The following is a 57671-nucleotide window of genomic DNA, read 5'->3' as shown; positions in this document are numbered from 1 at the left end:
CTTCATGGTCTCGACCATGCCCAGCGAGGTGAGCGGGTTGACGAAGCAGGACGCGCCATCCGCCGCCGTCGCATCCTCGGGCAGCACCAGGCATTGGGTTGCCGGCATGGTGCGGTACTGCGCATACATGGCGCCCCCGATCAGGGCCACGGTGCGGCCCAGCAGCGCCTGCGCGGCCGGTGACGAGCCGGCGGCCACCACCAGGCCGGCGCCTTCGTTGCCCACCGGCAGGCTCTGGCCCACGCGGGCGGCCATGGCGGGTCGGGCGCGTTCGGGGATATGGGCCGTCGCCACCGGGCGCTCCGCAGTGCCTGAGACCTGCACCGTCGACAGATCGGCAGCGCCGAGCAGCAGGCCGATGTCGGAAGGATTGATGGGTGTCGCCTGCAGGCGGACCAGCACCTCGTCGGGGCCGGGCTGCGGCACAGGCACGTCCTCCAGGCTGATCTGAAGCGTGCCATCGGCCTGGACGAGCGAGCGCAATTGCAGGGCGCTGGCGGGGATCGGGGCGGTCATGCGGGGGTCTCCTCAAGGACATGGGTCACCGCACCCGGCCGGCGAATCCGGTCGCGGCGCGGGCGGCGGGCCATTGTGGCGGCCCCTGCACGTTCGCGCTGTCGCCAAATGAAAAGGGGCCCGCAGGCCCCTTCCGTTGTTTCATGTCGAGATGGCTCAGGCCGTCTCGTGCGCTGCAGGCAGCGCTCCGGCAGCGCCCCGCTGCTTCTTCGTCTTGATGAAGAAGCCGACGGTCTGCCACACGATGAACACGCCGATCAGCGACAGCAGGGAACCGCTGATGGGCCGGTCGAAGAAGATGCCGAAGCTGCCGCGGCTCAGCAGCAGCGTGCGGCGGAAGTTCTCTTCCAGCATCGGGCCCAGGATGAAGCCCAGCATCAGCGGCGCGGCGTCCAGGTCGAACTTCATGAACAGGAAGCCCAGCAGGCCGAAGGCGGCGGTGATGTACAGGTCTTCCAGGTTGTTGTTGACGCTGTACGTGCCGATGCAACAGAAGAAAAGGATGCCCGGGAAGAGCACGGCATACGGGATCTTGAACACCGACAGCCAGTAGCGCACCAGCGGCACGTTCAGGATGATCAGGAAGCAGTTGCCGACCCACATCGAGGCGACCAGGCCCCAGAACAGTTCCGGGTGACCGGCGATCATGTTCGGGCCGGGCTGGATGCCCTTGATGATGAAGGCGGCCATCATCAGCGCCATCACTGCGTTCTCGGGGATGCCGATGGACATCAGCGGGATGAAGCTGGTGCGGGCGGCGGCTTCGTCGGCAGCGGCCTGACCGGCCACGCCTTCGATACAGCCGGTGCCGATCTCGTGCTTGTACTTGCTGACCTTCTTGTCGATGGCGTAGGCCGCGAACTGGGCGATGGCCGGGCCGCCGCCGGGCAGGATGCCCAGGAAGGAACCGATCACGGAGCCGCGCAGTGCGCTGGGGATGATCCGCTTGAACTCTTCCCAGGTGGGCATCAGGTGGATCTTGCCGTTGAAGGGCGAGCGCTCTTCACCGCTGTCGAGGTTCTTCGTGATCTCGGCGATGCCGAAGCAGCCCAGCGCGATGCTGACCAGGCCCACGCCGTCGGCGAGGAAGGGCAGGTCCATGGTGTAGCGCTGAACGCCGCTGTTCACGTCGGTGCCGATCTGGCCGAGCAGCACGCCGATCAGGCACATGGCCAGGCCGTTGAGCAGGCTGCCGGTGGTCACGAAGCTCACGCAGACGAAGCCCACCATCATCAGCGCGCAGTAGTCGGCGGGGCCGAACAGGAAGGCCACCTCGCCCAGCTTGGGCGCCAGGAAGGTCAGCACGATGATGGCCACCGTGCCGCCGATGAAGCTGGAGAAGCCGGCCGTGAACAGCGCCAGACCCGTCTTGCCCTTGAGCGTCATCGCGTAGCCGTCGATACAGGCCACGATCGAACTCGCATGCGGGATCTTCATGGTGATCGCCGACACGCTGTCGCCGTACTGCGCGCCGTAGTAGATGCCGGCCAGCATGATCAGCGCGCCGGTGGTGTCGATGGAGTACGTCAGCGGCAGCAGCAGGCTGATGGTGGCCAGCGGACCCAGGCCGGGCAGCAGGCCCACCAGGGTGCCGACCACGCAGCCGATGGCGCAGTACATCAGGTTGTGGATGGTCAGCGCGTGCTCGAAGCCGAACGCCAGGTTATGGAGAGCTTCCATGGTGTGCAGGCTCCGATCAGTAGAGGGGAAGGTTCAGGCCCAGCAGCTTCTGGAAGCCGAAGGCGAAACCCACGAGCACCACCGCCACCTTGACGTTGCGTACCCAGGAATACTTGCCGCTGGCCGCCAGCGACGCGATGAACACCATCACGACGATGCCGACGGTCATGTTCACGAAGGTGGACACGAGCGCGAAGGTGCACAGGCTGGCAAGGATGATGCCGATGTTCTTGAAGTTGACCGACATCGGGATCGGCTTGACGAAGCGCGAGCGGATCACGGTGATGATCCCGATGGCCAGCAGCATGCCGCTGACCATGGCCGGGAACAGGCCCGGGCCGGCGTGCGCGAAGCTGCCGATCTGGTAGTTGAAGGCCGGCACGCCGAACAGCAGTGCAAGCGCGATGAGGAACAAGCCTCGGTTGAGGTTGCGATCGTTCATAGGGGAAGGCGGAGCGTTGTCATAAGGTGTCGTGGATCGGTTCGTGCCTCTCGCGTCGGGGGTCCGGCGGGTGCCCGATGTCTCCTTTACAGCCGAGGCTGCGGGGGCGGGGGTGATGCTCCGGCTGCCACACTGATCGGAATCTGACCGCATGCAGAGGGGAATTACGTACCGGCGGCACATTGGGCGAAGAAGCCGTCACCTGAGCGACTTTTCCCTCGGGTTAACACCAAGAGACGGGTACGCAGATCCACGTATGGGCTCAACTTCGACACCTGCGCGGGCGGCGCGGATAGACGCGCAATTGCCATGAAAAAAGCCGCCCGGAGGCGGCTTCGAACGCGGCAGCGCGGCGCCTGCGCAGCCACTCAGGTGGCCGGCTGCACCAGGTCCGCGAGCGCCTGCGTGAAGTCCTCGTCGGTCGCCAGTCGCCGCATGGGCGGCAGCGCTGCAAGCAGGCGGCGCCCATATCCCATGGACACTAGGCGCGTGTCGCACACCACCAGCACACCGCGGTCGCTCTCGCGGCGGATCAGCCGGCCGGCGCCTTGCTTGAGGGCCACGGCCGCCTCCGGAATGGAGTAGTCGCCGAAACCGCTGCGGCCCTGCGCCTCCAGCCGGCGCGTGCGCGCCTCCACGAGCGGATCGCCCGGCGGCGGGAACGGGAGCTTGTCGATCACCACCAGCTGCAGCACGTCCCCGGGCGCGTCGAAGCCTTCCCAGAACGAGGCGGATGCCACCAGGACGCAGCCAGTCGCGCCGGCGTCGGCGCCGGCGCGGAAGCGCTCCATCAACACACGCTTGGGCCATTCGCCCTGCACCAGCACGTCGACATCGCTGCCCGCGGCCCGCAGCCGATCGCGCAGGCCGTCGCCGATGCTGCGCAGCGCACGCAGCGTGGTCGTGAGCACGAGGGTGCGGCCGCCCAGTTGCAGGGCGCCCTGGGCCGCCAGCGCGGCCACGGCATCCGGATGGCCCGCATCGGCCGGGCGTGGAAACTGCCGCGGCACATAGAGCGCCGCCTGCTGCGCATAGTCGAAGGGGCTCGCGACCCGCAGCACCTGCGCCTCGTCGAGCCCGCAGGGTTCGGTGAACCAGCGCAGTTTCGGGTCGTCGCCCAGCGTCGCCGAGGTGAAGATCCATGCGCGGCTGCGCGCCACGGCCCCGCCGCCCTCCTCCTGCGGCGGCGGTGCGGGACGGTCGGACTTGAGAACGCGCTTGCGTACCGCGTCGGCGATGTCCAGCGGCGATTGCACGAGGCGCAGTTGGGTGCCGATGTCGACCCAGCGCACGGCGTCCGGCGGACACGGTTCGGCCAGCAGGCTCGTCCGTTCGACCAGCAGGCCCGCGCGCTCCGCCAGTCGCACGAAGTCGGGCGAAAGCTCGCTCACCGTGTCCAGCGCGACGGCGGCGTCCTCGGCGGCGCGGCGCAGGGTGTCCAGGCCGCCCTGCCACTGGGTGGCGCCGATGCCCTCGGGGGCGGCGCCGTTCCAGCGCAGTTTGGTACCGGGCCAGCCCTTGCCGGCCACCATGCGCAGTTCGCGGGCGGCGTGCTCCAGTTTGCCGGCCACGTCCTGCCAGTCCGCCAGGCCGCGTGCCTGTTGCAGCCCTGCGGCGAGCACGTCGCGCGCGAAGTCCAGCACCTGGCCCGTGCCGAGCTGCAGGCCCAGAAACTGCACGCCCGTTTCGTTGAGCTGGTGCGCCTCGTCGAAGATCACCACGCGTACGCTCGGCAGCAGCTCGGCCATGCCCGACTCGCGGACGGCCAGGTCGGCGAAGAAGAGGTGATGGTTGATCACCACCACGTCCGCGGCCAGCGCCTCACGGCGCGCCAGGTTGACGTGGCAGGCCTTGAACTGCGGGCATTGCTGACCCAGGCAGTTGTCGCGCGTGGAGGTCACCAGCGGAATGACCGGCGACCGCTCATCCAGGCCCGGAAGCTCGGCGAGGTCGCCAGTGCGCGTCGTCAGCGCCCAACGCTCGACCTTGGCCAGCGCATGGGCCACGCCGCGCTCCGCGCCCGCGTCGTGCCGGGCCTGTCCCATGCGATGCAGGCAGAGGTAGCTGCCCCGTCCCTTGAGCAGCGCCGTGCGCAGCGGCAGGTTCAACGCCTCCAACAGGCGCGGCAGGTCGCGGCCGAAGAGCTGATCCTGCAGCGCCTTGGTGGCGGTGGACAGCAGCACCCGCTCGCCGCTGAGCAGCGCCGGCACGAGGTACGAGAAGGTCTTGCCCACGCCCGTGCCCGCCTCGACCACCAGTTGCCCGCCTTCGGACACCGTGCGCGCGATGGCCACGGCCATGTGGGTCTGCCCTTCACGCACGCGGAAATGGTCGGCCGCATCGGCCAGCGCACCGCCCTCCGCGAAGACGTCTAGCACCTCATCTTCGAGTGCCATCTAGCCGGCCTCCCCCGTATGGTCGAGGCAGGGCGTCGCAGCCAGCCGACACGTGCCGTCAAGGGCAAAGAAACTGTGAATTGTGAGTAACGGTGTCACTGGATCGCTCGATAATAGGTGCCAGACAGCCACATAGCCTTCTCGTTGGCGCGCCGCGGCGCCGACCGCGCCAATGCCTCAAACCGGTTTCCGATTGTCCGCTGCCACAGGTCTCCACCAAGGAGACCGGCCCTACCAACAAGATCAGGTGGCCCTGATCGGACATCCGCAACGTCCGGGCTGCCTGTTGGCGGTGGTGGCTGACGGCATGGGCGGACGCAGCGGGGGTCGCAAGGCATCCGAGCAGGTGATCATGACGGCCCAGCAGCTGTTTGCGCGCTACTCGCCGGGCAATGACGAGCCGGGACGCCTGCTGCGCCAGCTGGTGGACGAAGCCCATACCGTGATCCGGCTGACGGCACTGTCGAGCGAGCAGGAGCCGCACAGCACGGTGGCCGCCTTCCTGCTCGACCCCGATGGACGGGGCGCGTGGATCCATGCCGGCGATTCGCGCATCTACCTCTTCCGCCGCGGCCGGATGGTGCGCCGCACACGTGACCATTCCTATGTCGAGGTGCTGGTGCAACGCGGCGAGCTGGATGAGGAGGAGGCCCTGCGGCACCCCAAGGCCAACATCCTCGTGGGGTGCCTGGGGATGCAGTCCACCCTGCCCCCGATGGACCTCCAGCCCATCGACGGCGTGCAGCCCGGTGACGCGTTGATGGCCTGCTCGGATGGGCTCTGGCACTACTTCACCGCCGAAGAGTTCGGTGCCGTCATCGCGCGCTACCCCGCCCGGGCCGCGGCCGAGATGCTGATCAACGAAGCGCGACGCCGGTCCGGCGGTGCCGGCGACAACCTGTCGCTGATCCTGGTGAAGGTGGATGAACTGCCGGCCAAGGCGCCCACACCCCCGGCCACGCCGCTCGACGCCTTCCTGAACAGCACGCCCCAGCGCTGAAGGCCCTGCCACGCGCTTGCGGCTTTGGACCCGCCGCTGCCCACCGCGGCGTGCGAGAGCGCGGTCAAAGGCGTCCGCGCGGCTGGGCCGGTACGGCTCAGGGCTTGGCAGACGGATCCGGCAGCGGCGCAGCGGGCGGCTTGGCGCGCTGGGCATCGCGGCGCTGCGCATCTGCGCGCCGCTGCTCGGCATCGGCCTGGCGCCGGTCGTAGCGCTCGCGTTCCGCGGCGTCCTGGCTGCGACGCTGGGCGCGTTCGGCGGCCTTCTGCGCCTGCGCCCTCTGGCGATCCTCGAACTGCTGACGACGCTGCGGCGCCTGTGCGGCCGTGGCGGCGCGGCTGGCCGCATGGTCGGCGCTGCGCTGCTCGCGGTCCTGCTGGGCCTGGCGGTTGCGTTCCCGCTCCTGCGGCAGGTCGCGCGCCGGCGGTGCGGCCTGCTTGTCCTGGATGCGGCGCAGCGCCTCCTCGCCGCGCTGACGGCGCTCGGCGTCGTTGACTGCGGCCTCCCGGCGCTTGAGCGAGTCCAGCGTCTCGCGGTGCAGGCGGCTCTCACCGGTCAGGCAATCCTCCACCGCGAAGCGCTGGTAGCACTGCGCCCGGCTGGCCGAGTAGCGCAGCTCTTCCGCCTTGCGCTCGACGCCGATGCGCTCGCGTTCATCGGAACCCTGCGCGGTGCCGGACGCAGCCGTGGGCGCTGGCGACTGGGCGAGCACAGCGCACGCAGGCATGGCAGCCAGCGTCAGCGCAGCAAGGCGAAGGCAAAAGCTCATGTGAGGCGGGTGTCCACTGTGCGGCGCTCGAGCGCCAGGAACTCGGCCGACTGCATTTCGTTCAGCCGCGAGACGGTGCGTGGAAACTCGTGCGCCAGCGGCCCTTCGGTGTAGAGCTGCTCCGGCGGCACCGCGGCCGAGAGCACGAGCTTCACCCGTCGATCGTAAAACACGTCCACCAGCCAGGTGAAACGCCGCGCCTCCGAGGCCATGCGCACGGGCATCTCGGGCACGTCGGACAGCAGCACGGTGTGGAACTGGCTCGCGATCTCGAGGTAGTCGTTCATCGAGCGCGGCCCGCCGCACAGCGTGCGGAAGTCGAACCACACCACCCCACCTGCGCGGCGGCGGGCGCGGATCTCGCGCTGCTCGATGTTGAGCACCGGGTTGTCGTCGCCCTTCTCCGCCAGCTTGTCGAAGATCTTGCGCAGTTCCTTCTCGGAGCCGCTGTCGTTGGGCGTGATGTACAGGCGAACCTGCTCCAGCGTGCGGCGCCGGTAGTCGGTGCCGTTGTCCACGTTGATGACCTCGAGCCTGGCGTTCAGCAGGTCGATCGCCGGCAGGATGCGGTCGCGGTGCAGCCCGTCCGGATACAGGTCGTCGGGCTTGAAATTGGAGGTGGTCACGAAGCCCACCCCGTTGTCGAACATAGCCACCAGGAGGCGATGCAGGATCATCGCGTCGGTGATGTCGGCGACGTGGAATTCGTCGAAGCAGATCAGCTTGAAGCGCTTGGCGATGCGCTTGCCGAGCTCGTCGAGCGGGTTCTGGATGCCCTGCAGGTCGGCCAGTTCGCGGTGCACCTCGCGCATGAACTCATGGAAGTGCAGGCGCGTCTTGCGGTTGATGGGCACCGCATTGAAGAAGCATTCCATCAGGAAGCTTTTGCCGCGCCCGACGCCGCCGTACATGTAGACACCGCGCGGCACGGCCGGGCGGTGGATCAGCTTCTTGAAGGCGTTGGAACGCTGGGCCTTGTACTCGGCCCACTCGCGGGCGCAGCGGTCCAGCGCGTCGACCGCGCGCAGCTGCGCGGGATCGGCGGTGTAGCCGCGGCCCTTGAGTTCGGCCTCGTAGGCCTCCTTGACGGATGGGAGGGCCAACTCAGAAGTTCAGCGTGCGCTTGTCGACGGCCAGCGCGGCTTCCTTGGTCGCTTCGGACAGCGACGGATGCGCGTGGCAGATGCGGGCGATGTCCTCGGCCGAGGCCTTGAACTCCATCGCGACGACGGCTTCGGAGATCAGCTCGCTGGCCATCGGGCCCACGATGTGCACGCCCAGGATCTCGTCGGTCGTGGCATCGGCGAGGAACTTGACCATGCCCGTGGTGTCGCCCAGCGCGCGTGCGCGACCGTTGGCCAGGAACGGGAAGGTGCCAGCCTTGTACTTCACGCCGTCGGCCTTGAGCTGCTGCTCGGTGCGGCCGACCCAGGCGATCTCAGGGCTGGTGTAGATCACCCAGGGGATGGTGTTGAAGTTGACGTGTCCATGCTGGCCGGCGATGCGCTCGGCCACGGCCACGCCCTCTTCTTCCGCCTTGTGCGCCAGCATCGGGCCGCGCACCACGTCGCCCACGGCCCACACGTTATGCAGGCTGGTCTTGCACTCGTCGTCCACGACGATGGCACCGCGGTCGTCCAGCTTCAGGCCGACGGCCTCGGCATTCAGGCCGATGGTGTTGGGCACGCGGCCGATGGAGACGATCAGCTTGTCGGCTTCCAGCTTCTTGGCTTCGCCCTTGGCGTCGGTGTAGTCGATGGTGACGCCGGCCTGGGTCTTGGCGACCTCGCCCACCTTCACGCCCAGCTCGACCTTCAGGCCCTGCTTGTCGAAGGCTTTCTTGGCTTCCTTGGCGATCTGCTCGTCCACGGCGCCCAGGAAGGTCGGCAAACCTTCGAGGATGGTGACGTCCGCACCCAGGCGGCGCCACACCGAACCCATTTCCAGACCGATCACGCCGGAGCCGATCAGGGCCAGCTTCTTGGGCACGGCACCGACGCGCAACGCGCCGTCGTTGGACAGCACGGTCTCTTCGTCGAAGGGCACGCCCGGCAGCTGGCGGGCATTGGAGCCCGTGGCCAGGATGATGTGCTTGCCGACCAGGGTTTCTTCAGCGGCGCCGGCAACCTTGATCTCGTAACCGCCTTCGGCTGCCTTCACGAAGGAGCCGCGGCCGTGGAAAAAGCTGACCTTGTTCTTCTTGAACAGGTACAGGATGCCGTCGTTGTTCTGCTTCACCACGCCGTCCTTGCGGGCCAGCATCTTGGCCACGTCCATCTTGACGTCGGTGGCGGTGATGCCGTGCTCGGCGAAATGCTTGTTGGCGTGCTCGAAATGCTCGGACGACTGCAGCAGCGCCTTGGAGGGGATGCAGCCCACGTTGGTGCAGGTGCCGCCCGGTGCCGGGCCGCCCTTGCCGTTCTTCCACTCGTCGATACAAGCGGTGTTGAAGCCCAGCTGGGCCGCGCGGATGGCAGCGATGTAGCCGCCGGGGCCACCGCCGATGACGATGACGTCGAATTGCTTGGACATGATTTTTTGCTTGAGTCGGCTCACCACGAGGCTGGCATGCAAAGGCAAGCGCAGCGAAGCCCGTTCACGTGCACCCGCGGAACCGGCTTTGCCGGGCCGCCGGGTGCGCCCCTCAAGGGGGGATTCCGCTACACGCAGTGAGCAAGAAACGGGGGTGGATCAAATATCGAACAGCAGGCGCGAGGGATCTTCCAGCGCTTCCTTCATCGCGACCAAGCCCAGCACGGCTTCGCGGCCGTCGATGATGCGGTGGTCGTAGCTCATCGCCAGGTAGTTCATCGGACGCACCACGATCTGGCCGTTCTCGACCACGGCACGGTCCTTGGTGGCGTGCACGCCGAGGATGGCCGACTGGGGCGGGTTGATGATGGGCGTCGACAGCATGGAGCCGAAGGTGCCACCGTTGGAGATCGAAAAGGTGCCGCCGGTCATGTCGTCGATCGACAGCTTGCCTTCCTGGGCCTTCTTGCCGAACTCGGCGATCTTCTTCTCGATGTCGGCAAAGCTCATCTGGTCGGCGTTGCGCAGGATCGGCACCACCAGACCGCGCGGCGAGCCGACGGCGATGCCGATGTCGAAGTAGCCGTGATAGATGATGTCGTTGCCGTCGACCGAGGCGTTGAGCACCGGGTACTTCTTGAGGGCGTGCACGGCCGCCTTGACGAAGAAGCTCATGAAGCCCAGCTTGGTGCCGTGCTCCTTGGTGAAGGCGTCCTGGAACTTCTTGCGCAGGTCCATCACCGGGGCCATGTTCACCTCGTTGAAGGTGGTCAGGATGGCGTTGGTGGACTGCGACTGCAGCAGGCGCTCGGCGATGCGGGCGCGCAGGCGGCTCATCGGCACGCGCTCTTCGGGTCGGTCGCCCAGGTTGGCGGCGGTGGGCGCGGCGACCTGCGGCAGCGAGGTCTTGGGCGCGCCGGTCGGGATCTGCACGGCGGGTGCCTTGGCGGCGGTGGCGCCACCAGCGACGGCCGACAGCACGTCGCCCTTGGTCACGCGGCCGTCCTTGCCGGAGCCGGCGACGTCGCTGGTCTTCAGGCCGTTGTCGGCCAGCAGCTTGGCGGCGGCGGGCATGGCCACGTCGGACTTGGCACCACCGGTGGCGGCGGGCGCCGCGGCAGCAGGGGCCGATGCGGCGGGCGCAGCAGCGGCGGCAGCCGGTGCGGGGGCAGCGGCGCCGGCCTTGCCTTCGGTGTCGATCTTGGCGATCAACTGGTCGGCGACGACGGTGGCGCCATCGGCCTGGACGATCTCGGCCAGCACGCCGGACGCGGGCGCCGGCACTTCGAGCACGACCTTGTCGGTTTCGATCTCGATCAGGATTTCATCGGCCGTGACGGCTTCGCCGGCCTTCTTCTTCCACTGCAGCATCGTGGCTTCGGCCACGGACTCGGACAACTGGGGAACCTTGACTTCAACGATGGACATTTTTATGAACTCTGCTTATTCGAGGGAAACACGCCCGCGAACGACAAAAAAAATGGGGCGCGCAAGAACGGGAGGCCGGCGCAACGCGCCGGCCTCCGTGGCGGGGACTTACTTGGTCAGGACGAAGCCCTTGAGCTTGCCGAACGCGCCGTCGACCAGCGCCTTCTGCTGCTCCTGGTGCAGGTGGGCGTAACCCACGGCCGGCGACGCGGAGGCGGCGCGGCCGGAGTAGCCCAGCTTCTGGCCGTCGAGCATGTTCTCGTGGATGTAGTGCTGCACGAAGAACCAGGCACCCTGGTTCTGGGGCTCGTCCTGGCACCACACGATGTCTGCTGCATTGGGGTACTTCTTGACCTCGGCCGCGAAAGCCTTGTGCGGGAACGGGTACAGCTGCTCGACGCGGATGATGGCCACGTCGTCGGCGCCCTTCTCTTCGCGCTTCTTGGCCAGGTCGTAGTAGACCTTGCCCGAACAGGCGACGATGCGCTTGACCTTGTCGGCCTTGAGTTCCTTGACGTCGGGGATGACCGTCTGGAAGCCACCCTTGATGAACTCCGACACCGGCGAGGTCGCGTCCTTGTTACGCAGCAGCGACTTCGGGGTCATGATGACCAGCGGCTTGCGCAGGTTGCGCACCATCTGGCGACGCAGCAGGTGGAAGATCTGGCTGGCCGTCGTGGGCTGCACCACCTGGATGTTGGTGTCGGCCGACAGCTGCATGAAGCGCTCCAGACGGGCCGAACTGTGCTCGGGGCCCTGGCCTTCGTAGCCGTGCGGCAGCATCAGCGTCAGGCCATTCAGGCGGCCCCACTTCACTTCGCCAGAGGCGATGAACTGGTCGATCACCACCTGGGCGCCGTTGGCGAAGTCGCCGAACTGGGCTTCCCAGATCACCAGGGTGTTGGGATCGTTGGACGCATAGCCGTATTCGAAGCCCAGCACCGCCTCTTCGGACAGGATGGAGTCGATGACGACGAACGGGGCCTGGTTCTCGGCCACGTTCTGCAGCGGCACGTAGGTGCCCGTGTCCCACTTCTCGCGGTTCTGGTCGTGCAGCACCGAATGGCGGTGGGTGAAGGTGCCGCGGCCGCAGTCCTCGCCCGACAAGCGCACCGGATAGCCGCTGGCCACCAGCGAGGCGAAGGCCATGTGCTCGCCCATGCCCCAGTCGACGTTGACGTCACCGCGGCCCATGGCGGCGCGGTCGTCCAGCACCTTCTTGACCAGCGGATGCACCGTGAAGCCTTCCGGCACGGTGGTGATCTTCTCGGCCAGGCGCTTCCACTCGGCCAGCGGCAGCGCCGTTTCGGCGGCGTCGGTCCACTTCTTGTTGGCGAAGGCGCTCCAGTCGACCGCGTACTTGCGCTTGAAGTCGGTGAGCACCGGGTCGACGGTGTTCTTGCCGGCGTCGAAAGCGGCGCGCTGGGCCTTGACCATGTCGTCGCCGAGCGTGTCGCCCAGGCCCTGGGCCGCCAGCTTGTCCGCGTAGAGCTTGCGCGTGCCGGGGTGGGCGGCGATCTTCTTGTACATCAGCGGCTGGGTGAGCGAGGGAGTGTCCTGCTCGTTGTGGCCCAGCTTGCGGAAGCAGATGATGTCGACGACGACGTCCTTGTTGAACTCCTGGCGGTATTCCAGGGCCAGCTGCATGCACAGCACCACGGCTTCGGGATCGTCGCCATTCACGTGCAGCACGGGCGCCTCGATCATCTTGACGACGTCGGTGCAGTACAGCGTGGAGCGGCTGTCGCGCGGATCGGAAGTGGTGAAGCCGATTTGGTTGTTGATGACGATGTGGATCGTGCCGCCGGTGTAGTAGCCGCGGGTTTCGGCCAGGGCCAGCGTTTCCATGATGACGCCCTGGCCGGCGAAGGCCGCGTCACCGTGCACCAGCACGGGCAGCACCGAGGCGCCGCGCTTGTCGCCGCGACGGTCCATGCGGGCGCGCACCGAGCCTTCGACCACCGGGTTCACGATTTCCAGGTGCGAGGGGTTGAAGGCCAGGCTCAGGTGCATCGGGCCGCTGGGCGTGGTCACGTCCGAGCTGAAGCCCTGGTGGTACTTCACGTCGCCGCTGGGCAGGTCTTCAGGGGCGGTGTGGTCGAACTCGGCGAACAGGTCCTTGGGCGCCTTGCCCAGGGTGTTGACCAGCACGTTCAGGCGGCCGCGGTGGGCCATGCCGATCACGATCTCCTGCACGCCCTTGGCGCCGGAACCATTGACCAGCTCGTCCATGGCGACGATGAAGCTTTCGCCACCTTCGAGCGAGAAGCGCTTCTGGCCGACGTACTTGGTGTGCAGGAAGCGCTCCAGGCCTTCGGCAGCCGTCAGGCGCTCAAGCACGTGCTTCTTCTTCTCGGCGCTCAGCTTGGGGTTGGTGCGCGCGGCTTCGAGCTTCTGCTGCCACCAGCGCTTCTGCGCCTGGTCGGTCATGTACATGTACTCGACACCGATGGTGCCGCAGTACGTTTCGCGCAGCGCGTTCAGCAGGTCGCGCAGCGACATGGTTTCGCGGCCGAAGAAGGTGTTGCTGGTGTTGAAGACCGTCTCGAGGTCGGCGTCGGCGAAGCCGTAGAACGACGGCTCCAGCTCGGGGATGGCCGGGCGCTCGGCGCGCTGCAGCGGATCCAGGTTGGCCCAGCGGGCGCCAACGTTGCGGTAGGCGGCGATCAGCTGCTGGACGGCGGTGCGCTTGCGACCCAGTTCGGAGTCGGCGCCGCTGGCCTCGACGACGCGGGTGCCGCCCTGCTTGGCACGCTCGGCGAACGCATTGATGACAGGTTGATGCGCAACATCGCGGGAATCGCTTCCGTCCGACGCCGGCACGTGCTGGAGTGCATCAAAGTACGAGCGCCAGTTGTCGGGCACGCTGCCCGGATTGGCGAGATAGTTCTCGTACATTTCTTCGACATAGGGCGCATTGCCGCCGAAGAGGTAACTGTTGCCTTGGTAGGCGTTGTAGATGGACGCGGGGGAATCGCTCATGTTCCGCTGACCTCCGCTTCCCTTGGGGAAGCATTAGCTGGTTAAGAAAACCTTCCGCGACACGGCTGAACCGGATGGCGGATGCGACTGTGGCTGGGGAAGGGCCTGAGTACACCCAGGATTGTGCCACGTCGCACGCGCGCACTGCCGCGGTGATTCGAACGCACCATTGTGCGCCCCCAATCTGACAACAGCGGACGCGGCGAGTTCAGCCGATCAGGCGCTGGATGGCCTGCAGGCTGCTCGGGTCGTCGATCGTGGTGAGGTCGCCCGGATCGCGCCGTTCGCACACCGCCTGCAATGCGCGCCGCAGCAGCTTGCCGCTGCGCGTCTTGGGCAGCGCGGCAACCGAATACACGCGCGCTGGACGCGCGAGTGCGCCCAGGCTGTCGGCCACGGTCTTCATGACCTCACCCTCCAGTTTCAACGCGGCAGCGTCATCGCCCACGCCTGCCCGTGGCACCACGAAGGCGACCGCGACCTGGCCCTTGAGCGCATCGGCCACGCCCACGACCGCCACCTCGGCGACGGCTGGGTGCGCTGAAATGGCCTCCTCGATCTCGCGGGTGCCGAGTCGATGTCCGGCGACGTTGATCACGTCGTCGGTTCGGCCCAGGATATAGAAGTAGCCGTCGGCATCGCGGATGCCCCAGTCGAAAGTGGAATAGACCTCGATGCCTGGAATGCTTCGCCAATAGGTGTTGATGAATCGCTCGTCGTCTCGCCAGACGGTCTGCATGAAACCGGGCGGCGTCGGCGACTCGATCACGACCACGCCCTTCTGGCCCGGCGTCGTGAGGTCCTCGCCGGTGGATTCGTGCACCAGCTTGACCTTGAAGCCGTACATCGGCACGCCCGGGCTGCCGAATTTGGTGGGCTGCTTTTCCACGCCATGGGCCACGGTCAGGATCGGCCAGCCCGACTCGGTCTGCCAGTAGTTGTCGATGATCGGCACGCCCAGCCCCTCGCTGATCCAGCGGGCGGTCGGCTCGTCCAGCGGCTCGCCCGCCAGGAACAGCGCCCGCAGGCTGGAGACGTCGTGCTTGCGCAGCAGCGCAGGATCCTGCTTCTTCAGCACCCGCACCGCCGTGGGCGCCGAGAACATCACGTTCACCTTGTACTTCTCGACCAGCCGCCACCAGATGGCACCGTCCGGCTGGCCGTCCAGCCCCTGCGTGGGCACACCTTCGTAGACGATGGTCGCCATGCCCGCGATCAGCGGCCCGTAGACGATGTAGCAGTGGCCGACCACCCAGCCGATGTCGCTGGTGCAGAAGTACGTCTCGCCCGGGCTGGCCTGGAAAATGTGTCGCATGCTGGCGGCCAGCGCCACGGCGTAGCCGCCCACGTCCCGCTGCACGCCCTTGGGCCGGCCTGTGGTGCCGCTGGTGTAGAGCGTGTAGCTGACGTCCGCCGCGCCCATCCATTCGCAGGGCACCTCGGCCTGGGCATGGGCCGGCGCCAGTTCATCCATCCGGTGGTCGCGGCCCGCAACCAGATCCATGGGCGCCAGGCCGCGGTCGGCCAGCAGCACGGCCGACGGCTTGTGCGCGGCAAGCCGGATCGCCTCGTCCAGCAGCGGCTTGTACGCCAGTACCTTGCCGCCGCGCGAGCCGGCGTCGGCACTGACGATCACCTTCGGCTGCGCATCGTCGATGCGCGACGCGAGCGACGCACTGGCGAAGCCACCGAAGACCACGCTGTGAATGGCGCCCAGCCGTGCGCAGGCCAGCATGGCGAACACCGCGGGCGCGATCATGGGCATGTAGATCAGCACCCGGTCGCCCCGGCCCACGCCCAGGCTCCGAAGCATCGAGGCCATCTGCTGCACCTCGCGGTGCAGTTCGCCGTAGGTGTAGGTGCGCTCGGTGCCGGTTTCGGTCGACACGGCGATCACTGCCGGCGCATCCTGCCGCTGCGGCAGATGGCGGTCGATGGCGTTGTGGCACAGATTGGTGGTGCCGCCGCCGAACCAGGTGGTGAACGGCAACCGGCTGCGGTCCAGAACCGTGGTCGGTGCCTGATGCCAGTCGATCAGCTGCGCCTGTTCGGCCCAGAAGGCTTCGGGCGCGTCGATGGAACGACGATAGAACTCCTGATAGCTGCTCATGGCCTTGTTGTCTCCTGGTCGCTGGCGTCGAAGTTGCGCCTTGTGGACGGCCGACCTGAATGGGCGACGACCGCCGCGTGATTATTGGAGACGGCCTTGCGGCAGGCTGACAGGGTGCACCCTCGTGCGCCTCCCCGGGCGCCGCGGCCGATCAGCGGATCAGGGCCTGCAGTTCCTTGAAAGCCGGATGCTCTGCGCTGCGCAGCCACTCGAAGCCGACCATCTCGGTGGTCACCAGTTCGGCACCGGCGCCGGCTAGGCGGTCGAAGGCTGCGTCGCGGTTGCGCTCGGTGCGCGAGCCGCATGCATCGGTCACCACCCAGACCTCGAACTCGTCCTCCAGCAGCTCCAGCGCCGTCTGCAGCACGCAGACATGGGCCTCGCAGCCGGCGATGACGATGCTGCCACGCTCGGGCTCCGCGGCCTGCGGCTTCTGCAGGTGGCGCGGCAGGCTCCGCGCGTTGCCCTGCGGCGGGCGGGCGGGCGGGCGCAGCCATTCGCTGAAACCTTCGGCCACGGCACTGAACTGCATCTTGGCCATCACCCGGCGGCACGGGTCGCGCAGTTCGGCGGGCATCTGACCGAGCCGGGACGGGTTCTGCTCGGTGCCGAACACCGGCACATCCGCCAGGCGAGCCATCTGCGCGAGCCGCCGCGCATTGGCCAGGATCGCCTCACCCTCGTGGATGGCAGGCATGAGCCGGGGCTGGTAATCGATGAGCACGAGTTGGGATTGGTCGGCGTCGAGGAGCATGAGGCGCGAAGAAAGAGAGAAGCAACAGGGAAAAGCACGGGACGGCCACAATGCAGCCGCATGCCGGCCATTGTCCCTCCCCGTCCCTGCCCGTCGCTCCGTGCCCGACCGCCGCGCACGCCATGGCCCGCATCGCCGAGGACCCGGGAGCGGCGAGATGAGTAGAAGCGTCCGGCGCCGAAGCGCCATGGCCTGGGCCGTCGCGGCCCTCGCTGCATCTGGGTTGCCGGGCTGCGGCTGGCTGCCAAGATCGGCAATCGTGCCCATGCCCGTGGACCGCGACGCCAGCGCCTGCGGTCCCACCGACACGCTGATCGTGCTGCTGCCCGGACGCGGCATGCTGCTGGGCGAGTTGTCAACCGAGGGCTTCATCGACACCTTCCGCGCAGCTGGCCTGCGGGCCGACCTGGTTCGCGCGGACGCGCACATGGGCTACTACAAAGATCGCAGCGTGGTCGATCGGCTCCGTGCTGACGTGATCGATCCCGCCCGGGCACAGGGGTACCGGCATATCTGGCTGGCCGGCATCTCCCTGGGTGGGCTGGGTGCGCTGCTGTACGCCGATGAGCATCCGGACGAGATCGACGGCCTGCTCCTCATCGCCCCTTACCTCGGCGAGCCGCAGACCGCTGCCGATGTCGCGGCCCAAGGCGGGGTGGAACGCTGGCGGCCGCCAGCGGAGACCGACGACGCGATTGGCGTACGGGCGTGGACCTGCCTGAAACGCTACGTCGGGCCTTCCGCCGCCCGAGCGCCGCTGTACCTCGCCTTCGGCGTGGACGATCGCCTGGCGCCCACGCACCGGGTGCTCGCACCTGCGCTGCCGCCGCAGCACGTGCTGACCGTCGCGGGCGGCCACGATTGGCCCGCCTGGCGCCCGCTCTGGCAGCGCCTGCTGGCAGAGGCACCGCTGCCCCGCTGTACGGGCCCGCGCCCCTGAACTCGTCGCCTCGTCAGGCTGGACCGCCGGCCGCCCGGCCGGCACCCTCCCGCCGTCAAGGCTCCAGCCGGATGAGCTTGCCCTCGTCCTCGTCCGTCAGCACGTAGATGAGCCCGTCCGGACCTTGCCGCACGTCGCGGATGCGCTCGCGTGCCGCGGCGAGCAATTTCTGCTCGCCCACCACCTTGCCGTCCCGGATGTCGATACGGTCAAGGTAGCCGAACTTGAGCGAGCCGACCAGCAGGCTGCCCTTCCACGCCGCTCCATAGCGGTCGCTGTTCAAAAAGGTCATCCCGGAAGGTGCGATGGACGGCGTCCACTGGTGCAGCGGCTGCTCCATGCCCTCCTTGGCCTTGATGCCCTCCCCGATGGGAGCGCCGCCGTAGTTCACGCCGTGCGTGATGACCGGCCAGCCATAGTTGCGGCCGGCCTGGGCGATGTTGATCTCGTCCCCGCCCTGGGCACCATGCTCGTGCGTCCAGAGGCGCCCGTCCGGCCCGATGGTCGCGCCCTGCATGTTGCGGTGGCCATAGCTCCAGATCTCAGGCAGCGCGCCGGCCCGGTTCACAAACGGGTTGTCGGCGGGTGCTTTGCCGTCCGTGTCGATGCGCACCACCTTGCCCAGGTGGTTGTCCAGCCGCTGTGCATCTGCGCTGCGCGAGAAGCGATCCCCCATCGTCAGGAAGAGCTTGCCGTCTGCGGTCTGCGCGATCCGGCAGCCGAAATGCGCGCGGCTTGCGACCTTGGGCTGCTGGCTGAAGATCACCCGGACCTGCTCGAGCCGCCTTTCGTCGGGCGCCAGCACGGCGCGGGCCAACGCCGTGCTGTTGGTGCCGCCCGCACCCGGCTCCGAGAAACAGAAATAGAGCGTACGGTTCGTCTTGAAGCCGGCATCCAGCGCGATATCCAGCAGACCGCCCTGCCCCTGGGCCGCCAGCGGCGGGAGACCCTCGACCGGCGCACCAATGCGGCCATCCTTCTCAATGACCCGCAGCCGCCCAGGGCGCTCCGTCACCAGGAAACGGCCATCCGGCAGGAAGGCCAGGCCCCATGGATGGGAGAGGCCCGCCGCCACCGTCTGCGGCCTGGGCTGCGGCAGTTCCTGAGCGGCGCTCGAAACGGCTGTCGAAGCAGCAACGACCGTGGCTGCGGTCAGTCCGAGGGAAATGGCGATATGCATAACGACTCCTGCATCGTGAAGAATTTTTGGACCCATCCACGATGAGCGAAGAAGCACTGCCTGGGTTCAACCTACCGGCTGCAATGAAAACTGCGGCTGTTACAACCACGCTTTTCAGCCATTACTGAAATTTGAATGAAATCAATAACTTGAAGCAGACTTACAATTAGCAAAACTGGTTGACACATTGGGGTGTCGTCCATATCCTACGGGCCCATGCGAATTTTCGTCCTCCCCGCCCTGGCCCTGCTCCTTGCCACCGCAGCCCACGCTGCCCCCGCAACCGACCGGTCCACGGAGATGGACAAGCTTCTCGCCGACAAAGGCCTCCTGGGCCGCGTCGAACATGCACGTCAGGCCGTGGCCGACAAGACCTCGGACCTCGTGGTCAGCGCGATGAGCTTCCTGGGTGTCCCGTACCGCCGCGGCGGCAATAACGCCGAAACCGGCTTCGACTGCAGCGGTTTCGTCCGCGCCATGTACAACCAGACCATCGGCATGGTCCTCCCCCGCCGCGCCGAGGAGCAGGCCGCTGCCACCGAAAAGATCGACCGCAGCGAACTCAAGCCGGGCGACCTGGTCTTCTTCAACACCATGCGCCGTGCCTTCAGCCATGTGGGCATCTACGTGGGCGACGGCAAGTTCATCCACTCGCCCCGCTCTGGGTCCGAAGTGCGCGTGGAAGACATGAACCAGAGCTACTGGCTGAATCGCTTCAACGGCGCCCGGCGCGTTCTTTCGGAATCGGCTGGCGAGTAAGCCGAGCGACCATCGCCGTCTCGAAGCAAGGCCCGCTCGTTGAGCGGGCTTTTTTTTGGCCGCCTCATCCTGGCTGTCGAACCCGGGCGCTGGGCCGTCGTCAAGGCGTCCCTGATTTCAAGCCCCACCGCCCGGCTGCGGCCCGCCCCCCGTGGCAAAACGGCCCGGCAGGACGACCCAAAGGTCGCCCGGCCGGGCCGCTGAATGCAGCCGCGAAGCTGCGCTTAGGGGCTGGCGATCAGCGCTTCTGCGGTGGCAGGTCGGTGCAGGTGCCGTGCGCCACTTCCGCCGCCATGCCGATGCTCTCGCCCAGCGTGGGGTGCGGATGGATGGTCTTGCCGATGTCGATCTCGTCTGCACCCATCTCGATGGCCAGGGCCACCTCGCCGATCATGTCGCCCGCATGGGTGCCGACGATGCCGCCGCCCAGGATGCGGTGCGTCTCGGCGTCGAACAGCAGTTTGGTGAAGCCTTCGTCGCGGCCGTTGGCGATGGCGCGGCCGGAGGCCGTCCACGGGAACAGGCCCTTCTTGACCTTGACGCCCTGCACCTTGGCCTGGTCCTCGGTCAGGCCCACCCACGCGACCTCCGGGTCGGTGTAGGCCACGCTCGGGATCACGCGGGCGTTGAACGCGGCGCTTGCCAGTTCCTTGTCGCCCTTCTGCTCGCCGGCAATGACTTCGGCCGCCACATGCGCCTCGTGCACCGCCTTGTGGGCCAGCATGGGCTGCCCGACGATGTCGCCGATGGCGAAGATGTTCGGCACGTTGGTGCGCATCTGGATGTCGACCGGGATGAAGCCGCGGTCGGTCACCGAGACGCCGGCCTTCTCGGCGCCGATCTTCTTGCCGTTGGGCGTGCGGCCCACCGCCTGCAGCACCAAGTCGTAGACCTGCGGCTCCTTGGGCGCGCCCTCGCCTTCGAACATGACCTTGATGCCGTCCTTCGTCGCCTCGGCGCCCACGGTCTTGGTCTTGAGCATGATGTTGTCGAAGCGCGGCGCGTTCATCTTCTGCCACACCTTGACCAGATCGCGGTCGGCGCCCTGCATCAGGCCGTCCATCATCTCGACCACGTCCAGGCGTGCGCCCAGCGACGAATACACCGTGCCCATCTCCAGGCCGATGATGCCGCCGCCCAGGATCAGCATGCGCTTGGGCTCGGTCGCCAGCGACAGCGCGCCGGTGGAGTCCACCACGCGCGGATCGTCCTTGGGCATGAAGGGCAGGTGCACCGCCTGCGAGCCGGCGGCGATGATGCAGTGGCGGAAGCGGATGACCTGCTTCTTGCCGGTGGTGGCCCGGCCTTCGCCGGTGCTCTCGTCCACTTCGAGGTGATAGGGGTCCAGGAAGCTGCCGACGCCACGCACGGTCGTGACCTTGCGCATCTTGGCCATGGCCGTGAGGCCGCCGGTGAGCTTGCCCACCACCTTGTTCTTGTGGGCCAGCAGCTTGGCGCGGTCGACCTTGGGCGCGCCGAAGTCCACGCCAAGGTCGACGAAGTGCTTGACCTCGTCCATCACGGCGGCGACGTGCAGCAGCGCCTTGGAAGGAATACAGCCCACGTTGAGGCACACACCGCCCAGGGTGGCGTAACGCTCGACCAGCACCGTCTTCATGCCGAGGTCGGCACTGCGGAAGGCGGCGGAATAGCCGCCCGGGCCAGCGCCGAGCACGAGGGTGTCGCACTCGATGTCGACCTGGCCGCTGTAGCTGCCAGCGGGCGCAGGCGCCGCGGCCGGCGCTGCCGGTGCGGGCGCAGGTGCCGCCTTGGGCGCCGCCGCAGCGGGCGCCGGCGATTCGGCCGGTGCAGGCGCCGCCGTAGCCGCATCGACCGCGTCGATGGTCAGCACCACCGAGCCTTCGCTCACCTTGTCGCCCACCTTCACGGCCACCGACTTGACCACGCCGGCGTGGCTGGAGGGAATCTCCATCGATGCCTTGTCGGATTCGACGGTGATCAGCGACTGCTCGACCTTGATGGTGTCGCCCGGCTTGACCAGCACCTCGATCACGGCCACTTCGCTGAAGTCGCCGATGTCCGGAACCTTGACCTGTTGTTCGCTCATGCCATGGTCTCCTTACAGCACGATGCGGCGGTAGTCCGCCAGCAGCTGGCCCAGGAAGGCATTGAAGCGGGCCGCGGCGGCACCGTCGATGACGCGATGGTCGTACGACAGCGACAGCGGCAGCATCAGGCGCGGCACGAACTGCTTGCCGTCCCACACCGGCTTCATCTGGCCCTTGGAGAGGCCCAGGATGGCCACTTCGGGCGCATTGACGATGGGGGTGAAATGCGTGCCGCCGATGCCGCCGAGCGAGCTGATCGACATGCAGCCGCCCTGCATGTCGGCCGCGCCGAGCTTGCCGTCGCGCGCCTTCTTGGCGAGTTCGCCCATCTCCTGGCTGATCTGCACGATGCCCTTCTTGTCGGCCTCCTTGAGCACCGGCACCACCAGGCCGTTCGGCGTGTCCGCCGCGAAGCCGATGTTGAAGTACTGCTTGTAGACCAGGGTGTCGCCATCCAGACTGGTGTTGAACTCGGGGAACTTCTTCAGGGCCGCGACCACGGCCTTGATGACGAAGGCCAGCATCGTGACCTTCACGCCCGACTTCTCGTTCTCCTTGTTGGTGGAGACGCGGAAGGCTTCCAGTTCGGTGATGTCCGCTTCGTCGTTGTTGGTGACGTGCGGGATCATGACCCAGTTGCGATGCAGGTTGGCGCCGCTGATCTTCTTGATGCGCGACAGGTCCTTGCGATCGACGGCGCCGAACTTCGCGAAATCGACCTTGGGCCAGGGCAGCAGGCCCAGGGCCGCGCCGTCAGCGCCGCCGCCGCCGGCCGGGGCCTTGGCTGCCTGCGCCTTGGTCTGCGTGGCACCGGCCATCACGGACTTGGTGAAGCCCTGGACGTCTTCCTGGGTGATGCGGCCCTTGGGACCGCTGCCCTTGACCTCTTCCAGCGGCACGCCCAGCTCTCGGGCGAACTTGCGCACCGAAGGCGAGGCATGCGGCAGGCCGGTGGCCGGCGTCTTGGTCGGGTCGTGCGCGGGCACGCTCGTGGCCGCGGCGGCGGACGCAGCTGCTGCCTGGGCAGGTGCAGGGGTGGCAGCGGCCTGAGCCGGCGCCGATGCCGGCGCGGGCGCGGCCGGGCTGGCGGCGGGGGCGGAACCGGCCGCGCCTTCCATCAGACCGATCAGGTCACCGATGTTGACCGTGTCACCCACCTTGACCTTGAGCTCCTTGATCGTGCCGGCGGCCGGCGACGGGATCTCCATCGAGGCCTTGTCCGATTCGACCGTGATCAGCGACTGCTCGGCCTTGACCGTGTCGCCGGGCTTGACCAGCACCTCGATGACAGCGACGTCCTTGAAGTCGCCGATATCGGGCACCTTGATCTCGACCGGACCCGACGCGGCCGGCGCTGCGGCGGCGGGTGCCGGCGCGGGTGCGGCTTGCGAAGCCGGAGCAGGCGCGGCGGCCTCGGCAGGTGCCGGTGCCGCGGCGGCCGGGGCGCCAGCGCCCTCACCTTCCAGGATCAGGACGATCGAGCCTTCCTTGACCTTGTCGCCCACATTCACCTTGACCTCCTTGACCACGCCGGCGGCCGACGACGGAATCTCCATCGAGGCCTTGTCCGATTCGACCGTGATCAGCGACTGCTCGGCCTTGACCGTGTCGCCGGGCTTGACCAGCACTTCGATCACCGCGACTTCATCGAAGTCGCCGATGTCGGGCACTTTCACTTCCACTGCTGCCATGTTCGTGTCTCCCGCCTTCGAGGCGTTTCAGTTCCGGGGGGTGGATTACGCGTAGAGCGGGTTGATCTTGTCGGCGTTGATGCCGTACTTCTTGATGGCCTCGGCCACCTTGGCCGCCGGCACCGCACCGTCTTCGGCCAGTGCCTTGAGCGTCGCGACCACGATGTAGTGGCGGTTCACCTCGAAGTGCTCGCGCAGCTTGCTGCGGAAGTCCGAGCGGCCGAAGCCGTCGGTGCCCAGCACCTTGTAGTTGCGGCCCTTCGGGATGAAGGGACGGATCTGCTCGGCATAAGCCTTCATGTAGTCGGTGGAGGCGACCACCGGGCCCGTGGTCTTGCCCAGTTGCTCCGCGACGAAGGGCACGCGGGCCGTCTCGGTCGGGTGCAGCAGGTTCCAGCGGTCGGCGTCCTGGCCGTCGCGGGTCAGCTCGTTGAAGCTCGGGCAGCTCCAGACCGATGCGGCGACGCCCCAGTCCTTCTCCAGCAGTTCCTGGGCGAAGAAGGACTCGCGCAGGATGGTGCCGCTGCCCAGCAGCTGCGCCGTGGGCGCCTTGCTGTCCAGGGCCGGCGCCTGCTTGACCATGTACATGCCCTTGATGATCTGCTCTTCGGTGCCGGGCTGCAGGCCGGGCATCGCATAGTTCTCGTTGAGCAGGGTCAGGTAGTAGTAGACGTTGTCCTGCTTCTCGACCATGCGCTTGAGGCCGTGGTGCAGGATCACCGCCACTTCATGGGCGAAGGTCGGGTCGTAGCTGACGCAGTTGGGGATGGTGTTGGCCAGGATGTGGCTGTGGCCGTCCTCGTGCTGCAGGCCTTCGCCGTTCAGCGTGGTGCGCCCCGACGTGCCGCCCAGCAGGAAGCCGCGGGCTTGCATGTCGCCGGCCGCCCAGGCCAGGTCGCCGATGCGCTGGAAGCCGAACATCGAGTAGTACACGTAGAACGGCACCATGATGCGGTTGTTCGTGCTGTACGAGGTGGCGGCGGCGATCCAGCTGGACATGCCGCCGGCCTCGTTGATGCCTTCCTGCAGGATCTGACCGGCCTTGTCTTCCTTGTAGTACATGACCTGGTCCTTGTCGACTGGGGTGTACTGCTGTCCATGCGGGTTGTAGATGCCCACCTGGCGGAACAGGCCTTCCATGCCGAAGGTGCGGGCCTCGTCCACCAGGATGGGCACCACGCGCGGGCCCAGGGCCTTGTCGCGCAGCAGCTGCGTCAGGAAGCGCACGTAGGCCTGCGTGGTCGAGATCTCGCGGCCTTCGGCCGTGGGCTCGAGCACGGCCTTGAAGGTGTCGAGCGACGGCACGGTGAAGCTCTCGTCGGCCTTGACGCGGCGGTGCGGCAGGTAACCGCCCAGGGCCTTGCGGCGCTCATGAAGGTACTTCATCTCCGGCGTGTCGTCGGCCGGCTTGTAGAAGGGCAGCTCGGCCAGCTGACTGTCGGGGACCGGAATGTTGAAGCGGTCGCGGAAGGCCTTGATGTCCTCGTCGCCAAGCTTCTTGGTCTGGTGGACCGTGTTCTTGCCTTCGCCGATCTTGCCCATGCCGAAGCCCTTGACCGTCTTGACCAGCAGCACGGTGGGCTGGCCGGTGTGGTTCTGGGCGGCATGGAAGGCGGCATAGACCTTCTGCGAGTCGTGGCCACCGCGCTGCAAGTTCCAGATCTCGTCGTCGGTCATGTTCTCGACCATCTTGGCCGTGCGCGGATCGCGCCCGAAGAAGTGCTTGCGGACGTACGCGCCGTCGTTGGCCTTCATGGCCTGATAGTCGCCGTCGTTGGTCTTCATCATCAGCTCGCGCAGGGCACCGTCGTGGTCCTTGGCGAGCAGGGCGTCCCAGCCCTTGCCCCAGATGAGCTTGATGACGTTCCAGTTGGCGCCGCGGAATTCGCCTTCGAGTTCCTGGATGATCTTGCCGTTGCCACGCACCGGGCCGTCCAGGCGCTGCAGGTTGCAGTTGATGACGAAGATCAGGTTGTCCAGGTTCTCGCGCGCAGCCAGGCCGATGGCGCCCAGCGACTCGACCTCGTCCATTTCACCGTCGCCGCAGAAGACCCAGACCTTGCGGTTGGCGGTGTCGGCGATGCCGCGGGCATGCAGGTACTTGAGGAAGCGCGCCTGGTAGATGGCCATCAGCGGGCCCAGGCCCATGGACACCGTCGGGAACTGCCAGAACTCGGGCATCAGCTTGGGGTGCGGATAGCTCGACAGGCCCTTGCCGTCGACTTCCTGGCGGAAGTTGAGCAGTTGCTCTTCGCTCAGGCGGCCTTCGAGGTAGGCGCGGGCGTAGATGCCGGGCGAGACGTGGCCCTGGATGTAGAGCAGGTCACCGCCATGGTTCTCGCTCTCGGCATGCCAGAAGTGGTTGAAGCCGGCGCCAAACATGCTGGCCAGCGAGGCGAAGGAGCCGATGTGACCGCCCAGGTCGCCGCCTTCGGGCGGATGGTGGCGGTTGGCCTTGACCACCATCGCCATGGCGTTCCAGCGCATGTAGGCGCGCAGGCGCTGTTCGATCTCCAGGTTGCCGGGGCTGCGGGCTTCCTGGCTGGGCTCGATGGTGTTCACGTAGCCGGTGTTGGCCGAGAAGGGCATGTCCACCGTGTTCTGGCGGGCGTGCTCGAGCAGTTCTTCCAGCAGGGCGTGCGCGCGGTCGGCGCCTTCGTTCTGAATGATGGCCGACAACGCGTCCTTCCATTCCTGCATCTCTTGCACGTCAGCTTCGTTCGCTGCGGCGCCAGTGGGTTTCTCGGGGTTGGCCGACATCCGGGTCTCCTTGAATCGGTGTGTACGTGGCGTACGTTAATTGAGAGAGGAAGAAAGGCCGCATCGCGCGGGCGGCGCAGTGTCTCATAAAAAGTGGATATTCCAAATGGTGCCATGAGATTTCTTTATATGAAATTTCACAGGCCATATTGCAGGGAAATTTGCAAAGACGCGCTCTTCTAAACTCGCGCCATGCGTTCTCGTCCCGAGCCCACCGCGGGCCATCCTCTCCCGCTCGTGTCGTGGTGGCAGCGCTGGTGGAAACGCCAGACACCCCCGCTGCAGGACAGCGTGGCCATGCTGGTGCCGATGGCGGCCGTACTGCTGTTCCTGGCCGCCATCGTGGCGGCCTTCTGGTATCTGCGGGCGGAGGAGCTGGAGCGCGAGCGCGAGTCCGTGCGCCGCGACGTCGAATACGCGCAGCAGCGGCTGAGACTGCGGCTGCTGGAACGGCAGGAACAGTTGATGCGCCTCGCGCGCGACGCGAGCAATCACGAAGTCGATCCGATCGAATTCACCAGCCGCGCAGAGTCGCTGGTCAGCCAGTTTCCAGAACTGCAGGCGATCAGTTGGATCGATGACCGGCGCGTCTGGCGCGCGACTTATGCCTCGCCGAGCGTTTCCCCTTCTCAACAGCACATGGCCGGCGACCTGCTTCGGCCCGGCGACATCGAGACCCACTACGCGCTGGCGCGCGAACTGGCCCAGCCCGTCTATTCGCAGCCCACGGCCGTGGACGGCCGAACCGCTGCGCTGCAGTTGCACATTCCGCTGTTCGACCAGGGCCTGTTTGCGGGCACGGTCCTCGGAGAGTTTTCGGTCGACGGCCTGCTGCGCTATGGCATTCCGCCAGAGGTCTCGGCCAAATACGCCGTCTCGCTGCTGGACGGTACCGGCAAGCTGCTGGCCGGCACCACGACCAACAGCCGCAGCCCCGCAGAATACCGGCCGCTGCCCTGGGCCGAACCGACGAACGAGTACGAAGTCCCGGTTTCGCCCGTCGGAAACAGTCTGGTGTTGCGGGCGCAGGCCTGGCGCACGTCGCTCGGACTGGTCGGCAACGGGCTGTTCTGGCTCGTGACGGCGCTGTCGGTCCTGACCAGCGGCCTTCTGGTTGGCACCTGGCGCCACACCCGCCGGCGAATGGCGGCGCAGCAGGCGCTGCAGGCCGAAACCAACTTCCGGCGTGCGATGGAAAACTCCATGCTCACCGGCATGCGGGTGCTCGATCTGGACGGCAGCATCAGTTATGTCAATGCCGCCTTCTGCACGATGACCGGCTGGAGCGAGGAGGAGCTGGTCGGCCGCAAGCCACCCTTCCCGTATTGGCTCGAAAGCGACACCGAGCTGATGAACGAACGGTTGGAGGAAGAGATCCACGGCCGCGCGCTGCCGGGCGGTTTCCAGGTGCGGGTACGGCGCAAGAACGGCTCCATCTTCCCGGCGCGGCTCTATGTGTCGCCCCTGGTCGACGCCCACGGTCACCAGACAGGCTGGATGACGTCGATGACCGACATCACCGAGCCGACGCGCATCCGCGAGCAGCTGTCGGCGTCGCATGAGCGCTTCACCACCGTGCTGGAGGCGCTCGACGCCTCGGTGTCGGTGGCACCCCTGGGCAGCGAGGAACTGCTGTTCGCCAACAAGATGTACCGCGCCTGGTTCGGCTCCGACACCGTGGGGCACCTGGGCATGGTGGCCCAGGCCGGAGCCGCGCCCTCACCCAGCCATGCCAACGACCTGGACGACGTCGACCCGCTGGCCGGACTGCCCACCGATGCGCTGACGGCCGCACAGCCCGCCAACAACGAGATCTTCGTGCCCCATCTCAACAAGTGGCTCGAAGTGCGGTCGCGCTACCTGACCTGGGTGGATGGCCGGCTCGCGCAGCTGGTGATCGCCACCGACATCACCGCGCGCCGCGATGCCGAGGAACAGGCGGCGCAGCAGGCCGACCGGGCCCAGTCCGCCAGCCGCCTCATCACCATGGGCGAGATGGCATCGAGCGTGGCGCACGAGCTGAACCAGCCGCTCGCCGCCATCAGCAACTACTGCAACGGCATGATGTCGCGCATCCGCGGCCAGCAGATCGACACCGAGGCCCTGTTGGGCGCACTGGAAAAAACGGTCAAGCAGGCGCAGCGGGCCGGCCAGATCATCCAGCGCATCCGGTCCTTCGTGAAGCGCAGCGAGCCCAATCGCACGCCGTCCGAGGTTGCCACCATGGTCGGCGAGGCGGTGGAACTGGCGGGCATCGAGCTCAAGCGTCGCAACGTGCGACTCAACCACTACGTCGCGGCACGCCTGCCCACGGTGCACGTCGACCGGATCCTGATCGAGCAGGTGCTGGTGAACCTGATGAAAAACGCCGCCGAATCGATCGACATGGCGCAGCGCCCGCCGGCGCGCCGCACCGTCGAATTGCGGGTGGTACCCCGCAAAGTCGAGGGCCAGCAAGCCATCGAGTTCGCGGTGCAGGACACGGGCAAGGGCCTGGCGCCGGAGGTGATGGAACGGCTCTATGAAGCCTTCTTCTCCACCAAGGCCGAAGGCATGGGCATCGGCCTCAACCTGTGCCGCAGCATCGTGGAGTCGCACCGCGGCCGGATGCAGGCGGAGAACCTCTACAATGGATCGGAGGTCGTCGGCTGCCGTTTCTCCTTCTGGATTCCAGTGAACGGCGCTCCGGATTCCGTAGCAAGCGACGACCGTTCCCCCGACTGGACCGCCTCCGGCCAACCGCCCACTGCGGCAGGCAAGGCCGGCGCAGGCTCCTCGATTTCCTGAGAGGCAAAGGTAAGCGCATGAGTTTGATCCCCAAGAAGGGCACGGTCTATGTGGTGGACGACGACGAGGCCGTCCGCGACTCGCTCCAGTGGTTGCTTGAAGGCAAGGACTACCGGGTCCGCTGCTTCGAATCTGCCGAGTCCTTCCTGGCCCGCTACGACCCGCGTGAGGTGGCCTGCCTGATCGTCGACATCCGGATGGCCGGCATGTCGGGCCTGGAGCTTCAGGACAAGCTCATCGAGCGCAAGTCGCCCCTGCCCATCGTGGTCATCACCGGTCACGGCGACGTGCCGATGGCGGTCGATTCGATGAAGAAGGGTGCGATGGACTTCATCCAGAAGCCCTTCAACGACGAAGCCCTGGTCTCGCTGGTCGAGCGCATGCTCGAACATGCCCGCACCGCCTTCGCGCAGTACCAGCAATCCGCCAGCCGCGACGCGCTCCTGTCAAAGCTCACCGGCCGCGAATCGCAGGTGCTCGAACGCATCGTCGCGGGCCGTCTCAACAAGCAGATAGCCGACGACCTGGGCATCAGCATCAAGACGGTGGAGGCGCACCGCGCCAACATCATGGAAAAGCTCAACGCCAACACGGTGGCCGATCTGCTGAAGATCGCCCTGGGCCAGACCGCCAAGGCCTGACGCCGCCGCAACGCCCCACCGCTCCCTCGTCACGCCCGTTCGGCCCTGGCCGCGGGCGTTTTTCATTCCCCTTCCCTGCCTGCACCCATGACTGCACAACTCATCGACGGCAATGCCGTGGCCCGCACGATCCGCGCCGAAGTGGCCGAGCGCACCGCCGCTCTCAAGGCACGTGGCATCACGCCGGGGCTGGCGGTGATCCTGGTCGGCGAGGACCCGGCCAGCCAGGTGTACGTGGGCAAGAAGGTCGAGGCCTGCCAGCAGGCGGGCATGCACTCGGTGCTGGAGCGCTACGAGCCCACGATGACGGAAGCGGACCTGCTGGAACGGGTGCGGGCCCTCAACGCCGATCCGTCCATCCACGGCATCCTGGTGCAGTTGCCACTGCCCAAGCACATCGATGCCGACAAGGTCATTGAGACCATCGCGGCCGAAAAGGATGTGGACGGCTTCCACGTCGCCAGCGCCGGCGCGCTGATGACCGGCCTGCCGGGCTTCTGGTCCTGTACGCCCTATGGCTGCATCAAGCTGCTGGAGAGCACCGGCGTGCCGATCAAGGGGAAGCACGCGGTGGTCATCGGCCGCAGCAACAACGTGGGCAAGCCGATGGCGCTGATGCTGCTGGCCAAGAACGCCACCGTCACCATCTGCCACAGCGCCACGGCCGACCTGTCGCACCATGTGCGCCAGGCCGACATCGTGGTCGCCGCCGTGGGCCGCCGCAACACGGTGACGGCCGACATGGTCAAGCCCGGCGCCATCGTCATCGACGTGGGCATGAACCGCAACGAGCAGGGCAAGCTCTGCGGCGACGTGGACTTCGCCGCAGTCAAGGAGGTGGCCGGCTGGATCACGCCGGTGCCCGGTGGTGTAGGCCCCATGACGGTGACCATGCTGCTGGTCAACACCGTCGAGTCGGCCGAGCGCGCCGCCGCAGCCTGACAGGACGCTGAGGTCGGCGCTCAATAGCCGGCCTTCATCGCGGCCATGGCGAGGTCCGGCGCTTGAAGCCCCGGGCTTTGCCTCAAAATCAGCAGCATGACCTCCAATCCGCTGCTCGACTTCTCCGACCTGCCTCTGTTCGACCGCATCCGGCCCGAACATGTGGCGCCCGCCATCGACGATCTGCTCCAGCAGGCCGAGTCGGCGTTGGAGCAAGTCACGGCGCCCGACTTTCCTGCCGAATGGGGCGCCATCGCCCGCGTGCTCGATGTGGCCACCGAGCGTCTGGGCCGCGCCTGGGGCGCCGTCGGCCATCTGAACGCCGTCGCCGACACGCCCGAGCTGCGTGCCGCATACAACGAGGCCATGCCGCGCGTCACTGCCTTCTGGACGCGCCTGGGCGCCGACGAGCGCCTCTATGCCAAGTACAAGGCGATCGACGTGGCCACGCTCAATGGCGAACAGCGCCAGGCCCACGCGAATGCCATGCGCAACTTCGTGCTCGGCGGTGCCGAACTGCGGGGCGCCGCGCGGGACCGCTATGCCGAGATCCAGGAACGCCAGGCCGAGCTGAGCCAGAAGTTCAGCGAGCACGCGCTGGACGCCACGGACGCCTTTGCGTACTACGCCGAGCTGTCGGAGCTGGACGGTGTCCCCGCTGATGTGATCGCCGCCGCGCGCGCCGCGGCGCAAGCCGAAGGCAAGGCCGGCTACAAGCTCACGCTCAAGATGCCCTGCTACCTCCCGGTGATGCAGTTCGCCCGCAGCAGCGGACTGCGCGAGCGTCTGTACCGCGCCTACGTCACCCGCGCCAGCGAGTTCGGCGATGCAGCCTTCGACAACACCCCGCTCATTCTCGAGATCCTCAAGCTGCGCCAGGAAGAGGCGCAGTTGCTCGGCTACCGCAACTTCGGCGAACTGTCGGTCGTGCCCAAGATGGCCGAATCGCCCGAGCAGGTGATCGGCTTCCTGCGCGACCTGGCGGCCAAGGCCAAGCCCTACGGCCAGCGCGACGTGGTGCAGCTGCGCGACTTCGCCAGCCGCGAACTCGGCATCGCCGATCCGCAACCCTGGGACTGGAGCTACATCGGCGAGAAGCTCAAGGAAGCCCGCTACGCATTCAGCGAGCAGGAGGTCAAGCCCTACTTCCCGGCGCCCAAGGTGCTCGACGGGCTGTTCAAGATCGTGCAGAACCTGTTCGAGGTGCAGATCCGCCGCGACGAGGCGCCGGTGTGGCACCCCAGCGTGGTCTTCTACCGCATCGAGCGGCAGACGCCGCAGGGCGTGCAGAAGGTGGGTCAGTTCTATCTGGATCCTTCCGCCCGTGCCGCCAAGCGCGGTGGCGCATGGATGGATGACGTACGCGCCCGCTGGCTGCGCCCGGATGACCAGCGGCTGCAGACACCGGTGGCTCACCTTGTCTGCAATTTCGCCGAGGGCGTGGACGGCAAGCCGCCGCTGCTCACGCACGACGATGTCATCACCCTCTTCCACGAGTTCGGCCACGGCCTTCACCACATGCTCACGCAGGTGAACGAGCATGACGTCTCGGGCATCAGCGGCGTGGAGTGGGATGCCGTGGAGCTACCCAGCCAGTTCATGGAAAACTTCTGCTGGGAATGGGACGTGCTGCAGAACATGACGGCCCATGTGGACACCGGCGCTCCCCTGCCCCGGGCGCTGTACGACAAGATGATCGCGGCGAAGAACTTCCAGAGCGGCATGCAGACGCTGCGCCAGATCGAGTTCTCGCTGTTCGACATGCTGCTGCATACGCAGTTGGACGCGAGCCAAGCCAAGCCCGATGCCGTGATGGCGCTGCTGAACGAAGTGCGGACCGAAGTCGCCGTCCTGCCCTCGCCGGAATTCAGCCGCACGCCCATGACCTTCACGCACATCTTCTCTGGCGGCTACGCGGCGGGCTACTACAGCTACAAGTGGGCCGAGGTGCTGTCGGCCGACGCCTATGCCGCGTTCGAGGAGACCGTGGACGCGCAGGGCCTGCCCAGCGTGGAGACCGGGCGTCGCTACCGCGAGGCCATCCTCGAAGCGGGTGGCAGCCGCAGCGCGATGGAATCGTTCAAGGCCTTCCGCGGACGGGAGCCCAGCATCGACGCGCTGCTGCGCCACCAGGGCATGAGCGAGCCGCTCGCCGAGGAAGCCCTGGCGTGAACGCGCTGCGCGCCGCCTGCGTGCCGAGCAGGGTCGCCCTGACCGTCGCTGCCGCATTGTCCGTGGCGGGGTGGTCGGCGACGGTGGCCACTCAGACGCTTTATCGCTCGGTCGACGCGCAAGGCCGCGTGACCTTCTCGGACAAGCCCCCCTCCACCGCGGCACGTCCAGTGGAAGCACCGCCCACCAACGAAGTCGACACGGGGGCGGACGGCCTGCCCTTCGAACTCAGGCAGGTGGTGCAGCGCTACCCGGTGACCCTGTACACGCAACGCAACTGTGCACCGTGCGACGAAGGCCGCTCGATGCTGCGTGCCCGTGGTGTTCCATTCAGGGAACGCACGGTGGACGGAAGCCGCGACATCGAGGCGCTCCAGCAGCTCAGCGGCCAGACGGGGCTGCCGCTGCTGACGATCGGCGCCCAGCAACTTCGCGGCTTCGCCGACGGGGACTGGTCGCAATACCTGAATGCCGCCGGCTATCCCAGGAGCAATGGGCTGCCGCCCGGCTACAGCCCGCCGGCCGCGCGCCCCCTGGCCGGGCCGGCGCCCCCGCCCGCCGCCACAGCACCGGCGCCCGCGCGGGTCGAGCCGCCAGCCACGGGACCGACGCCATCCAATCCCGCCGGTATTCGCTTTTGAGCGGCTGCGCGCAGCGCCAAGCGTCTCAGTAGCTCAGCGTCTGCACGCCGTCGGATGTGGCGAGCAGGCAAAGGCTGGCCTTCTGGTGCGCAAAGATGCCCACCGTCACCACGCCCGGCCACTGGTTCACCTCGGATTCGAAAGCCAGGGGCTCGCGGATCGACAGGCCGGTCACATCCAGGATGTGCTGACCGTTGTCCGTCACCAGCGGCCGGCCATCCTTCATGCGCAGCGACGCCGTCCCACCCTGGGCGGCGAACTGCCGCGAGATGCGCCGGACTGCCATCGGGATCACCTCGACCGGCAACGGAAAGCGGCCGAGCACGTCCACGCGCTTGGACGCATCGGCGATGCAGACGAAGCGGCGCGACTGCGCGGCGACGATCTTCTCGCGCGTGAGGGCGGCGCCACCACCCTTGACCATGTAACCACGCCCGTCGATCTCGTCCGCGCCATCGATATAGACCGCGAGTTCATCGACCTCGTTGCTGTCGAACACCGGAATGCCCAGGGCCTTGAGGCGTTCGGTGGAGGCTTCCGAGCTGGACACCGCCCCCTTGATCTCGTCGCGGATCGTCGCCAGCGCCTCAATGAACTTGTTCACCGTGGAGCCGGTGCCCACGCCCACGATCTCACCGCGCACCACATGCGCGAGGGCGGCGCGGCCCACCTGGGCCTTGAGTTCATCCTGGGTCATGGCGGCATTGGGCATCGGGGAGAATCCTGGGTTGTCCGAGAAAAACGCGAATTATCAGATGCCCGCTCCCGCCACCGGCCTCTACGGCCTCGCCCGCCCCCTTCTGTTCCGCATGGACGCGGAAGCGGCCCACGAGCTGACGCTGGGACAACTGGCCCGCACGCAGAACACGCCGCTGGCTGCGCTCTACACCGTGCGGCGTGTCGACGACCCGGTCGAACTGGCGGGCCTGCGCTTTCCCAACCGAGTCGGCCTGGCGGCTGGCCTGGACAAGAACGCCCGCTGCATCGACGCTTTCGCCGCCATGGGCTTCGGCTTCGTGGAAGTGGGTACTGTCACGCCCCGGCCGCAGCCTGGCAACGCGCGTCCCCGGATCTTTCGTCTGCCGGCGGCCGAGGCGCTCATCAACCGACTCGGTTTCAACAATGAGGGGCTCGACAGCTTCCTGACCAACGTGCAGCGGGCGCGATTCCGCCAGCGCGCGGACAGCCTCCCGATGCTGCTCGGGCTCAACATCGGCAAGAACGCAAGCACCTCGATCGAGCGGGCGGCCGACGATTACCTGGCCTGCCTGGACGGCGTCTATGCGCAGGCGGACTATGTGGCCGTGAACATCTCCAGCCCCAACACGGCCAATCTGCGCAGCCTGCAGAGTGACGAGGCGCTGGACGCACTGCTGGGTACCCTGTCCGAGCGGCGCGTCCAGTTGCATCAACGCACAGGCAAACGCACCCCGATCTTTCTCAAGATCGCGCCCGATCTCGATGAGGCCCAGGTGGCCGTCATTGCCGACACGCTCAGGCGCCAGGGCATGGATGGCGTGATCGCCACCAACACCACGCTCGCACGCGATGCCGTGGCAGGCCTGCCGTACGGGCAGGAAGCTGGTGGGCTTTCGGGGGCACCCGTCCGCGACGCCAGCAATCGCGTGATCCGCCAGCTGCGGGCCGCGCTCGGCCCGGGCTTTCCGATCATTGGTGTCGGCGGCGTCCTCAATGGCAACGACGCCCAGGCCAAACTCGCAGCGGGTGCGGACGTCGTGCAGATGTACACGGGACTGATCTACCGAGGCCCCTCGCTGGTCACGGAAGTGGCCACCGCGTTGCGCAAGAGCCGCTGACCCGGTTTGGGCCAGGGCGCCTCGGATCGGCGCCAGGCCCAGCGCCGGCGCCGATCAGCGCAACTTCCAAAGCAGGGGCAGCGCCCATCCCGCCCAGCGCAGCAGCCGCCGTGGCCCCAGCACGGCCACGACGGTAGCCGCCGCGGCGCCGGTGGCCAAGGGATGCTCACGTGCAATCCGCACGGCAGTCGCGGACAGAGGCTGGCTTGGTGGCCGGGCGGAGGCGCGTGCGGCCGCTTCGGCCTGCGCTGCCGCTCGGCGCTCTTGCACCAACGCACGCCGGGCCCGCTGCTCGGCGATGCGCGCCAGCACTTCTTCCCGCATCGTCGCCATCTCGACAGGACCGGGCATCGTCGAAGACGCCTGCGCGTCGGTGCCCGAAAGGTCACGCCGCAACTCCTGCGTCAGCGGCAGGACGGCCTGCGTGGTGCGCCGGACGCGTGCCAGAAGCAAGGCGAGAAGCGCAGCCCAGACCACAGCCCAGGCAATCGCCACCCACCACGCCGCGCGAACGCGTAAAGGCCCGTCCCAGTAGTGCACCACCACTGCGCCGGACAGCACGACACCGGCGATGACGCTGACGAGTGCCAGCACGACCGACAGGAATGCGGATTGGGCGAGCGGCGTGCGTGCCTCGTGCCATGCGATGCCGGCGAGCTGTGCGCGGTGGTGGACACCCAGGGCAGCCTCAGCGCCAGCCGCCTTCCAACGCCGCAGCCGGGGCCCCAGCCCCAGCATCTCAAGGAGCCGGCTCATACGCGCGCTTTTCTGCCCGGCCAAGCCGGCGACACACGAAGTGCGACATCAGCGGCGGTTGCCGATCAGCAGACCCACCAGAACGCCGACCGCGAGGGCAGCACCGGCAATCTGCCACGGCTCGTCGTGGGCATAGGCATTGGCCGTCTGCGCAGCTTCCTTGGCCTTTTTGGCGGCGACCTTGCTTTTTTCGGCGGCAAGCTCACGCGCAATGGCGAGCTTGGTGTCCACACGCTGCTTCAGCGCCTTGAGCTGCGGCACCGCTTCAAGATCCTTGTTGGACAGGACGCCCCGGACATCGCTGGCAAGGTCTTCGACCACTGCGTTGGCCGCAGCTTCAAGGTTTTGGGTAACGGACATGGAATACCTTCCCTCGTATTCAGGACATCGGCAACGTGCCGACAACGACATCCGCCTCACGGCGGGATGGGAAGGATATTAATGCCGCACGCTCGCCGGTCCTCGGGCTGACAGGCATCTGGTCGGCAATAGGCGGCACGCTTGCCTTAGGGCGGGGCAGCTGATAGGGCTGCCGCCCCCTGCTACTTCTGGGCGATCGTTAAAGCGTGCGCCAGCGAAACGCTGCGGCCCGCATGAAGGAGTGGTGAACACGCATGCGCAGCGACACCCTTCCACGCATGGCCGGGAGTACCGGAGACGGCGGTTGCTGGCCCGGAGTGGGCGGGGTACCACGGTCCGGCTGCACTGGCATTTCCGCGGGATCAGCGGGCGGGGTACTCATCATCGATAAGCGGGCAGAGGCTTGCAGCATCACGGTCAGACTCCTTGCGGCAGTAGTCGGTCACCTGGGTAGGCAGTGCCACAAGGCACTCTTGAGCAGGAATGCACCCAGTGTTCTCGCGGTCCGTGCCGCTATGCCCAGGAATGAAGCCCCAATGGCTGTCAGCGCGACGGGCCATCCCTCGCGGCGTGACCGCCCAGGGTCTTGAAGGCCGTGTCTGTCACGGCGTGACGCACCGCATACATACGCACACACCCCTCTATGGAAACTGCGCCCGCGGTTGTCTGCGGCGCGGCCTGCTTCTTGCGTAGCATTGGGATATGGACATCCCCAGTCCCCATTACTCGACGTCCTTGCGCCATTCCCGCTTCGAAGACTTCCAGGCCCTGTGCGCCGGCACGTTGTTCGTCGCCATGGCGCTGGTGCTGTTTGGGCAGGCGGGCCTGCTCACCGGCGGCACTGCCGGTGCCGCGTTCCTGCTCCACTACGCCACCGGGATGGGACTGGGCCAGACCTTTTTTCTGCTGAACCTGCCGTTCTACGGCTTCGCCTGGAAGCGGATGGGCGGTGAATTCACCTTCAAGACCTTTGCCGCGGTGCTTCTGCTGTCCGTCCTCACCGAGTTCGCGCCGCGATTCGTGTCGATCCAGGCCCTGCATCCTGCATTTGCCGCGGTCTTTGGGGGCTTGTTGCTGGGGACGGGCTGCCTGTTTTTGGCCCGGCACCGGGCCAGCCTCGGGGGCGCCACCATCGTCTCGCTCTACTTTCAGGAGCGTCGAGGCTGGCGCGCCGGCAAGGTGCAACTGGTCATCGATTGCGCCGTGCTAATGGCCGCGCTGTTCGTGGTCGCTCCCTCCCGCGTCGGCTCGTCCATCCTGGGCGCCGTGGTGATGGGCGGCTTTCTCTGGGTCAATCATCGCCCCGGGCGCTACGTCGGAAGCTGAGCGCCTTGGCGCCCTGACAGACGCGACCGCCCGCACCTGCGCTTTACCCTGCCTTCTGCGACTTGCGTCGCACGGCACGAGCGCAGCCGCGGGCAGTGCCCCACCTTCGCGTCAGGACCCGCTGCTATATTGCGGCGCAGCGAAACTTGCGCCTCTCAACATCATGCTGTATCACCTCTATGAAGCCCAGCGCTCGTTGATGGAGCCCTTCGCGGACTTCGCGCGTGCTGTGTCCAAACTCTACGGCAACGGCTCCATGTTCAGCCAGTTGCCCATGGCCCAGCGTGTGGCCGCGGGATACGACCTCATCTACCGTCTCGGCAAGGATTACGAGAAGCCGGAGTTCGGCATCCAATCCGTCCAGGTGGACGGCGCCGAGGTGGTCATCCACGAAATCGTCGAAGTCGACAAGCCCTTCTGCCAGTTGCGCCGCTTCAAGCGCTACACCGACGACCCGGAGGTGCTGAACACGCTCAAGAATCAGCCCGTCGTGTTGATCGTGGCCCCCCTGTCTGGCCATTACGCGACGCTGCTGCGCGACACGGTGCGCACGATGCTGCAGGGCCACAAGGTCTACATCACCGACTGGAAGAACGCGCGCACGGTCCCACTGTCGGAGGGCGAATTCCATCTCGACGACTACATCAACGACGTGGAGCAATTCATCCGCCACGTGCAGGCCGAATACGGCAACTGCCACGTCATGAGTGTCTGCCAGCCCACCGTGCCCGTGCTGGCTGCGATCTCTCTGATGGCCAGCCGCGGCGAAACCACGCCGCTCACGATGACGATGATGGGTGGGCCCATCGACGCACGCCGCTCGCCGACCGCCGTGAACAACCTGGCGATGAACAAGAGCTTCGAGTGGTTCGAGAACAACGTCATCTATCGCGTGCCTCAGGGCTTTCCAGGCGAAGGCCGGCGGGTGTACCCCGGCTTTCTGCAGCACACCGGCTTCGTGGCGATGAACCCCGACCGCCACGCCACCAGCCATTACGACTACTTCAAGGACCTGGTGAAGGGCGACGACGCCAGCGCCGAGGCCCACCGCAAGTTCTACGACGAGTACAACGCGGTGCTCGACATGGATGCGGACTACTACCTTGAAACCATCCGCACGGTCTTCCAGGAGTTCAAGCTGGTCGACGGCACCTGGGACGTTCGCAACGAGGACGGCGCCATCGAGCGCGTGCGTCCGCAGGACATCCGAACCACGGCTCTGCTGACGGTCGAGGGTGAACTGGACGACATCTCGGGCTCGGGCCAGACGCGCGCTGCGCACGACCTGTGCACACAGATCCCCGCCGAGCACCGCGAGCATTTCGAAGTGCAGGGTGCCGGCCACTACGGCATCTTCAGCGGCCGCCGCTGGCGCGACATGGTCTATCCGAAGGTGCGCGCCTTCATCGCCACCCACGATGCGCCGCAGAAGCGCGACGACACGCCGCTGGCGGCCGAAGACGTGCGCCGTAGCAATGCCGTTGCGACGCCAGCGCGTGCAGAACCCGTTGCACCGGTGTCCGCCAAACACGTCGCGGTACCGGCGTCCGCACCGACGCGGGCACCCGCTGCGCCGCGAACGGCCGTGGCACGCAAGGCGGCGACATCGCCGACCCCGGCGCGCAAGGCTGCCAAGGCGGCGCCCGCCGAGACTGTGGCGGCCGCGCCTGCCCGCAAGTCCGCGCCGCGTCGGGCGACAAAGGCCTGAGCGGGACTCCTTTGCGGATGGCCGTTTCACTCGCCGACCGCCTGCTCGACGCCCTGCCCCAGACGCAGTGCACCCGGTGCAGCTATCCGGACTGTGCCGGCTATGCGGCCGCGCTGGCAGACGGCAGCGCGGACATAGACCGCTGCCCGCCAGGGGGCGTCGAGGGCATGCGGCGTCTGGCGGGACTGCTCGGGCGTGAAGAACGACCGCTGAACCCGGCATGCGGCGAGGAAGGTCCGCGGAGCCTGGCCGTGATCGATGAAGCGTGGTGCATCGGCTGCACGCGTTGTCTGGAGGTGTGCCCTACGGATGCCATCCTCGGCTTCCACAAGCGCATGCACACCGTCATCGAGGTCCATTGCACGGGCTGCGAATTGTGCGTGCCGGTCTGCCCTGTCGATTGCATCGGTCTGGAGGTGGTCACGCCCGGCACTGGCGGCTGGGCTGCGTGGTCGCAGGAGCAGGCCGATCATGCCCGGCGACGCTACGCCGCACGACTGAGTCGCCTTGAAGCCCGTGCCAAAGTCCAGCCGGCGGCCGCGGAGGTCGCAGCAGCGACCTGCGCCGACACATCGCCGGCTGCAGCCCAGATGTCCGAAGCCGCCGACGCGCGAAAGCGCCGGATCGTCGAAGCAGCGCTCGCAAGGGCGCGGGCGGCGCGAGACCAGCCGAGGTCTCCCACGGCTGACGAACCATGACTGCGCAAACCCTGATCCTCTACGCCCTGGCCTGCGTGGCCATTGCGGCCACACCAGGCCCGACGATGTTGCTGGCCCTGTCCAACGGCATGCTCGGCGGCATGCGTCGGGCGGCCTGGGGGATCGCGGGCGCCTGCCTCGGCAGCGCAACGGTCATCGCCGTGGTCGCACTGGGACTGGGTTCCCTGCTGGCGGCCTCCCATTGGCTGTTCGAAGGGCTGCGCGTGGCCGGCGTGCTCTACCTGGCGTGGTTGGGCTTGAGGATGTGGCGCGCGCCGACGCCCGATCTGCGCACTGCGCTGGCACGCACGCCCCAGGACGATGCGCAGCGCGGCCTCGCCCTTTTGAGAAGCCTGGCCGTGGCACTTTCGAACCCCAAGGCCGTCTTCTTTTTTGCCGCCTTCCTCCCCCAGTTCGTCGACGTGCGCCAATCACAGGTGCCGCAGTACGCCCTCCTGGGCGGCATCTTCATCGGTATCGACCTGCTGCTGATGCTCGCCTACGCCGGTGCCGGTACGCAGGCGGTGCGGTGGATGTCCCAGCGCAGCCTGCGATGGCTCAACCGCGGTTGCGGCGGGGGCATGTGGCTGCTGGCAGGCGTGCTGGCCCTGGGACGTCGCCCGGGCACCTGAAGTCGGCCCAGGCCGCGCTCACCGGCGTGCCGGCGAAGCCGACGCCGCTCAGTCGCCCGTCGCAGCCGCCGCCATCGCGCCGAAGGCGTTGACCACCTCGGGCGGCGCCTGCACCAATTCGATGAGCACGCCTTCCCCTGAGACGGGGAACTCGTCGCTGCCCTTCGGATGCAGGAAGCAGATGTCGAAACCGGCCGCACCGCGGCGGATCCCGCCGGGCGCGAAGCGCACGCCCTGCGCCGTCAGCCATTCCACCGCGCGCGGCAGGTCGTCGATCCACAGCCCCACGTGGTTGAGCGGCGTCGCGTGCACGGCCGGCTTCTTCTCGGGGTCCAGCGGCTGCATCAAGTCGACCTCAACCTTGAAAGGGCCGCTGCCGATGGCGCAGATGTCTTCATCGACGTTCTCGCGCTCGCTGCGGAAGGTGCCAGTCACCTCCAGCCCCAGCATGTCGACCCACAGGGTGGCCAGGCGTTGCTTGTCGGCACCGCCGATGGCGATCTGCTGGACGCCCAGCACCTTGAACGGACGTTCCTTGTTCATTGGCATATTCCTTGGTGGACCGACGCGCCGCCGGCTCAGTTGAACTCCAGGATCACCTGGTCCACTGCCAGCGATTCGCCCTTTGCCGCGGCGATCTTGCCCACCACGCCGTCCTGGGCCGCGAAGAGCACGTTCTCCATCTTCATGGCTTCGATGACGGCGAGCTTCTCGCCAGCCTGCACCTGCTGGCCTTCCTTGACGGCGACGTCCACAAGCAAGCCGGGCATAGGCGAGAGCAGGAACTTGCTCATGTCCGGCGGCGCCTTGTAGGGCATCAGCGACTGCAGCCGCGCACCCAGCGGCGACAGCACCATGGCCTCGATCTGCGTGCCGTTGTGCTGCACGCGCAGGGCCAGCGGGTTCTTGCCTGCGCCTCGCTCCACCTGCGCGGTGAAGGGCTGGCCATTGACGCGCCCCTCGACACGGATGCCGCCCAGCGGCGAGCGGCTTTCGAGCTGGTAGCTGCGGCTACCGACCTGCACGGCGCTCGCGCCCGTCGCACCCTGGAAGTCGGTGACGCTCACCGGCGTGTGGCGATGTTCGCCATCCGCCCCGAGCGTGACGACCACGAACTGCTCGCCCACCTTCACGCCATGGCCCGCCAGCTGACCGCTGATGCCCGAAGCACGTGCACGGTAGCGCCGGTGCGCGTAGGCCGCCAGCGCGACCAGGAAGTCGGGGTCGTCATGCGGCACGTCCTCGGCTCGGAAGCCATGGCCGTAGTGCTCGGCGATGAAGCCGGTGTTGAAGTCGCCGCTGACGAACTTGGGGTGCGCCAGCAGCGCCGCCTGGAAGGGAATGTTGCTGTGGATGCCGCGGATCGCGAAGCCGTTGAGCGCCTCGCGCATCAGCGCGATGGCATGCGCCCGGTCCCGCCCGTGCACGATGAGCTTGGCGATCATCGAGTCGTAGTACATGGGGATCTCGCCGCCCTCGTACACCCCCGTATCCACGCGCACGCCATAGGCATCGGGCGCGTTCGGCTCGGAGGCCGACAGCGACTCGGCCGGCGGCTGGAACTTCACCAGCCGGCCCGTGGACGGCAGGAAGTTGCGGAACGGGTCTTCCGCGTTGATGCGGCATTCGATGGCCCAGCCGTCGCGCTTCACGTCGGCCTGCGTCAGCGGCAGCGGCTCGCCGGCCGCGACGCGGATCATCAGCTCCACCAGGTCCAGCCCGGTGATGCACTCCGTCACCGGATGCTCCACCTGCAGGCGCGTGTTCATCTCCAGGAAATAGAAGTCCTGGTCCTTGCCGACCACGAACTCCACCGTGCCGGCCGACTGGTAGTTGACCGCCTTGGCCAGCGCCACGGCCTGCTCGCCCATGGCCTTGCGCGTCGCATCGCTGATGAAGGGCGACGGCGCCTCCTCGATCACCTTCTGGTGGCGCCGCTGGATGGAGCATTCGCGCTCGTTCAGGTAGATCACATGGCCCTGGCTGTCGCCCAGCACCTGGATCTCGATGTGCCGCGGCTGCTCCACGAACTTCTCGATGAAGATGCGGTCGTCGCCGAAGGAATTGCGCGCCTCATTGCGGCAGGAGGTGAAGCCCTCCAGCGCCTCCTTGTCGTTGAAGGCGACGCGCAGCCCCTTGCCACCGCCACCGGCACTGGCCTTGATCATCACCGGATAGCCGATGCCCTTGGCGATTTCCACCGCCTGCTCGGCCGTGTCGATGGCGTCGTTGTAGCCCGGGATGGTGTTGACCTTGGCCTCGTTCGCGAGCTTCTTGGAGGCGATCTTGTCGCCCATCGCCGCGATGGAATGGTGCTTGGGGCCGATGAAGACGATGCCCTCTTCTTCCACGCGCTTGGCGAAGGACTCGTTCTCCGACAGGAAGCCGTAGCCCGGATGCACGGCCTCGGCACCGGTCTTCTGGCAGGCCTCGATGATGCGGTCGGCCATCAGGTAGGACTCGCGCGAGGGCGCGGCGCCGATGTGCACGGCCTCGTCGGCCAGTTCCACATGGCGCGCGTCACGGTCCGCGTCCGAGTACACGGCCACGGTCTTGATGCCCATCTTGCGGGCCGTCTTGATGACGCGGCACGCGATTTCGCCGCGGTTGGCGATCAGGATTTTCTTGAACACTGCTGCTCCGTTGTATTGGCGTTGCGATGGGGCACTGCTCACTGCAGACCCAGCGACTGGCGCATGGCCGCGTTCTTTGCCTCGGCGCGCTGGAAGGCGGGCCGGGCGTCCAGGCGCCGCACGTAGTCGGCGAACACGGGCGTCGGCTCGATCTGCTTGAAGGCGATCATGAAGCGCAGCGTGCCGCCGAACACGACGTCGGCCATGGAAAAGCGCTCGCCCAGCACGAAGTCCTTGCCTGCGATGGCGCCCTCCGCCGCGCTGAGCATGGCCTCGAAGCTGCCCCAGCCGGCCGACATCTCCTTGACGGTCCAGCCCGAGTGCTTGGCCATCACGGCGGGCTCGATCACGCTGGGCGCGAAGAGCGACCAGCGCAGATAGGTGCCGCGCTGCGGATCGTCCAGTGCAGGCGCCAGATGTGGTGCATGTCGGTCGGCCAGGTAGAGCGCAATCGCGGCCGCTTCGGTGACGACGACATCGCCGTCCACCAGCGTGGGCAGCTTGCCCATGGGATTCTTCGCCATCAGCTCGGGGCCCTTCTGCTCGCCCTTCATGATGTCGACGACCTTCAGGTCGTAGTCGACGCCGGCTTCCTCCAGCGCCCAGAGGGTGCCTGCGGCCCGCGAGTACGGGTGGTAGTAGAGGCTGAGGGTCATGGTGTGCTCCTCGTTTGCATCGCGGTCAGAGAGGAATGTTCCCGTGCTTGCGCCACGGGTTCTCCAGCTTCTTCTCGCGCAGCATCACCAGACTGCGGCAGATGCGCTTGCGGGTCTCGTGCGGCAGGATCACATCGTCGATGTAGCCGCGTGCGCTAGCGACGAAGGGGTTGGCAAATCGGGCCTTGTACTCGGCCTCGCGGGCTGCCAGCTTTTCCGGGTCCTTCTTCTCCTCGCGGAAGATGATCTCCACCGCGCCCTTGGCGCCCATCACCGCGATCTCGGCGCGCGGCCAGGCCAGGTTGACATCGCCCCGCAGGTGCTTGGACGCCATCACGTCGTAGGCACCGCCGTAGGCCTTGCGCGTGATGACGGTAATCTTCGGCACCGTGCATTCGGCGTAGGCGTACAGCAGCTTGGCACCGTGCTTGATGATGCCCCCGTACTCCTGGCTGGTGCCGGGCATGAAGCCGGGCACGTCCACGAAGGTGACGACCGGGATGTTGAAGGCATCGCAGAAGCGCACGAAGCGCGCGGCCTTGATCGAGCTCTTGATGTCCAGGCAACCGGCCAGCACCAGCGGCTGGTTGGCGACGATGCCCACGCTCTGGCCTTCCATGCGGGCGAAGCCGATCACGATGTTCTTGGCATAGTCGGGCTGCAGCTCAAAGAAGTCACCGTCGTCCACGACCTTGAGGATCAGCTCCTTCATGTCGTAGGGCTTGTTGGGGTTGTCGGGCACCAGCGTGTCCAGCGACCGGTCGGCGCGGTCGGCTGGGTCACCGCTGGGGCGAACCGGCGGCTTCTCGCGGTTGGAAAGCGGCAGGTAGTTGTAGAGGCGGCGCAGCATCATCAGCGCCTCCACGTCGTTCTCGAAGGCCAGGTCGGCCACACCGCTCTTGGTGGTATGGGTGATGGCGCCGCCCAGCTCCTCGGCCGTCACGTTCTCATGCGTCACCGTCTTCACCACCTCGGGACCGGTGACGAACATGTAGCTGGAGTCCTTCACCATGAAGATGAAGTCGGTCATGGCGGGCGAGTACACCGCCCCACCGGCACAGGGGCCCATCACCAGGCTGATCTGCGGCACCACGCCCGAGGCCATCACATTGCGCTGGAACACTTCGGCATAGCCGCCGAGCGAGGCCACGCCTTCCTGGATGCGCGCGCCGCCCGAGTCGTTCAGGCCGATGACGGGCGCGCCCACCTTCATCGCCTGGTCCATCACCTTGCAGATCTTCTCGGCATGGGCTTCGGACAGCGCGCCGCCGAAGACGGTGAAGTCCTGGCTGAAGACGAACACGAGGCGGCCGTTGATCATGCCGTAGCCGGTGACCACGCCATCGCCGGGGATCTTGTTGTCCGCCATGCCGAAGTCGGTGCAGCGGTGCTCGACGAACATGTCCCATTCTTCGAAGGTGCCGTCGTCCAGCAGCAGTTCGATGCGCTCGCGCGCCGTGAGCTTGCCCTTGGCATGTTGCGCGTCGATGCGCTTCTGGCCGCCGCCCTGGTGCGCCTGCGCACGGCGGCGTTCGAGTTCTTCGAGGATGTCCTTCATGGTGTCCTGTCGGTTGGGGATGAGGCGGGCGGCGCATCGTTCGCCGTCCGGGATTGGGGGGATGGGGGCTCCGCGGCCAGGGCGAGCAGCTGGCGCGCGGCGGTGGATGCAGCCACTTGGCCGGCGGCCACCTCGGCGGACACGCCGGTCAGCTTGTCGCGCACCTGCGGATGCTGGCGGAAGGCCTGGCGCAGGCCGGCCTCGATGCGCTCCCACATCCAGGCCAGGGCCTGCTTCTCGCGGCGGGCGGCCATTCGGCCATTGGCGGATTGCAGCTGGCGAAACTCGGTCACGGCGGCCCAGAAGCGGTCCACGCCCGCGCCCGTCAGCGCGCTGAGCTGCATCACTCGTGGCAACCAGTGGCGCACTTCGGCGCCGGTGTGGGCGTCGTGCAGGGCCTGCGCATGCTGCGGATTGCCGTGGTGGCCGAAGAGCCGCAGGGCCGAGGTGATCTGCGCCTGGGCCCGGGTGGCGGCATCGGCGTCGATGTCGGCCTTGTTGATGACGACCAGGTCGGCGATCTCCATCACGCCCTTCTTGATGGCCTGCAGGTCGTCGCCGGCGTTGGGCAGTTGCAGCAGCACGAACATGTCGGTCATGCCGGCCACGGCCGTCTCGCTCTGGCCCACGCCAACGGTCTCGACGATCACCACGTCGTAGCCGGCAGCTTCGCAGACCAGCATGGCCTCACGCGTCTTCTCCGCCACGCCGCCGAGCGTGCCCGACGATGGGCTGGGGCGGATGTACGCCTGCTCGTGCACCGACAGGCGCTCCATGCGCGTCTTGTCGCCCAGGATGGAGCCGCCGGACACGGTAGACGACGGGTCGATGGTGAGCACTGCCACGCGGTGACCCTGGTCGATCAGGTGCAGGCCTAGGGCCTCGATGAAGGTGGACTTGCCGACGCCGGGGACGCCCGAGATGCCGAGGCGGAAGCTGTGGCCGGTGTGCGGCAGCAGCGCCGTGAGAAGTTCGTCGGCCTGGGCGCGGTGGTCGGCCCGGGTCGATTCGAGCAGCGTGATGGCCTTGGCCATGGCGCGGCGCTGAGCCATCGGCGTGGCGCCGTGCAGGATGGCGTCAAGGTGCAGAGGACGCGCCTGGGTCATGGGGCTGTCTCGGCTGACGAGTTTGTCGGATGCGTGGCCGCATCGACGTCCCCAGTCCGTTCTGGCTGAGCTCGCCCTGACTGGTCGCCCCCAATCCGTTCGGGCTGAGCTTGCCGTGAATGGCCGCCCCAAGTCCGTTCGGGCTGAGCCTGTCGAAGCCGGGGCACGACCTCCGCCTGCGCGCTGTTCTGCCCTTCGACAAGCTCAGGGCGAACGGATTGAGGGCTCGGGCCGGGATCCGGGTTCGCCGTCTGACACGGACCGCAATCAGCACTTCCTTGCGTTCGCGAGCGCGCCACCTGTTGGATCGCTATCCAATCCCCCCGCGCAAGCGCCTCTTTCTTCGCCCGCGACCATCCCTTGATCCGCAGTTCGAAGGCCAGCGCAGCTTCACGCGTCTCGAACTCACCCTGCCACGACAGCGTGAACGGCTTGCGCGTGGCGGTGTAGCCGATCCGGCCGGCGACATGCTGCTGCAGGCGCGCATCCAGGTCGTCGGTGTGGCCTGCGTAGTAGGAGCCGTCCGCGCAACGGAGCAGATAGACGGAAAAAGGCTTCACGCGATTGGAAGATAGGGCTTCGACAAGCTCAGCCTGAACGGTGGAAAGGGCTGCAAGGGATCGGCGGCGGAGCTACAGAGGACAGGCACAGACCAGCCTCAAGCGGCGACAGCCGCCCGGATCTGCTCCAGCACATCCTTCGCACTCGCCGGAATCGGCGTGCCGGGCCCATAGATGCCCTTCACGCCCGCCTCGTACAGGAACTCATAGTCCTGCCGCGGGATGACGCCGCCCACGAACACGATGATGTCGTCCGCGCCCTGCTTCTTCAGTTCTTCGATGATGGCCGGCACCAGCGTCTTGTGGCCCGCCGCCAGCGTGCTCACGCCCACGGCATGCACGTCGTTCTCGATGGCCTGGCGGGCGCATTCCTCGGGGGTCTGGAAGAGCGGCCCCATGTCCACGTCGAAGCCCAGGTCGGCGAAGGCCGTAGCCACCACCTTGGCGCCGCGGTCGTGGCCGTCCTGGCCCAGCTTGGAGATCATCACGCGCGGCCGGCGGCCCTGGTGCTCGGCGAAGGCGTCGATCTCTTTCTTGAGCGCCTCCCAGCCTTCGGCCGAGTCGTAGGCAGCGGCGTAGACGCCAGTCACCTTCTGCGTGTCGGCGCGGTGGCGGCCGAAGGCCTTTTCCAGCGCGTCCGACACCTCGCCCACCGTGGCGCGCAGGCGGATGGCCTGGATGCTGAGGTCGAGCAGGTTGCCCTCGTTCTTCTCGGCCGCGGCCGTGAGTGCGTCGAGTGCCGCCTGCACCTTGGCGCCATCGCGCGCGGCGCGGATGTTCTGCAGGCGCGCCACCTGCTGGTCGCGCACCTTCATGTTGTCGATGGCGAGGATCTCGACCGGGTCCTCGTTCTTGAGCTTGTACTTGTTAACGCCGACGATGACGTCGCGGCCCGAGTCGATGCGCGCCTGCTTCTCGGCCGCCGCGGCCTCGATCTTGAGCTTGGCCCAGCCGCTGTCGACCGCCCTGGTCATGCCGCCCATGGCCTCGACCTCCTCGATGATGGCCCAGGCGGCATCGGCCATGTCCTGGGTGAGCTTCTCCATCATGTAGCTGCCAGCCCAGGGGTCGATGACGTTGGTGATGTGCGTCTCTTCCTGGATGATCAGCTGCGTGTTGCGGGCGATGCGGGCGCTGAACTCGGTCGGCAGCGCGATGGCCTCGTCCAGCGCATTGGTGTGCAGCGACTGCGTGCCGCCGAAGACTGCGGCCATGGCCTCGATGGTGGTGCGCACCACGTTGTTGTAGGGGTCCTGCTCGGTAAGCGACCAGCCCGAGGTCTGGCAGTGCGTGCGCAGCATCAGGCTCTTGGGGTTCTTGGCTCCCGTGGCCTTCATGATCCGGCACCACAGCAGGCGGGCGGCTCGCATCTTGGCGACTTCCAGGTAGAAGTTCATGCCGATGGCCCAGAAGAAGCTCAGGCGCCCGGCGAAGTCGTCCACGTCCATGCCCTTGGCGATGGCGGTCTTCACGTATTCCTTGCCGTCGGCCAGCGTGAAGGCCAGCTCCAGCGCCTGGTTGGCGCCGGCTTCCTGCATGTGGTAGCCGGAGATCGAGATCGAGTTGAACTTCGGCATGTTCTTGGCCGTGTACTCGATGATGTCGCCGATGATCCGCATGCTCGGCTCGGGCGGATAGATGTACGTGTTGCGGACCATGAACTCCTTGAGGATGTCGTTCTGGATGGTCCCGCTGAGCTTGTCCTGCGACACGCCCTGCTCTTCCGCCGCCACCACGTAGCCGGCCAGCACGGGCAGCACGGCGCCGTTCATGGTCATCGACACGCTGACCTTGTCGAGCGGGATGCCGTCGAACAGGATCTTCATGTCCTCCACCGAATCGATGGCCACACCGGCCTTGCCGACGTCGCCGGTCACGCGCGGATGGTCGCTGTCGTAGCCGCGATGGGTTGCCAGGTCGAAGGCCACCGACACGCCCTGCCCGCCCGCGGCCAGCGCCTTGCGGTAGAAGGCATTCGATTCCTCCGCGGTGGAGAAGCCGGCGTACTGGCGGATGGTCCAGGGTCGCACGGCGTACATCGTCGCCTGCGGGCCGCGGATGTAGGGCTCGAAGCCGGGCAGCGTGTCGCTGTGGCGCAGGCCCTGCAGGTCGGCGGCCGTGTAGAGCGGCTTGACGGTGATGCCGTCGGGCGTCACCCAGTTCAGCGCCGAGACGTCGCCGCCGGGGGCCGACTTGGCCGCGGCGCGCGCCCAGTCTTCGAGGGTGGAGGGCTTGAATTCGGAATCCGCCATGCTTCGTCTCTCTCGCTTGACCTCTGGTGCCGGAAGTGCGGCCACGCTTGCCGACCCCGGGGAATCCCGCAAGTCTAGCTGTCTGTAATTATTAATTCAATTATGAATTAGGGGCTTCTTCTGCGATACAGTCGCGCCCATGTCTGCCCTGACCTTCACCCCGCGCGCCCTCTATGAAGAGGTGGCGGAGCTGCTGCGCCAGCGCATCTTCCGCCGCGAACTGGAGCCCGGCAGCTGGATCGACGAACTGCGCATCGCGGAAGAACTGGGCATCAGCCGCACGCCGCTGCGCGAGGCGCTGAAGGTGCTGGCCGCCGAAGGCCTGGTGACGATGAAGCTGCGCCGCGGCGCCTATGTGACCGAGGTGTCCGACCGCGACCTGGCCGACGTGTACCACCTGCTCGGCCTGCTGGAAAGCGACGCGGCCGGCGTGGTTGCCACGCGCGCCACCGAGGCCCAGATCGCCGAGCTGCGCGCCCTTCACGACGAACTGGAGGCCGCCGCCCGCCCCGGCCAGGTGGACCGGGAGCACTTCTTCGCCGTCAATGAGCGCTTCCACATGCGGCTGCTGGCCATTGGCGACAACCGCTGGCGCGACCAGATGGTGGCGGACCTGCGCAAGGTGATGAAGCTCAACCGCCACAACTCGCTGCTGAAGGCGGGGCGCATCGAGGAATCGCTGGCGGAGCACCGCGCTCTGGTGGCTGCCATCGAGGCTCGGGACGCGCAGGCGGCCGAGGCGCGCATGCGCGAGCACTTCGTGAACGGACTCGACGCGGCATCCTGAGTCGGCGCGCGCCGCCGCTTGGACTGCAACGCGGCGCGGCGCAAGGCCGTGCCAATGGGCCGACCGCCCGCCCGTAGCCGGGCCGGCGCCGCCCTGTGCGCTCAGGCCTCGGCCGTGGCGCTCGCGTGCGCCCGCGCCATGACCTCGTGCGGATCCAGCTCGCGCAGGCGATGGTCGCTCCACACCTGCCGCCACCGACGCGCCCCCGGCAGGCCATTGCGCAGCCCCAGCATGTGCCGCGCGATCGACTGCCACGACGTGCCGTGCGCCTGCTTCTCGCGACGCATGTAGTCGCACATCTGCACCTCCACCTCCTCGCGCGTCATCTCACGCGGCGCATCGCCGAAGAAGGCGCTGTCCCACTGCGAAAGCCACCAGGGGTTGTGGTAGGCCTCGCGGCCCACCATCACGCCGTCGAGCAGGCGCAATTGCGCGTGCACCTGCTCTTCGGTCTGGATGCCGCCGTTGATGGCGATGAACAGCTGAGGAAAGTCGTGTTTGAGCCGGTGCACCAGCTCGTAGCGCAGCGGCGGGATCTCCCGGTTCTGCTTGGGGCTCAGGCCCTTGAGCCACGCATTGCGCGCATGCACGATGAAGTGGCGACAACCGGCGTCGGCCACGGTGCCGACGAAGTCGCGCACGAAGTCGTAGCTCTCCACCCGATCGATGCCGATGCGGTGCTTGACGGTCACAGGCACGCTCACGGCGTCCAGCATCGCCTTCACGCCATCGGCCACCAGCGCCGGCTCCGCCATCAGGCAGGCGCCGAAGGCACCGCGCTGCACCCGCTCGCTGGGGCAGCCGCAGTTGAGGTTGATCTCGTCGTAACCCCACTGCTCGCCCAGCCGCGCGCTGGCCGCCAGGTCGGCGGGCTCGCTGCCGCCCAGTTGCAGCGCGACGGGGTGCTCGGTCTCGTCGAAGCGCAGGTGTCGGGCGACATCGCCGTGCAGGATGGCGCCGGTGTTCACCATCTCGGTGTACAGCAACGCATGGCGGCTGAGCAGGCGGTGGAAGTAGCGACAGTGGCGCTCCGTCCAGTCCAACATCGGGGCAACGGACAGGCGGCCGACGGGCAGCGACGCCTGCGGGGATGAGGAAAGGTCCTTGTCGTTCATGAACTGGGGCAGAGGTGCCGGTCGGGCGTGAGGCCGGCGAATAGCGTCGGCGTTGACGCTCGTTTCGCGGGGAAGAAAAACATGAAGTCGCGCCGCGCAAGGTCGCCCGGGGCGGCGAAAGGTCGGCATTTTCCCAGGTCCCAGCGATACGCGCGGCAAAGCCAGCCCTGGCGGCGGCCCCGAACCGCGGCCCAAGTGTGGCGTCGGCCAGTCAGCCTCGTTTAATAAACATGCTTACGATATAAGTGTTTATGAAAATCGATCCCTCCAAGCGCTTCAGCTTTCTGGTGAACCAGGTGGCCAAGCTGCACGGCGCCCACTTCGACCGGCTGGCCCGCGAGCGAATGGGTCTGTCCCTCGCGCAATGCCGGTTGCTCTGGGCGCTGGCGCATCCCGAACAGCCAGAACCGTTGTCGCAGGCCGCCCTGGCCCAACGCCTGGAAACCAGCGCCATGGCCGTCGCCACCCTCTGCGACCGCATGGAGACCGGCGGCTGGATCCGGCGCGAGCCCTCGCCCCACGACCGCCGCGTCAAGCTGATCCACGCGACGCCCCGCGCCCTTGAGGCCATGGACGAGGCGCTGGCGATCAGCGACGAGGTGCTGGCGCACGGTCTCGTGACGCTCAGCGCCGACGAGCAAGCCCAGCTTCTGGCTCTGCTGGCCAAGGCCCGTGAAGGCCTGCTGGCCTGGCAAACGGAGTCGACGCCGGCTGCGCTGCACGATGGCGACGCGACCCGCGGCCTCGAAGAGAACGCCCCATGACCCCCACCCCCCAGAACCCCGTGCCCCACCGCGGCATGATCACCGTCTCGATCATGCTGGCGACGATCATGCAGGCGCTGGACACCACCATTGCCAACGTCGCCCTGCCCCACATGCAGGGCAGCTTGCAGGCATCGCAGGACCAGATCACCTGGGTGCTGACCTCGTACATCGTCGCGGCGGCCATCACCCTGCCGCTGACCGGCTGGTTCTGCGGCCGGTGGGGCCGGCGGCGCGTCTTTCTGGTGTCGGTGGTGGGCTTCACGGTCGCGTCGGCGCTGTGCGGCATCGCCGGTTCGCTGGTCGAGATCGTCGGCGCGCGGCTGCTGCAGGGCGTCTTCGGCGCCGCGCTGGTGCCGCTGTCGCAGGCCGTGCTGCTCGACATCAACCCGCGCGAGAAGGTGGGCCAGGCCATGGCCATCTGGGGCGCGGGCATCATGATCGGCCCCATCCTGGGCCCGCTGCTGGGCGGATGGCTGACTGATCAGCTCGACTGGCGCTGGGTCTTCTTCATCAACCTGCCGGTGGGCATCGTGGCCTTCTGGGGCATCGCCCGCTACCTGCCCGAAAGCCGACCGAAGTCCGAGAAGCTCGACGTGTTCGGCTTCGCGACGCTCAGCCTGGGCATCGGCTTGCTGCAGCTCTTTCTGGACCGCGGGGAACAGCTGGACTGGTTCGATTCGTGGGAGATCCGCCTGGAGGCGATCGGCGCCGTGGTCGCCCTCGCCTTCTTCGCCGTCCACACCTGGACCGTCCAGGGGGTGAGCTTTCTCAACCGCGACCTGCTGAAGGACCGCAACTTCGTCACTGGCCAGTTCTTCGCCTTCATCGTCGGCATCATCCTGTTCGCGACCACCTCGCTGCTGCCGAACTTCCTGCAGGGACTCATGGGTTACCCCGTGGTCTACACCGGTGCGATCACGGCGCCGCGTGGCGTCGGGACGATGATCGCCATGATCGTCGTCGGCAGGCTCGTCCAGCGCGTCGACGTGCGCGCCATCATGGCGGTCGGCTTCGGCATGTCGGCCTTCTCGCTGTGGCAGATGACGCGCTTCACGCCGGACATGGACAGCACGCTGATCGTCATCTCGGGCTTCATCCAGGGGCTGGGCATCGGCTTCACCTTCGTGCCGCTTTCGACGGCCACCTTCGCCACGTTGCCGGCGCGGCTGCGCAACCAGGGCACACCGATCTTCAGCCTCATGCGCACATCGGCAGCAGCGTGGGCATCTCCGTGGTGCAGACGCTGCTGACCGAGGGCTCGGGACGCGCTCACGCGAATCTTGCCGCGCTCGTGTCGCCGGGCAACCAAGGCCTGCTCGCCTTGCCTTCAGCCATGAACCTCGACACCGCGACCGGGTTGGCCGTACTGAACGCCGAGGTCACCCGCCATGCAACCCTCGTGGCCTACCTGGACGACTTCTGGATCATGATGGTGCTCACGGCCGTCACCATCCCGCTACTCGTGCTCATCCGAAGACCCAAGAAGGCCGCCGACGGTCCTGCCGAGATTCCGCACTGAGCGCCAGCGCCCGCCGATGCGGCGGCGTCGGACAGGATCAACCGAACTGGCCGAAGGACGTCCGAAGCCCTTGGTAGTCGGTCGGCCCGCTGTTCTCTGGCGGATGCCCGTACAGCGCGAGCCAGCCCGCAATGCTGGGCAACCGCTTTTCGAAATAGCGATGCAGCTGGTGCCAGTCGCCCTGAGGGGTGTGGCTGGCCACCATCTCCAGGCCTTCGACCGCCATCGCCCGCAGGCTGGTCACCATTGCCAGGCCCGAGCCATCGATCTGCTGGAGGCTCACCTCGCGCCCCTGGGCCAGCACCTCCTGCAGCACGCGCCGATGGACGGCAAAGTCGGCCCAGGCTCGCTTGATGCAGGCATCGCTGAGCTCACGGAACACCCAGTGCATGTTGGCTGCAAAGAGCGTGGCCACCTGATCGGCCTGACGCGCCGCCTGCCGACCCGCGGCGTATTGCAGGCGCAGCGCCAGGCACAACGCCAGCAATACGGACGCCGCCTGAATCCATGCCGCCCATTCGGCGGAGGTTCGCGGCGGGGCGATCCAGAACGCCGCCGCAGCACCGCCCAGGAGGCCGGCAAAACCGACGTAAGGAAGCCATCGAAACGCTACACCGCTTTTCATGCCGCCATCCTAGGCGTCACTTCCACTTCAAAGGTATCGAAAAATTCACAATTAGAAACATATTTCGCAATGTGGAGGAGCTTGCTAACAAATTCTGGCGGTCTGCAGGCATTGGCTCCTACAGGACCACGGGATGGGCATGCCTAGGTTGCTTGGGCCGGCAGTCCACCTGCTCTCGCGTATGCGGTTGCCGGCCTCAAAGCTGGAGACGCCATGAAGCCTTTCGCCCTGACCCCAGACATGCTGTCGACCCTCGGGAAGACGTTCTATCCCACCGGCCACACGATGTTGATCTTTGCCGATGAAGCTGCCGCTCGTCGGGCTGCGCAGGCACTCGCCGAGGGTGGCGTGCCCGGTGACGACGTGGCATTCGTGTCGCCTGAGGCGATCACGAACCAGATCGGCCCGACAACCTCCGACGCCGACAACCCCTTGCCGTCGCCCGGAACCGAGGGTGCCACCGTGCGGGCGTACGTCAGGCTGGCGCAGGAAGGGCACGCCGGTCTGCTGGTTCGCACCGAAACCGACGAGGAGATGGAGCGACTTCGCACCCTGCTGCGCGACAAGCCACCCGCCATGGGCCAGCGCTACCGCACGCTGGTCATCGAAGATTTATGACGCGACGACGGGAACCCTTGGCATCGCCCGGCTGAGCACATCGCCGGCCATGGCCTGGGCGAGTTCTTGCTCGCCAAGATAGACCGTGGCCGCCAGTTCCTGCCGCAACAGCTGCGCTTCATCCTCGTTGTGGCTACGCAGCACGACCTCGACATCGGGATTGAGCGCCCGCGCCGTATCGATCATCTGTCGCACGTTCAGCGGGTCGGCAATGGCCACCACCAGCACCCGCGCCCGCGCAATGTGGGCCTGGATGAGCACCGAGGGCTCTGCCGCGTCACCCCACACCGCGGCGCCCCCCTCCTCCCGCAAACGCTCGATCAGCTCCCGATTCTGGTCGGCGACCACAAAGGGAATGTCATTGGCGCGCAGTTGCGCTGCAATGCGCCGGCCCACCCGCCCATAGCCCACCAAGACGACCTGTCTGGACAAATAGCGCTCGGCCGTGCTCGCTGGAAGTTCAGCCAAAGGGTCGTCCCTGGCTTCGAGGCGTCGGGCCAGCGAGGAATGGACGCGCAGCCAGTTCAGGATGGGCTGGATGGCGCTGAACCAGAGCGGGTTGGTGGCGATCGACACCAGCGCGCCGGCGAGGACCAGGCTCTGCGCCTCTGGCGGGAGGAGTTCCATCCGCAGCCCAAGCGCCATGAGGATGAACGAGAACTCGCCGATCTGCGCCAGGCTCGCGCTCACGGTCAGCGCCGTTGCCAGCGGATACCGGAAGGCGAGCACCAGCAGGCAGGCCGCCACCGACTTGCCCACGACGATCACCAGCACCACGGCGAGCACCTGCAGCGGCCGGCTGATCAGCACGGCCGGGTCGAAGAGCATGCCCACCGACACGAAGAACAGCACGGCGAAGGCGTCGCGCAGCGGCAGCGACTCTTCCGCGGCCCGATGGCTGAACTCGGATTCGCGCATCACCATGCCGGCGAAAAAGGCACCCAGCGCGAACGACACGCCGAACAAGGCGGCCGACGCGAAGGCGATGCTGACCGCGGCCGCGACGACGCACAGGGTGAACAGCTCCCGCGAACCGGTGCGCGTGACCTGCCACAGCAGCCACGGAAAGACGCGACGGCCGACGATGAGCATCAGGGCCACGAAGCCACCGACCTGCAGCAGCGTCACGCCCAGGGTGCGGCCGAGCGAGGCCATCGACCCATCGCTGCCGTCTTCCGGGCGCCCGCCCAGCACGTGGGCCAGCGGCGGCAGCAGAACGAGCACCAGCACCATCGCGAGGTCCTCCACCACCAGCCAGCCAACGGCGATGCGCCCCGTGTGCGTGTCAAGGATGCCGAGGCTCTCCAATGCGCGCAGCAGCACGACCGTGCTGGCCACCGAAAGCGCCAGCCCGAACACCAGCGCGGCGCCGATGCTCCACCCCCACCACAAGGCCAGAAGGCCCCCCATGCAGGTGGCCGCCACGATCTGCACCAGCGCGCCCGGGAGGGCGATGCGCCGCACCTGCAGCAGGTCGTCCAGGGAGAAATGCAGCCCTACGCCGAACATCAGCAACATCACGCCGATCTCGGCCAGTTGGGAGGCGATGTCGGCATCGGCCACGAAGCCGGGCGTGAAGGGCCCGATGATCACGCCCGCGAGCAGATAGCCCACAAGCGCCGGCAGTCTCAGGCGTGCTGCGATGAATCCGAAGGCCAGTGCCAGCCCCAGGGCGGCTGCGATCGTGCTGATGAGGGAAGCGCCATGGTGCATCGGCCCATTTTGCAGGACCCGGTCCCGACGGCCCGGACTGACGGCCTTTGCATGACCCATAAAGCGCGAAACCCGCGCGGGGGCGGGCTTCGTGACAGTCCAACGGGCGTTGGACTGAGGGGCGACAAGCCCTGCGTCAGTGCATGTGCAGGCCGCCGTTGACGGGGAAGTCGGCACCGGTGGAATAGCCACCTTCGCTGGATGCCAGCCAGGAGATGATCGAGGCGATCTCGCTCGGCTCGCCCAGGCGCTTGACCGGGATCGTGCCGACAATCTTGTCCAGCACTTCCTGGCGAATGGCCTTGACCATGTCGGTGCCGATGTAGCCCGGGCTCACGGTGTTGACCGTCACGCCCTTGGTGGCCAGTTCCTGCGCCAGGGCCATGGTGAAGCCGTGCATGCCGGCCTTGGCAGCCGAGTAGTTGGTCTGGCCTGCCTGTCCCTTGGCACCGTTGACCGAACTGATGTTGATGATGCGGCCCCAGCCCTTTTCGACCATGTCGCCCACCACCTGCTTGGTGACGTTGAACATGCTGTTCAGATTGGTTTCGATGACCGCATTCCAGTCGTCCGGCGTCATCTTCACGAACATGCGGTCGCGCGTGATCCCCGCATTGTTGACCAGCACGTCGATGCTGCCGTGCTCGGCCTTGGCCTTGGAGAAAGCTTCGACCGTCGACTCCCATGCGCCGACGTTGCCCACAGACGCGTGGAATTCGAAACCTTCTTCCTTCTGCTCTGCAAGCCACTTGCTGAAATCGCGGGTCGGCCCGCAACCGGCGATCACCGTGAATCCATCCTGGTACAGACGGCGGCAGATGGCGGTTCCGATGCCCCCCATGCCACCGGTGACGTAAGCGACTTTCTTGCTCATTCCTGTGCTTTCCTTGGTTGATCCGGCTTCCTTGCCGGCTGGGTCACTTTAGCGACATTTCTCGCCGTTTCGGTGGCATGGCCCCTCTAAAGAGATGAGGAGAAACCGCAGGTCATGCCGGAGCGCAACCCGGTGCATGATTCCAGGAGTGCCGGAGGCGGCCGATGCTCCCGACCGTGGCCGAGGGTGGGCGCGGATGCCGCCTCACCGAACTCAACACCCCCACTGGCTGCATCCGTTCAGGAAAGGCTCACTCCCATTCGATCGTCGCCGGCGGCTTGCTCGACACGTCGTAAGTCACCCGATTGATCCCTCGCACCTCGTTGATGATGCGGCTCGACACCTTCTTCAGCAGCGCATAGGGCAGTTCGGCCCAGTCGGCGGTCATGAAGTCGCTGGT

General features: G+C 67.0%; 46 protein-coding genes and 1 pseudogene (2 of these 47 cut by a window edge). 17 read left to right on the top strand and 30 right to left on the bottom strand.

Going from position 1 to position 57671, the window contains the following annotated elements; genetic code table 11:
- The 4 genes from BXA03_RS05205 to BXA03_RS05190 form a co-directional block, all read right to left on the bottom strand.
- Positions 1-516, bottom strand: the beginning of a protein-coding gene (locus tag BXA03_RS05205; RefSeq protein WP_076504605.1) for a zinc-binding dehydrogenase. 627 nt of this gene lie to the left of the window's left edge; 516 of the gene's 1143 nt are visible here — the first part of the coding sequence; the start codon lies at positions 514-516; the stop codon falls past the left edge of the window.
- 156 nt (positions 517-672) lie between these two features.
- Positions 673-2196: a tripartite tricarboxylate transporter permease gene (locus tag BXA03_RS05200; RefSeq protein ID WP_076504602.1), complete on the bottom strand. Its 1524-nt coding sequence runs from the start codon at positions 2194-2196 to the stop codon at positions 673-675.
- A 16-nt stretch (positions 2197-2212) separates the two neighbouring features.
- The gene (locus tag BXA03_RS05195) at positions 2213-2638 is read right to left on the bottom strand and encodes a tripartite tricarboxylate transporter TctB family protein (RefSeq protein ID WP_076504599.1); all 426 of its coding nucleotides are present in this window, start codon (positions 2636-2638) and stop codon (positions 2213-2215) included.
- A gap of 368 nt (positions 2639-3006) precedes the next feature.
- Positions 3007-5034 (bottom strand): ATP-dependent DNA helicase, encoded by a 2028-nt coding sequence (locus BXA03_RS05190; protein WP_076504596.1) that lies wholly within the window; start codon positions 5032-5034, stop codon positions 3007-3009.
- A 172-nt stretch (positions 5035-5206) separates the two neighbouring features.
- Between BXA03_RS05190 and BXA03_RS05185 the strand changes: the two genes are divergently transcribed.
- Positions 5207-6034 carry a PP2C family protein-serine/threonine phosphatase gene (locus BXA03_RS05185; protein WP_076504594.1) on the top strand — a complete coding sequence of 276 codons (828 nt, stop codon included), beginning with the start codon at positions 5207-5209 and terminating at the stop codon, positions 6032-6034.
- A 97-nt stretch (positions 6035-6131) separates the two neighbouring features.
- Here the strand turns inward: BXA03_RS05185 and BXA03_RS05180 are convergent, their stop codons facing one another.
- The 7 genes from BXA03_RS05180 to BXA03_RS05150 form a co-directional block, all read right to left on the bottom strand.
- On the bottom strand, positions 6132-6761 hold the full coding sequence (locus BXA03_RS05180) for a hypothetical protein (RefSeq protein WP_143476213.1): 630 nt from the start codon (positions 6759-6761) through the stop codon (positions 6132-6134).
- Positions 6762-6799: 38 nt separating this feature from the next.
- The gene (gene zapE, locus BXA03_RS05175; RefSeq protein WP_076504589.1) at positions 6800-7906 is read right to left on the bottom strand and encodes a cell division protein ZapE; all 1107 of its coding nucleotides are present in this window, start codon (positions 7904-7906) and stop codon (positions 6800-6802) included.
- Between the two features lies 1 nt (position 7907).
- Positions 7908-9335, bottom strand: a complete 1428-nt coding sequence (gene lpdA / locus BXA03_RS05170) for a dihydrolipoyl dehydrogenase (protein ID WP_076504586.1) — start codon at positions 9333-9335, stop codon at positions 7908-7910.
- Positions 9336-9494: 159 nt separating this feature from the next.
- Complete coding sequence (gene odhB, locus BXA03_RS05165) at positions 9495-10763, bottom strand: 2-oxoglutarate dehydrogenase complex dihydrolipoyllysine-residue succinyltransferase (RefSeq protein WP_076504584.1); 1269 nt, start codon at positions 10761-10763, stop codon at positions 9495-9497.
- A 108-nt stretch (positions 10764-10871) separates the two neighbouring features.
- Positions 10872-13745, bottom strand: a complete 2874-nt coding sequence (locus BXA03_RS05160; protein ID WP_076504581.1) for a 2-oxoglutarate dehydrogenase E1 component — start codon at positions 13743-13745, stop codon at positions 10872-10874.
- Positions 13746-13953: 208 nt separating this feature from the next.
- Positions 13954-15855, bottom strand: coding sequence for a propionate--CoA ligase (locus BXA03_RS05155; RefSeq protein WP_076504579.1), 1902 nt, complete (start codon positions 15853-15855; stop codon positions 13954-13956).
- A 151-nt stretch (positions 15856-16006) separates the two neighbouring features.
- Positions 16007-16609, bottom strand: coding sequence for an isochorismatase family protein (locus BXA03_RS05150; protein WP_076504577.1), 603 nt, complete (start codon positions 16607-16609; stop codon positions 16007-16009).
- 187 nt (positions 16610-16796) lie between these two features.
- Here BXA03_RS05150 and BXA03_RS05145 point away from each other — a divergent pair, with 187 nt between their 5' ends.
- Positions 16797-17549 (top strand): alpha/beta hydrolase, encoded by a 753-nt coding sequence (locus BXA03_RS05145; RefSeq protein WP_076504575.1) that lies wholly within the window; start codon positions 16797-16799, stop codon positions 17547-17549.
- A 55-nt stretch (positions 17550-17604) separates the two neighbouring features.
- Here the strand turns inward: BXA03_RS05145 and BXA03_RS05140 are convergent, their stop codons facing one another.
- Positions 17605-18729, bottom strand: coding sequence for a PQQ-dependent sugar dehydrogenase (locus tag BXA03_RS05140; RefSeq protein WP_083715886.1), 1125 nt, complete (start codon positions 18727-18729; stop codon positions 17605-17607).
- Between the two features lie 216 nt (positions 18730-18945).
- On the opposite strand from BXA03_RS05140, the gene BXA03_RS05135 reads away from it, so the two are divergent.
- A complete protein-coding gene (locus BXA03_RS05135) occupies positions 18946-19488 on the top strand; it encodes a C40 family peptidase (RefSeq protein ID WP_076504572.1) in 543 nt (180 codons plus the stop codon).
- A gap of 238 nt (positions 19489-19726) precedes the next feature.
- Here the strand turns inward: BXA03_RS05135 and lpdA (BXA03_RS05130) are convergent, their stop codons facing one another.
- From lpdA (BXA03_RS05130) to aceE, 3 genes are read right to left on the bottom strand one after another with little or no spacing between them, the layout of a single operon-like run.
- Complete coding sequence (gene lpdA, locus BXA03_RS05130) at positions 19727-21556, bottom strand: dihydrolipoyl dehydrogenase (RefSeq protein WP_076504569.1); 1830 nt, start codon at positions 21554-21556, stop codon at positions 19727-19729.
- 12 nt (positions 21557-21568) lie between these two features.
- Positions 21569-23248: a dihydrolipoyllysine-residue acetyltransferase gene (aceF, locus tag BXA03_RS05125; RefSeq protein ID WP_076504566.1), complete on the bottom strand. Its 1680-nt coding sequence runs from the start codon at positions 23246-23248 to the stop codon at positions 21569-21571.
- A 45-nt stretch (positions 23249-23293) separates the two neighbouring features.
- Positions 23294-26008 carry a pyruvate dehydrogenase (acetyl-transferring), homodimeric type gene (gene aceE, locus BXA03_RS05120; protein WP_076504564.1) on the bottom strand — a complete coding sequence of 905 codons (2715 nt, stop codon included), beginning with the start codon at positions 26006-26008 and terminating at the stop codon, positions 23294-23296.
- A 192-nt stretch (positions 26009-26200) separates the two neighbouring features.
- Between aceE and BXA03_RS05115 the strand changes: the two genes are divergently transcribed.
- From BXA03_RS05115 to BXA03_RS05095, 5 genes are all read left to right on the top strand, one after another.
- A complete protein-coding gene (locus BXA03_RS05115) occupies positions 26201-28795 on the top strand; it encodes a PAS domain-containing sensor histidine kinase (protein WP_076504562.1) in 2595 nt (864 codons plus the stop codon).
- 17 nt (positions 28796-28812) lie between these two features.
- Positions 28813-29436, top strand: coding sequence for a response regulator transcription factor (locus BXA03_RS05110; RefSeq protein WP_076504559.1), 624 nt, complete (start codon positions 28813-28815; stop codon positions 29434-29436).
- 87 nt (positions 29437-29523) lie between these two features.
- The gene (folD, locus tag BXA03_RS05105) at positions 29524-30378 is read left to right on the top strand and encodes a bifunctional methylenetetrahydrofolate dehydrogenase/methenyltetrahydrofolate cyclohydrolase FolD (RefSeq protein ID WP_076504556.1); all 855 of its coding nucleotides are present in this window, start codon (positions 29524-29526) and stop codon (positions 30376-30378) included.
- Positions 30379-30474: 96 nt separating this feature from the next.
- Positions 30475-32550, top strand: coding sequence for a M3 family metallopeptidase (locus tag BXA03_RS05100; protein WP_076504553.1), 2076 nt, complete (start codon positions 30475-30477; stop codon positions 32548-32550).
- On the top strand, positions 32547-33191 hold the full coding sequence (locus BXA03_RS05095; RefSeq protein WP_234983593.1) for a glutaredoxin family protein: 645 nt from the start codon (positions 32547-32549) through the stop codon (positions 33189-33191). The genes BXA03_RS05100 and BXA03_RS05095 overlap by 4 nt, the downstream gene beginning before the upstream one ends.
- 25 nt (positions 33192-33216) lie before the next feature.
- Here the strand turns inward: BXA03_RS05095 and rpiA are convergent, their stop codons facing one another.
- The gene (rpiA, locus tag BXA03_RS05090; protein WP_200803332.1) at positions 33217-33888 is read right to left on the bottom strand and encodes a ribose-5-phosphate isomerase RpiA; all 672 of its coding nucleotides are present in this window, start codon (positions 33886-33888) and stop codon (positions 33217-33219) included.
- Between the two features lie 58 nt (positions 33889-33946).
- Between rpiA and BXA03_RS05085 the strand changes: the two genes are divergently transcribed.
- The gene (locus BXA03_RS05085; protein ID WP_076504549.1) at positions 33947-35008 is read left to right on the top strand and encodes a quinone-dependent dihydroorotate dehydrogenase; all 1062 of its coding nucleotides are present in this window, start codon (positions 33947-33949) and stop codon (positions 35006-35008) included.
- 54 nt (positions 35009-35062) lie between these two features.
- Here BXA03_RS05085 and BXA03_RS05080 read toward each other — a convergent pair whose 3' ends face one another.
- Both BXA03_RS05080 and BXA03_RS05075 read right to left on the bottom strand, forming a co-directional pair.
- Positions 35063-35764 carry a hypothetical protein gene (locus tag BXA03_RS05080; RefSeq protein ID WP_076504547.1) on the bottom strand — a complete coding sequence of 234 codons (702 nt, stop codon included), beginning with the start codon at positions 35762-35764 and terminating at the stop codon, positions 35063-35065.
- A 48-nt stretch (positions 35765-35812) separates the two neighbouring features.
- Positions 35813-36124, bottom strand: a complete 312-nt coding sequence (locus BXA03_RS05075) for a glycine zipper domain-containing protein (protein ID WP_076504544.1) — start codon at positions 36122-36124, stop codon at positions 35813-35815.
- Positions 36125-36826: 702 nt separating this feature from the next.
- On the opposite strand from BXA03_RS05075, the gene BXA03_RS05070 reads away from it, so the two are divergent.
- The 4 genes from BXA03_RS05070 to BXA03_RS05055 all read left to right on the top strand — a co-directional run bounded on the left by BXA03_RS05070 (position 36827) and on the right by BXA03_RS05055 (position 40488).
- Entirely contained in the window at positions 36827-37450 is a 624-nt protein-coding gene (locus tag BXA03_RS05070) for a YitT family protein (RefSeq protein WP_076504542.1), read from the top strand.
- A gap of 163 nt (positions 37451-37613) precedes the next feature.
- The gene (locus BXA03_RS05065; protein ID WP_076504540.1) at positions 37614-39158 is read left to right on the top strand and encodes a polyhydroxyalkanoate depolymerase; all 1545 of its coding nucleotides are present in this window, start codon (positions 37614-37616) and stop codon (positions 39156-39158) included.
- Positions 39159-39175: 17 nt separating this feature from the next.
- Positions 39176-39856, top strand: a complete 681-nt coding sequence (locus BXA03_RS05060; RefSeq protein WP_076504538.1) for an RnfABCDGE type electron transport complex subunit B — start codon at positions 39176-39178, stop codon at positions 39854-39856.
- A complete protein-coding gene (locus tag BXA03_RS05055) occupies positions 39853-40488 on the top strand; it encodes a LysE family translocator (RefSeq protein WP_076504536.1) in 636 nt (211 codons plus the stop codon). Before BXA03_RS05060 ends, BXA03_RS05055 begins: the two co-directional genes overlap by 4 nt.
- Before the next feature lie 48 nt (positions 40489-40536).
- On the opposite strand, the gene BXA03_RS05050 is transcribed toward BXA03_RS05055, so the two are convergent.
- From BXA03_RS05050 to scpA, 7 genes are all read right to left on the bottom strand, one after another.
- Positions 40537-41031, bottom strand: coding sequence for a VOC family protein (locus BXA03_RS05050; protein ID WP_143476211.1), 495 nt, complete (start codon positions 41029-41031; stop codon positions 40537-40539).
- A 35-nt stretch (positions 41032-41066) separates the two neighbouring features.
- Positions 41067-43121 (bottom strand): acetyl-CoA carboxylase biotin carboxylase subunit, encoded by a 2055-nt coding sequence (locus BXA03_RS05045; RefSeq protein WP_076504532.1) that lies wholly within the window; start codon positions 43119-43121, stop codon positions 41067-41069.
- Positions 43122-43159: 38 nt separating this feature from the next.
- Positions 43160-43777, bottom strand: coding sequence for a glutathione S-transferase family protein (locus BXA03_RS05040; protein WP_076504530.1), 618 nt, complete (start codon positions 43775-43777; stop codon positions 43160-43162).
- Between the two features lie 25 nt (positions 43778-43802).
- Positions 43803-45335: an acyl-CoA carboxylase subunit beta gene (locus BXA03_RS05035; RefSeq protein WP_076504528.1), complete on the bottom strand. Its 1533-nt coding sequence runs from the start codon at positions 45333-45335 to the stop codon at positions 43803-43805.
- Complete coding sequence (meaB, locus tag BXA03_RS05030) at positions 45332-46441, bottom strand: methylmalonyl Co-A mutase-associated GTPase MeaB (RefSeq protein WP_076504526.1); 1110 nt, start codon at positions 46439-46441, stop codon at positions 45332-45334. The genes BXA03_RS05035 and meaB overlap by 4 nt, the downstream gene beginning before the upstream one ends.
- Positions 46438-47001, bottom strand: a complete 564-nt coding sequence (locus tag BXA03_RS05025; protein WP_076504524.1) for a GIY-YIG nuclease family protein — start codon at positions 46999-47001, stop codon at positions 46438-46440. Before BXA03_RS05025 ends, meaB begins: the two co-directional genes overlap by 4 nt.
- 98 nt (positions 47002-47099) lie before the next feature.
- Entirely contained in the window at positions 47100-49253 is a 2154-nt protein-coding gene (gene scpA, locus BXA03_RS05020; protein WP_076504522.1) for a methylmalonyl-CoA mutase, read from the bottom strand.
- 139 nt (positions 49254-49392) lie between these two features.
- Between scpA and BXA03_RS05015 the strand changes: the two genes are divergently transcribed.
- Positions 49393-50040 (top strand): GntR family transcriptional regulator, encoded by a 648-nt coding sequence (locus tag BXA03_RS05015; protein ID WP_076504520.1) that lies wholly within the window; start codon positions 49393-49395, stop codon positions 50038-50040.
- A 101-nt stretch (positions 50041-50141) separates the two neighbouring features.
- Here BXA03_RS05015 and dusA read toward each other — a convergent pair whose 3' ends face one another.
- On the bottom strand, positions 50142-51155 hold the full coding sequence (gene dusA / locus BXA03_RS05010) for a tRNA dihydrouridine(20/20a) synthase DusA (protein ID WP_076504518.1): 1014 nt from the start codon (positions 51153-51155) through the stop codon (positions 50142-50144).
- 251 nt (positions 51156-51406) lie between these two features.
- Between dusA and BXA03_RS05005 the strand changes: the two genes are divergently transcribed.
- Together BXA03_RS05005 and BXA03_RS05000 are read left to right on the top strand one after the other, a co-directional pair.
- Complete coding sequence (locus tag BXA03_RS05005) at positions 51407-51919, top strand: MarR family winged helix-turn-helix transcriptional regulator (protein WP_076504515.1); 513 nt, start codon at positions 51407-51409, stop codon at positions 51917-51919.
- Positions 51916-53441: pseudogene (locus BXA03_RS05000) on the top strand (DHA2 family efflux MFS transporter permease subunit). The gene BXA03_RS05005 and the pseudogene BXA03_RS05000 overlap by 4 nt, the downstream one beginning before the upstream one ends.
- A gap of 37 nt (positions 53442-53478) precedes the next feature.
- Here the strand turns inward: BXA03_RS05000 and BXA03_RS04995 are convergent.
- Complete coding sequence (locus BXA03_RS04995; protein WP_076504513.1) at positions 53479-53928, bottom strand: hypothetical protein; 450 nt, start codon at positions 53926-53928, stop codon at positions 53479-53481.
- A gap of 351 nt (positions 53929-54279) precedes the next feature.
- Here BXA03_RS04995 and BXA03_RS04990 point away from each other — a divergent pair, with 351 nt between their 5' ends.
- Positions 54280-54684: a hypothetical protein gene (locus BXA03_RS04990; protein WP_076504510.1), complete on the top strand. Its 405-nt coding sequence runs from the start codon at positions 54280-54282 to the stop codon at positions 54682-54684.
- Here the strand turns inward: BXA03_RS04990 and ybaL are convergent.
- The 3 genes from ybaL to guaA form a co-directional block, all read right to left on the bottom strand.
- A complete protein-coding gene (ybaL, locus tag BXA03_RS04985; protein ID WP_076504507.1) occupies positions 54679-56397 on the bottom strand; it encodes a cation:proton antiporter domain-containing protein in 1719 nt (572 codons plus the stop codon). The genes BXA03_RS04990 and ybaL overlap by 6 nt on opposite strands.
- A 136-nt stretch (positions 56398-56533) precedes the next feature.
- Complete coding sequence (phbB, locus tag BXA03_RS04980; RefSeq protein WP_076504504.1) at positions 56534-57271, bottom strand: acetoacetyl-CoA reductase; 738 nt, start codon at positions 57269-57271, stop codon at positions 56534-56536.
- Between the two features lie 250 nt (positions 57272-57521).
- On the bottom strand, positions 57522-57671 hold the 3' portion of the coding sequence (guaA, locus tag BXA03_RS04975) for a glutamine-hydrolyzing GMP synthase (RefSeq protein WP_076504501.1). It continues 1470 nt past the right edge of the window; the window shows 150 of its 1620 coding nt (coding positions 1471-1620); its start codon lies beyond the right edge, outside the window; the stop codon is at positions 57522-57524.

The organism is Pseudacidovorax sp. RU35E (assembly GCF_900156165.1).
In the GTDB taxonomy this organism is placed as follows: Bacteria; Pseudomonadota; Gammaproteobacteria; order Burkholderiales; family Burkholderiaceae_C; genus Xenophilus.
Note: the sequence above shows the minus strand (reverse complement) of the source record. Positions and strands in the feature narration are given on the sequence as shown.

Coding starts and splice junctions, on each gene's coding strand:
- BXA03_RS05075 (WP_076504544.1), bottom strand. CDS start 36,124: ATGTCCGTTACCCAAAACCTTGAAGCTGCGGCCAACGCAGTGGTCGAA.
- aceE (WP_076504564.1), bottom strand. CDS start 26,008: ATGTCGGCCAACCCCGAGAAACCCACTGGCGCCGCAGCGAACGAAGCT.
- BXA03_RS05060 (WP_076504538.1), top strand. CDS start 39,176: ATGGCCGTTTCACTCGCCGACCGCCTGCTCGACGCCCTGCCCCAGACG.
- BXA03_RS05200 (WP_076504602.1), bottom strand. CDS start 2,196: ATGGAAGCTCTCCATAACCTGGCGTTCGGCTTCGAGCACGCGCTGACC.
- BXA03_RS05055 (WP_076504536.1), top strand. CDS start 39,853: ATGACTGCGCAAACCCTGATCCTCTACGCCCTGGCCTGCGTGGCCATT.
- meaB (WP_076504526.1), bottom strand. CDS start 46,441: ATGACCCAGGCGCGTCCTCTGCACCTTGACGCCATCCTGCACGGCGCC.
- BXA03_RS05135 (WP_076504572.1), top strand. CDS start 18,946: ATGCGAATTTTCGTCCTCCCCGCCCTGGCCCTGCTCCTTGCCACCGCA.
- BXA03_RS04990 (WP_076504510.1), top strand. CDS start 54,280: ATGAAGCCTTTCGCCCTGACCCCAGACATGCTGTCGACCCTCGGGAAG.
- BXA03_RS05035 (WP_076504528.1), bottom strand. CDS start 45,335: ATGAAGGACATCCTCGAAGAACTCGAACGCCGCCGTGCGCAGGCGCAC.
- BXA03_RS05005 (WP_076504515.1), top strand. CDS start 51,407: ATGAAAATCGATCCCTCCAAGCGCTTCAGCTTTCTGGTGAACCAGGTG.
- BXA03_RS05080 (WP_076504547.1), bottom strand. CDS start 35,764: ATGAGCCGGCTCCTTGAGATGCTGGGGCTGGGGCCCCGGCTGCGGCGT.
- lpdA (WP_076504586.1), bottom strand. CDS start 9,335: ATGTCCAAGCAATTCGACGTCATCGTCATCGGCGGTGGCCCCGGCGGC.
- ybaL (WP_076504507.1), bottom strand. CDS start 56,397: ATGCACCATGGCGCTTCCCTCATCAGCACGATCGCAGCCGCCCTGGGG.
- BXA03_RS05155 (WP_076504579.1), bottom strand. CDS start 15,855: ATGAGCAGCTATCAGGAGTTCTATCGTCGTTCCATCGACGCGCCCGAA.
- BXA03_RS05100 (WP_076504553.1), top strand. CDS start 30,475: ATGACCTCCAATCCGCTGCTCGACTTCTCCGACCTGCCTCTGTTCGAC.
- BXA03_RS05160 (WP_076504581.1), bottom strand. CDS start 13,745: ATGAGCGATTCCCCCGCGTCCATCTACAACGCCTACCAAGGCAACAGT.
- BXA03_RS05140 (WP_083715886.1), bottom strand. CDS start 18,729: ATGCATATCGCCATTTCCCTCGGACTGACCGCAGCCACGGTCGTTGCT.
- odhB (WP_076504584.1), bottom strand. CDS start 10,763: ATGTCCATCGTTGAAGTCAAGGTTCCCCAGTTGTCCGAGTCCGTGGCC.
- BXA03_RS05040 (WP_076504530.1), bottom strand. CDS start 43,777: ATGACCCTCAGCCTCTACTACCACCCGTACTCGCGGGCCGCAGGCACC.
- BXA03_RS05015 (WP_076504520.1), top strand. CDS start 49,393: ATGTCTGCCCTGACCTTCACCCCGCGCGCCCTCTATGAAGAGGTGGCG.
- BXA03_RS05065 (WP_076504540.1), top strand. CDS start 37,614: ATGCTGTATCACCTCTATGAAGCCCAGCGCTCGTTGATGGAGCCCTTC.
- BXA03_RS05070 (WP_076504542.1), top strand. CDS start 36,827: ATGGACATCCCCAGTCCCCATTACTCGACGTCCTTGCGCCATTCCCGC.
- phbB (WP_076504504.1), bottom strand. CDS start 57,271: ATGAGCAAGAAAGTCGCTTACGTCACCGGTGGCATGGGGGGCATCGGA.
- BXA03_RS05085 (WP_076504549.1), top strand. CDS start 33,947: ATGCCCGCTCCCGCCACCGGCCTCTACGGCCTCGCCCGCCCCCTTCTG.
- scpA (WP_076504522.1), bottom strand. CDS start 49,253: ATGGCGGATTCCGAATTCAAGCCCTCCACCCTCGAAGACTGGGCGCGC.
- BXA03_RS05050 (WP_143476211.1), bottom strand. CDS start 41,031: ATGAACAAGGAACGTCCGTTCAAGGTGCTGGGCGTCCAGCAGATCGCC.
- lpdA (WP_076504569.1), bottom strand. CDS start 21,556: ATGAGCGAACAACAGGTCAAGGTTCCGGACATCGGCGACTTCAGCGAA.
- BXA03_RS05180 (WP_143476213.1), bottom strand. CDS start 6,761: ATGCCTGCGTGCGCTGTGCTCGCCCAGTCGCCAGCGCCCACGGCTGCG.
- aceF (WP_076504566.1), bottom strand. CDS start 23,248: ATGGCAGCAGTGGAAGTGAAAGTGCCCGACATCGGCGACTTCGATGAA.
- dusA (WP_076504518.1), bottom strand. CDS start 51,155: ATGAACGACAAGGACCTTTCCTCATCCCCGCAGGCGTCGCTGCCCGTC.
- BXA03_RS05185 (WP_076504594.1), top strand. CDS start 5,207: ATGCCTCAAACCGGTTTCCGATTGTCCGCTGCCACAGGTCTCCACCAA.
- BXA03_RS05110 (WP_076504559.1), top strand. CDS start 28,813: ATGAGTTTGATCCCCAAGAAGGGCACGGTCTATGTGGTGGACGACGAC.
- BXA03_RS05190 (WP_076504596.1), bottom strand. CDS start 5,034: ATGGCACTCGAAGATGAGGTGCTAGACGTCTTCGCGGAGGGCGGTGCG.
- folD (WP_076504556.1), top strand. CDS start 29,524: ATGACTGCACAACTCATCGACGGCAATGCCGTGGCCCGCACGATCCGC.
- BXA03_RS05115 (WP_076504562.1), top strand. CDS start 26,201: ATGCGTTCTCGTCCCGAGCCCACCGCGGGCCATCCTCTCCCGCTCGTG.
- rpiA (WP_200803332.1), bottom strand. CDS start 33,888: ATGACCCAGGATGAACTCAAGGCCCAGGTGGGCCGCGCCGCCCTCGCG.
- BXA03_RS05145 (WP_076504575.1), top strand. CDS start 16,797: ATGGCCTGGGCCGTCGCGGCCCTCGCTGCATCTGGGTTGCCGGGCTGC.
- BXA03_RS05195 (WP_076504599.1), bottom strand. CDS start 2,638: ATGAACGATCGCAACCTCAACCGAGGCTTGTTCCTCATCGCGCTTGCA.
- BXA03_RS05150 (WP_076504577.1), bottom strand. CDS start 16,609: ATGCTCCTCGACGCCGACCAATCCCAACTCGTGCTCATCGATTACCAG.